This is a genomic window from Granulosicoccus sp. 3-233 (assembly GCF_052681095.1).
Genome location: NZ_JBQYLE010000009.1, coordinates 94,776 through 152,446, shown reverse-complemented (window position 1 = coordinate 152,446; position 57,671 = coordinate 94,776). Strand labels below are relative to the sequence as shown.

The 57,671-nt window shown below is 56.9% G+C and carries 48 protein-coding genes (1 of these 48 only partly in view); 32 read left to right on the top strand and 16 right to left on the bottom strand.

The genetic code is table 11. The annotated features are described in order from the left end of the window. From ACUNV4_RS21675 to kynU, 4 genes are all read left to right on the top strand, one after another. Positions 1-342, top strand: partial view of a Rho termination factor N-terminal domain-containing protein gene (locus tag ACUNV4_RS21675; RefSeq protein WP_430880713.1) — the 3' portion only. Its footprint begins 195 nt before the window's first position; 342 of the gene's 537 nt are visible here — the last part of the coding sequence; its start codon lies off the left edge, out of view; its stop codon occupies positions 340-342. Between the two features lie 139 nt (positions 343-481). Beyond that, entirely contained in the window at positions 482-1,384 is a 903-nt protein-coding gene (locus tag ACUNV4_RS21670; RefSeq protein ID WP_430880712.1) for a COG3904 family protein, read from the top strand. Between the two features lie 116 nt (positions 1,385-1,500). Continuing rightward, positions 1,501-2,337, top strand: coding sequence for a tryptophan 2,3-dioxygenase (locus tag ACUNV4_RS21665; protein ID WP_430880711.1), 837 nt, complete (start codon positions 1,501-1,503; stop codon positions 2,335-2,337). A gap of 134 nt (positions 2,338-2,471) precedes the next feature. Then, positions 2,472-3,665: a kynureninase gene (gene kynU, locus ACUNV4_RS21660; RefSeq protein WP_430880710.1), complete on the top strand. Its 1,194-nt coding sequence runs from the start codon at positions 2,472-2,474 to the stop codon at positions 3,663-3,665. Between the two features lie 86 nt (positions 3,666-3,751). Here kynU and ACUNV4_RS21655 read toward each other — a convergent pair whose 3' ends face one another. Then, positions 3,752-4,453, bottom strand: coding sequence for an OmpA family protein (locus ACUNV4_RS21655; protein ID WP_430880709.1), 702 nt, complete (start codon positions 4,451-4,453; stop codon positions 3,752-3,754). 366 nt (positions 4,454-4,819) lie between these two features. On the opposite strand from ACUNV4_RS21655, the gene ACUNV4_RS21650 reads away from it, so the two are divergent. Continuing rightward, positions 4,820-7,090: an NADP-dependent malic enzyme gene (locus tag ACUNV4_RS21650; protein WP_430880708.1), complete on the top strand. Its 2,271-nt coding sequence runs from the start codon at positions 4,820-4,822 to the stop codon at positions 7,088-7,090. A gap of 130 nt (positions 7,091-7,220) precedes the next feature. Continuing rightward, positions 7,221-7,964, top strand: a complete 744-nt coding sequence (locus tag ACUNV4_RS21645; RefSeq protein WP_430880707.1) for a hypothetical protein — start codon at positions 7,221-7,223, stop codon at positions 7,962-7,964. Between the two features lie 53 nt (positions 7,965-8,017). Here the strand turns inward: ACUNV4_RS21645 and ACUNV4_RS21640 are convergent, their stop codons facing one another. Beyond that, on the bottom strand, positions 8,018-11,317 hold the full coding sequence (locus ACUNV4_RS21640) for a mechanosensitive ion channel domain-containing protein (protein WP_430880706.1): 3,300 nt from the start codon (positions 11,315-11,317) through the stop codon (positions 8,018-8,020). A 161-nt stretch (positions 11,318-11,478) separates the two neighbouring features. Continuing rightward, positions 11,479-12,741: an MFS transporter gene (locus ACUNV4_RS21635; RefSeq protein ID WP_430880705.1), complete on the bottom strand. Its 1,263-nt coding sequence runs from the start codon at positions 12,739-12,741 to the stop codon at positions 11,479-11,481. A 212-nt stretch (positions 12,742-12,953) separates the two neighbouring features. Between ACUNV4_RS21635 and ppk2 the strand changes: the two genes are divergently transcribed. From ppk2 to glgC, 4 genes are all read left to right on the top strand, one after another. Beyond that, positions 12,954-14,102 carry a polyphosphate kinase 2 gene (ppk2, locus tag ACUNV4_RS21630; RefSeq protein ID WP_430880704.1) on the top strand — a complete coding sequence of 383 codons (1,149 nt, stop codon included), beginning with the start codon at positions 12,954-12,956 and terminating at the stop codon, positions 14,100-14,102. Between the two features lie 219 nt (positions 14,103-14,321). Beyond that, on the top strand, positions 14,322-15,797 hold the full coding sequence (locus tag ACUNV4_RS21625; RefSeq protein ID WP_430880703.1) for a uracil-xanthine permease family protein: 1,476 nt from the start codon (positions 14,322-14,324) through the stop codon (positions 15,795-15,797). A gap of 265 nt (positions 15,798-16,062) precedes the next feature. Then, on the top strand, positions 16,063-17,130 hold the full coding sequence (locus ACUNV4_RS21620) for a polysaccharide lyase family 7 protein (RefSeq protein WP_430880702.1): 1,068 nt from the start codon (positions 16,063-16,065) through the stop codon (positions 17,128-17,130). A 209-nt stretch (positions 17,131-17,339) separates the two neighbouring features. Continuing rightward, on the top strand, positions 17,340-18,572 hold the full coding sequence (gene glgC / locus ACUNV4_RS21615) for a glucose-1-phosphate adenylyltransferase (RefSeq protein ID WP_430880701.1): 1,233 nt from the start codon (positions 17,340-17,342) through the stop codon (positions 18,570-18,572). A gap of 114 nt (positions 18,573-18,686) precedes the next feature. Here glgC and ACUNV4_RS21610 read toward each other — a convergent pair whose 3' ends face one another. From ACUNV4_RS21610 to ACUNV4_RS21585, 6 genes are all read right to left on the bottom strand, one after another. Continuing rightward, positions 18,687-20,240, bottom strand: coding sequence for a Ppx/GppA phosphatase family protein (locus ACUNV4_RS21610; RefSeq protein ID WP_430880700.1), 1,554 nt, complete (start codon positions 20,238-20,240; stop codon positions 18,687-18,689). A gap of 210 nt (positions 20,241-20,450) precedes the next feature. Beyond that, entirely contained in the window at positions 20,451-21,842 is a 1,392-nt protein-coding gene (dbpA, locus tag ACUNV4_RS21605; protein ID WP_430880699.1) for an ATP-dependent RNA helicase DbpA, read from the bottom strand. Between the two features lie 400 nt (positions 21,843-22,242). Then, positions 22,243-22,860, bottom strand: a complete 618-nt coding sequence (locus ACUNV4_RS21600) for a nucleoside deaminase (protein WP_430880698.1) — start codon at positions 22,858-22,860, stop codon at positions 22,243-22,245. A 126-nt stretch (positions 22,861-22,986) separates the two neighbouring features. Continuing rightward, entirely contained in the window at positions 22,987-23,298 is a 312-nt protein-coding gene (locus ACUNV4_RS21595) for a BON domain-containing protein (protein ID WP_430880697.1), read from the bottom strand. Between the two features lie 46 nt (positions 23,299-23,344). Next, on the bottom strand, positions 23,345-25,297 hold the full coding sequence (locus ACUNV4_RS21590) for an AsmA family protein (RefSeq protein WP_430880696.1): 1,953 nt from the start codon (positions 25,295-25,297) through the stop codon (positions 23,345-23,347). Between the two features lie 156 nt (positions 25,298-25,453). After that, positions 25,454-27,109 (bottom strand): phospholipase D-like domain-containing protein, encoded by a 1,656-nt coding sequence (locus ACUNV4_RS21585; protein WP_430880695.1) that lies wholly within the window; start codon positions 27,107-27,109, stop codon positions 25,454-25,456. A 191-nt stretch (positions 27,110-27,300) separates the two neighbouring features. Here ACUNV4_RS21585 and ACUNV4_RS21580 point away from each other — a divergent pair, with 191 nt between their 5' ends. Then, positions 27,301-27,711, top strand: a complete 411-nt coding sequence (locus ACUNV4_RS21580; RefSeq protein ID WP_430880840.1) for a CopG family transcriptional regulator — start codon at positions 27,301-27,303, stop codon at positions 27,709-27,711. A 27-nt stretch (positions 27,712-27,738) separates the two neighbouring features. Next, positions 27,739-28,968: an extracellular catalytic domain type 1 short-chain-length polyhydroxyalkanoate depolymerase gene (locus ACUNV4_RS21575; RefSeq protein WP_430880694.1), complete on the top strand. Its 1,230-nt coding sequence runs from the start codon at positions 27,739-27,741 to the stop codon at positions 28,966-28,968. Positions 28,969-29,010: 42 nt separating this feature from the next. On the opposite strand, the gene ACUNV4_RS21570 is transcribed toward ACUNV4_RS21575, so the two are convergent. Further along, positions 29,011-29,709 (bottom strand): GntR family transcriptional regulator, encoded by a 699-nt coding sequence (locus ACUNV4_RS21570; protein WP_430880693.1) that lies wholly within the window; start codon positions 29,707-29,709, stop codon positions 29,011-29,013. Positions 29,710-29,842: 133 nt separating this feature from the next. Between ACUNV4_RS21570 and ACUNV4_RS21565 the strand changes: the two genes are divergently transcribed. From ACUNV4_RS21565 to ACUNV4_RS21540, 6 genes are all read left to right on the top strand, one after another. After that, positions 29,843-31,192 (top strand): glutamine synthetase family protein, encoded by a 1,350-nt coding sequence (locus ACUNV4_RS21565; protein ID WP_430880692.1) that lies wholly within the window; start codon positions 29,843-29,845, stop codon positions 31,190-31,192. Continuing rightward, positions 31,192-32,502: an NAD(P)/FAD-dependent oxidoreductase gene (locus ACUNV4_RS21560; RefSeq protein WP_430880691.1), complete on the top strand. Its 1,311-nt coding sequence runs from the start codon at positions 31,192-31,194 to the stop codon at positions 32,500-32,502. Before ACUNV4_RS21565 ends, ACUNV4_RS21560 begins: the two co-directional genes overlap by 1 nt. Before the next feature lie 28 nt (positions 32,503-32,530). Then, complete coding sequence (locus ACUNV4_RS21555; RefSeq protein ID WP_430880690.1) at positions 32,531-33,613, top strand: polyamine ABC transporter substrate-binding protein; 1,083 nt, start codon at positions 32,531-32,533, stop codon at positions 33,611-33,613. 74 nt (positions 33,614-33,687) lie between these two features. Continuing rightward, positions 33,688-34,827, top strand: a complete 1,140-nt coding sequence (locus ACUNV4_RS21550) for an ABC transporter ATP-binding protein (RefSeq protein ID WP_430880689.1) — start codon at positions 33,688-33,690, stop codon at positions 34,825-34,827. Further along, complete coding sequence (locus ACUNV4_RS21545; protein ID WP_430880688.1) at positions 34,824-35,765, top strand: ABC transporter permease subunit; 942 nt, start codon at positions 34,824-34,826, stop codon at positions 35,763-35,765. The genes ACUNV4_RS21550 and ACUNV4_RS21545 overlap by 4 nt, the downstream gene beginning before the upstream one ends. Further along, positions 35,762-36,574 (top strand): ABC transporter permease subunit, encoded by an 813-nt coding sequence (locus ACUNV4_RS21540; protein WP_430880687.1) that lies wholly within the window; start codon positions 35,762-35,764, stop codon positions 36,572-36,574. The genes ACUNV4_RS21545 and ACUNV4_RS21540 overlap by 4 nt, the downstream gene beginning before the upstream one ends. Before the next feature lie 208 nt (positions 36,575-36,782). Here ACUNV4_RS21540 and ACUNV4_RS21535 read toward each other — a convergent pair whose 3' ends face one another. Together ACUNV4_RS21535 and ACUNV4_RS21530 are read right to left on the bottom strand one after the other, a co-directional pair. Continuing rightward, the gene (locus ACUNV4_RS21535; RefSeq protein ID WP_430880686.1) at positions 36,783-37,277 is read right to left on the bottom strand and encodes a hypothetical protein; all 495 of its coding nucleotides are present in this window, start codon (positions 37,275-37,277) and stop codon (positions 36,783-36,785) included. A gap of 101 nt (positions 37,278-37,378) precedes the next feature. After that, positions 37,379-37,543, bottom strand: coding sequence for a hypothetical protein (locus tag ACUNV4_RS21530; RefSeq protein ID WP_430880685.1), 165 nt, complete (start codon positions 37,541-37,543; stop codon positions 37,379-37,381). Positions 37,544-37,576: 33 nt separating this feature from the next. Here ACUNV4_RS21530 and ACUNV4_RS21525 point away from each other — a divergent pair, with 33 nt between their 5' ends. Then, positions 37,577-38,971, top strand: a complete 1,395-nt coding sequence (locus tag ACUNV4_RS21525; protein ID WP_430880684.1) for an META domain-containing protein — start codon at positions 37,577-37,579, stop codon at positions 38,969-38,971. Between the two features lie 645 nt (positions 38,972-39,616). Next, positions 39,617-39,793 (top strand): hypothetical protein, encoded by a 177-nt coding sequence (locus ACUNV4_RS21520; RefSeq protein ID WP_430880683.1) that lies wholly within the window; start codon positions 39,617-39,619, stop codon positions 39,791-39,793. Between the two features lie 27 nt (positions 39,794-39,820). On the opposite strand, the gene ACUNV4_RS21515 is transcribed toward ACUNV4_RS21520, so the two are convergent. Beyond that, entirely contained in the window at positions 39,821-40,006 is a 186-nt protein-coding gene (locus tag ACUNV4_RS21515; RefSeq protein WP_430880682.1) for a hypothetical protein, read from the bottom strand. 66 nt (positions 40,007-40,072) lie between these two features. On the opposite strand from ACUNV4_RS21515, the gene ACUNV4_RS21510 reads away from it, so the two are divergent. Both ACUNV4_RS21510 and ACUNV4_RS21505 read left to right on the top strand, forming a co-directional pair. After that, complete coding sequence (locus tag ACUNV4_RS21510) at positions 40,073-40,504, top strand: GFA family protein (protein ID WP_430880681.1); 432 nt, start codon at positions 40,073-40,075, stop codon at positions 40,502-40,504. A 122-nt stretch (positions 40,505-40,626) separates the two neighbouring features. Continuing rightward, entirely contained in the window at positions 40,627-41,274 is a 648-nt protein-coding gene (locus tag ACUNV4_RS21505) for a hypothetical protein (RefSeq protein ID WP_430880680.1), read from the top strand. Positions 41,275-41,351: 77 nt separating this feature from the next. Here ACUNV4_RS21505 and ACUNV4_RS21500 read toward each other — a convergent pair whose 3' ends face one another. Further along, a complete protein-coding gene (locus ACUNV4_RS21500) occupies positions 41,352-41,843 on the bottom strand; it encodes a hypothetical protein (RefSeq protein ID WP_430880679.1) in 492 nt (163 codons plus the stop codon). A gap of 530 nt (positions 41,844-42,373) precedes the next feature. Here ACUNV4_RS21500 and sppA point away from each other — a divergent pair. Beyond that, on the top strand, positions 42,374-44,224 hold the full coding sequence (gene sppA / locus ACUNV4_RS21495; RefSeq protein ID WP_430880678.1) for a signal peptide peptidase SppA: 1,851 nt from the start codon (positions 42,374-42,376) through the stop codon (positions 44,222-44,224). A gap of 231 nt (positions 44,225-44,455) precedes the next feature. Next, positions 44,456-45,478, top strand: coding sequence for an isopenicillin N synthase family dioxygenase (locus ACUNV4_RS21490; protein WP_430880677.1), 1,023 nt, complete (start codon positions 44,456-44,458; stop codon positions 45,476-45,478). 128 nt (positions 45,479-45,606) lie between these two features. Here the strand turns inward: ACUNV4_RS21490 and ACUNV4_RS21485 are convergent, their stop codons facing one another. After that, complete coding sequence (locus tag ACUNV4_RS21485) at positions 45,607-46,488, bottom strand: LysR family transcriptional regulator (RefSeq protein WP_430880676.1); 882 nt, start codon at positions 46,486-46,488, stop codon at positions 45,607-45,609. Positions 46,489-46,582: 94 nt separating this feature from the next. Here ACUNV4_RS21485 and ACUNV4_RS21480 point away from each other — a divergent pair, with 94 nt between their 5' ends. The 5 genes from ACUNV4_RS21480 to ACUNV4_RS21460 all read left to right on the top strand — a co-directional run bounded on the left by ACUNV4_RS21480 (position 46,583) and on the right by ACUNV4_RS21460 (position 53,212). After that, positions 46,583-48,085, top strand: coding sequence for a CoA-acylating methylmalonate-semialdehyde dehydrogenase (locus ACUNV4_RS21480; protein ID WP_430880675.1), 1,503 nt, complete (start codon positions 46,583-46,585; stop codon positions 48,083-48,085). A 363-nt stretch (positions 48,086-48,448) separates the two neighbouring features. Continuing rightward, positions 48,449-49,390: a p-hydroxyphenylacetate 3-hydroxylase reductase component gene (locus ACUNV4_RS21475; RefSeq protein ID WP_430880674.1), complete on the top strand. Its 942-nt coding sequence runs from the start codon at positions 48,449-48,451 to the stop codon at positions 49,388-49,390. Between the two features lie 821 nt (positions 49,391-50,211). Further along, complete coding sequence (locus ACUNV4_RS21470; protein WP_430880673.1) at positions 50,212-51,333, top strand: LLM class flavin-dependent oxidoreductase; 1,122 nt, start codon at positions 50,212-50,214, stop codon at positions 51,331-51,333. A gap of 24 nt (positions 51,334-51,357) precedes the next feature. Then, complete coding sequence (locus tag ACUNV4_RS21465; protein ID WP_430880672.1) at positions 51,358-51,867, top strand: TRAP transporter small permease; 510 nt, start codon at positions 51,358-51,360, stop codon at positions 51,865-51,867. 28 nt (positions 51,868-51,895) lie between these two features. Then, a complete protein-coding gene (locus ACUNV4_RS21460) occupies positions 51,896-53,212 on the top strand; it encodes a TRAP transporter large permease (RefSeq protein ID WP_430880671.1) in 1,317 nt (438 codons plus the stop codon). A gap of 25 nt (positions 53,213-53,237) precedes the next feature. Here the strand turns inward: ACUNV4_RS21460 and ACUNV4_RS21455 are convergent, their stop codons facing one another. Next, positions 53,238-54,191, bottom strand: coding sequence for a LysR family transcriptional regulator (locus ACUNV4_RS21455; protein WP_430880670.1), 954 nt, complete (start codon positions 54,189-54,191; stop codon positions 53,238-53,240). Between the two features lie 279 nt (positions 54,192-54,470). On the opposite strand from ACUNV4_RS21455, the gene ACUNV4_RS21450 reads away from it, so the two are divergent. From ACUNV4_RS21450 to ACUNV4_RS21440, 3 genes are all read left to right on the top strand, one after another. Then, positions 54,471-55,220 (top strand): BKACE family enzyme, encoded by a 750-nt coding sequence (locus ACUNV4_RS21450; protein WP_430880669.1) that lies wholly within the window; start codon positions 54,471-54,473, stop codon positions 55,218-55,220. Between the two features lie 236 nt (positions 55,221-55,456). Beyond that, positions 55,457-56,530 (top strand): C4-dicarboxylate TRAP transporter substrate-binding protein, encoded by a 1,074-nt coding sequence (locus ACUNV4_RS21445; protein WP_430880668.1) that lies wholly within the window; start codon positions 55,457-55,459, stop codon positions 56,528-56,530. 236 nt (positions 56,531-56,766) lie between these two features. Beyond that, positions 56,767-57,552, top strand: a complete 786-nt coding sequence (locus ACUNV4_RS21440; RefSeq protein ID WP_430880667.1) for an alpha/beta fold hydrolase — start codon at positions 56,767-56,769, stop codon at positions 57,550-57,552. The last annotated feature ends 119 nt before the right edge of the window (positions 57,553-57,671 follow it).

The window sequence follows — 57,671 nt, the reverse complement described above, 5'->3', positions numbered from 1 at the left end:
CGTGGCAATGTGGAGTCATTACGTTCCTCAGTGGCCGACGGTATACGACCCGAACGCGAATCTTCGTCAAGATCCGAACTGGTGAGCAAACACGAATCCGCCATCATGGCATTCATGGCCAGCGTGCTGGTCAAGGGTGTTTCCAGTTATGTCAACTGGCGCCGTCTGGAACAGGCGACAGCAAATGGTGCCGGCAGGGCCGGGTCGGGCAGCGCCAGAGCCGGCAAGGAGAAGGATCCTGCCGAGATGACGGTGGCCGAGTTGCGCAAGCAGGCCTCGGAGCAGAACGTCGAAGGACGATCAAGCATGAACAAGGAAGAGTTGGTCTCGGCACTTGAATAGGAAGTAGCACCGCACATCAGTGGCAAGTTGGGTGGATTGACACCCTGCCGGGCACGCTGACCCAAGCCAGTTCGAGATTGCCGAGGTTTCGATTTCTCGTCATACTCGAAAGATCACCCCGGAACGGTGCGGAGCGCGATTGCAACACCATCGGTCGCTGTGCGGATATGTATCGACCCATTGGCAAGGTCAACAGTCGCTGGCCTGGTCTTTCTGGGTCAACCTGGTTGCACTGAGAATACTGGTCTTCACGCTGCAGACGATGCTGGCTCCTCTGGAAGGCGAGGATTACCATCGGTGGCGGATACCTGTCCTGGTTGCCGTTGTCGCCTGTCATGTTGTCCTGCTTTGCTGGCAGATCGTCGGTGTCATACGCTCCGCGGATCGACACTTTTCGGAAAACGGCAACATGGCGCTGGTCTGGGGAGTTCAACTGAGCGCCACTCTGATGTTCATACTCAGCTCGGTGTATGTGCTGGGCGCTGTGCAAATGACCAATCGTGTCGAGGTGGCCAGCAGCACCCTTGATGCTTACAGTCTGCTGGTGCCGGAAAATTACACGATCTCCGTCTCGAGCTCCGGCAAACGTTTGTCGATAGACGGAGATATCCAGGCAGGAATGACACGTGCAGTCACGCGGCATCTGCGTGAGAATCCCCGGATCGAACAGGTCTGGCTGGACAGTGCCGGTGGAAATATCTTCGAGGCGCGCGGCCTGTATCGACTGTTCTCGATCCATCGGCTGGCCACGCATGTGGAAGGAAGCTGTACATCGGCGTGCACGACGGCCTATGTTGGGGGTATCGAGCGAACAGCAGGCCTTGAGGCTGCATTCGGATTCCACCAGTACCGGATGGATTCACCATACGCATCGCTGGTGACAACTGCCATTTCCGAACAAGGCCTTGATGAGCAGTTGTTTCTCGACGCCGGTGTGAGTCGAGAGTTCGTCTCGCGGATGTTCGATAGCCGGCCGGAGGAGATGTGGTGGCCTGCAGCCGAGCTGCTGCGCGAACACGGCGTCGTTCACGAGTTGCGGTAGTACGAACACTGGCAGCGAGCATCACTCCCGAACCTTGTTCGAGGTCCTGCAAAGAGACTTATCATTTCCCGCCGAGGCAGGTAAGATCGGCGCAGTGAGGAAACCGAGCAGGAATAATGACCGCTGATGCCTATGATCCGGCGCAGGATGGCGCCAGAATGTCGTTCCGGAACGACATGAGCTATGGCGACTATCTCGATATGGACAGTCTGGTTGCGGCGCAGAAGCCTCAATCATCCGCTCATGACGAAATGCTCTTCATCATCCAGCATCAGACGTCTGAACTCTGGATGCGCCTGATTCTGCACGAGCTGTCGGCAGCGAGGGTCAGCATTGCCAGGCATGAGCACAGTCAGGCGTTCAAGATGCTGACTCGAGTCGCTCGCATCTTCGAGCAATTGAACAATGCCTGGGATGTTCTGCGCACCATGACGCCAAGCGAATATACGCTGTTTCGTGATTCCCTCGGAAATTCCTCCGGTTTCCAGTCGCATCAGTATCGTCTGATCGAGTTCATGCTGGGCAACCGCAACCTGCAGATGATGAAGGTCCATGAACACCGGGAAGATCTGCACAGCAGACTGACTCTCGAGCTGGAACAGCCATCGTTGTATCATGTCGCACTGCGTACACTGGAGCAGGCGCTGGATACCACGTTCCCGTCAGAGTGCTTTCGCCTGCAGTCTCCGCATCAACATAGTGATGTCATCATGGAGGCATGGGCTCGTGTGTACCAGTCACCGGAAAAGCATTGGGCGCAGTATGAACTGGCTGAAAAGCTGGTGGATCTGGAAGACTATTTCCGTCGTTGGCGCTTCAATCATGTGACAACCGTCGAGCGCATCATCGGGTTCAAGCGAGGCACCGGCGGTACCAGCGGCGTGAAGTACTTGCGCCGCATGCTCGAAGTCGAACTCTTCCCGGAGCTTTGGAACGTGCGCGGCGCTTTGTAGCCCATGCAATCTGTCCGTCCCGGCAGGCGCATTGCCGTCGTACCGTACGTCTGTCGTTTCCCTGCAAGTCCTGTCGAAAACGTTTGCTCTCACCGCGCTCTTGTGCGGTGCGATATGGAGAGAATCCTCAGCCCATGACTATTGCATTACCCAGAAAAGACCTGTTCGATCTTCCCGAGGGCATCATCTATCTCGACGGCAATTCGCTGGGGCCGCTGCCTCGAGCGGTGATGGCGCATGTCTCGCAGGTTGTCACCGAGCAGTGGGGCGGTCAACTGATTCGTGGCTGGAACCAGTCTCGCTGGATGCAACAACCGGGTCGGGTGGGAGATGTCGTGGCCCGCTTGCTGGGAGCGCCATCGGGCAGTGTCATGATGGGGGATACCTTGTCCATCAAGGTGTTTCAGGCACTGGCAGCCTCACTGGCATTACGGCCGGAACGGCGTGTCATCCTCTCCGATAATGGCAATTTTCCCACGGATCTGTACATGGCCCAGGGATTGATCGATACGCTCGGGAGCGATCACGAGCTGCGAGTGGTCGAACCCGAGGCGGTCGAGGCAGCCATCGATGAGTCGGTGGCCGTCGTGATGCTGACCCAGGTGGATTATCGCTCGGGACGGATGCACGACATGGCGAACATCACCCGACTGACGCATCAGGCAGGCGCTGTCAGTTTGTGGGATCTGGCACACAGTGCGGGTGCCGTTCCGCTGGACCTGACAGCTACAGCCTGCGAATTCGCGGTGGGTTGCACCTACAAGTACCTGAACGGGGGCCCCGGGTCTCCGGCGTTCATCTATGTCAGGCCCGACATGATCGAGCATACTCGCCCGGCACTGGCTGGCTGGATGGGTCACGCCGCGCCATTTGCCTTCGATCGATCCTACCAGCCCGCCATGTCGATCGAGCGCATGCGTGTCGGTACACAACCTGTCATTCAGACCAGCGCTCTGGAAGCGGCCATGGGGGTCTGGGAGGGCGTGGATATGCAAGACATTCGACAGGCCAGTATCGAATTGTCAGAACGCTTCATCAGGGAGGTGGAGGCACGTTGCCCGGACCTGACACTGGTCAGTCCACGAAAGGCCAGCGAACGCGGTTCGCAGGTTTCGTTTGCCTGCGAGCACGGTTATGCCGTGATGCAGGCACTCATCGATGCCGGTGTCATCGGGGACTTTCGTGCGCCGAATATCATGCGTTTCGGTTTTACCCCACTGTATCTCGATGAAGAGGACGTGATCAAGGCTGCATCGATTCTGCAGGACATTCTGGATCACGAGCGCTGGAATGCACCGCAGTATCAAGTGGTGAATGCGGTGACCTGAACAGTCCCGATACCGGAGCATGCATGTGATCGTGAGCAGGCTCCGGTCCGGATCATGAAGTCAGTCGCTGATTGCCTGTCCGCAGATCATACCGGCGCATCAAGCGCCTTCTGTTCCTGTCCTTCGATGATGGGCTTGATGAAGATCTCCACGCGACGATTGAGTGCGCGATTCGCAGCCGTGTCGTTGGCAACCCGAGGTTCACTCTCGCCACGACCTTCGGTGCGAATACGGCGGATGTCGACACCTTCAGCGTTCAGATACATGGCTACCGATCTTGCACGCTCGTTCGACAAGCCAAGGTTGTAGGACTCCGTACCAACGCTGTCCGTATAGCCGATGACGTGCAACAGGGTGCGGTCGTATTTGGACAGCAGGTTTGCCAGTTTGTCCAGCGCAGGGTAGAACGCCGGCTTCAGCGCCGACCTGTCGAAGTCGAATGATGCTTCACTGCTGAGGCTCACTTTCAGGGTTTCGTCCTGCAGTCTCTGGATCTCGATCTGTTTGTTGCGACGTTCCTCTTCCAGCGCAGCTTCGAGTTCCATTTGCTGCTTGTCCTGATAGCTGCCGACCGAACCGCCCGCCACAGCACCGATTACCCCTCCGAGAATGGCGCCATTGTCATGGTCCAGTTGATGGCCAATGACAGCGCCGGCAAGGGCTCCGATAGCGGCCCCCTGCTTGGCGCGACGGTCCGGGTCATTGGTGGCACAGGAAGCCAGTATCGCCGTGGTGAGCAGGGTGGCTACCGGCAGCGTGACGAGGGACGAACTGATACGTGTTTTCATGATGAAGCCAGGAAGATGTGTGCAATTGAGGTGATCGTTTCAAACGGGGCAAGCCGGTCGTACGATCGGATTCATGAACCCTATTGTGGAGTGAGTGGCCAGGAATGCAATGGTTCCCCCGACTGCATGGGAATGCGCAAATGATGCAGTGCAATAGCAGGGGTGTGGCGTTGGCCAGTTCAGCCTGGTGAGCAGCCTCGAACACTCGAATCGACAGGGAAGGTACCACAGCTGGCATACCCGGCATTGCAACGCCAGAGTTTTCATCAATTCTGCAGCTGGAGAAATCGTCGGCTCGACTCTGTACGCGGGAACACTCTGGCGTTACAGTGAGTACACCAAGATCATGCCACCTGGAGAGTAGTGATGAGTGAAGACCATCTACGCAAGGAAGCTCTGGATTATCACCGACTGCCGGTCGCCGGCAAGGTTTCGCTGGCCCCGACGAAAGCCCTGACAACGCAGCATGATCTGTCACTGGCCTACTCACCGGGTGTGGCCTATGCCTGTACGGCCATTGAAGAAGATCCCTTGCAGGCTGCTCATCTGACTTCTCGCGCAAATTTGGTAGCAGTCATCACCAATGGCACGGCGGTACTGGGTCTGGGGAATATCGGGGCTCTGGCGAGCAAGCCCGTCATGGAAGGCAAGGGGTGTCTGTTCAAGAAATTTGCAGGAATCGATGTGTTCGATATCGAGGTTGCGGAAACCGACCCTGACCGCTTCATTGAAGTCGTGGCTGCTCTGGAGCCGACATTCGGTGGAATCAACCTCGAGGACATCAAGGCGCCAGACTGTTTTCGCATCGAAAAAGCCTTGCGTGAGCGCATGAACATCCCGGTCTTTCATGACGATCAGCATGGTACGGCCATCGTGACGGCTGCGGCCGTGACCAACGCCTTGCAGTTCGTGGACAAACGGATCGACAGTGTTCGCCTGGTGGCTTCCGGGGCGGGAGCGGCGTCGTTGGCCTGTCTCGATCTGCTGGTCAGTCTGGGATTGAAACGCGAGAATGTGGTGCTGTGTGATTCTCGAGGTGTGGTTTACGCCGGGCGCGACAATGTCGATGAAAGCAAGGAGAGATACCAGCAGGATACAAGCCTGCGCTCATTGTCCGATGCGGTAGCCGGGGCCGATATCTTCCTCGGTCTGTCCAAGGGCGGCGCCCTGACGGCAGACATGCTGAAGGAGATGGCTGACCAGCCCATCGTATTGGCGATGGCAAACCCGGAACCCGAAATACGGCCTGAGCTGGCCAAACAGGTCAGACCCGATTGTCTGATCGGTACCGGACGCTCCGACTATCCCAACCAGGTGAACAACTCTCTTTGCTTTCCCTTCATCTTTCGGGGCGCCCTGGATGTCGGGGCTACCGAGATCAACGAAGAGATGAAGGTGGCGGCTGTCAAGGCGCTGGCCGCCATCGCCCATGCCGAGACCTCGGAAATCGTGGCTCAGGCCTATGGCGAGCCGACGCCGCCGTTCGGTCCGGAGTACCTGATTCCGCGTGCCTTCGATCCGCGACTGATCACCGAGATTTCACCGGCAGTGGCACAGGCCGCCATGGAAACGGGGGTGGCCTCCCAGCCGATGTCGGACATGAAGGCCTACCGTGAACAGCTCCATCAGTTTGTCTATGAATCCAGCTCGCCGATGCAGCCTGTCTTTCTGGCCGCGAAAAACAATCCGAAACGCGTGATCTACGCCGAGGGAGAGGATGAGCGTGTCTTGCGCGCAGCGCAGGTCGCTGTCGATGAAGGACTGGCTTACCCGGTACTGATAGGTCGTACCGATGTCATTGAATCCAGAATTCAGAGACTCGGACTGCGACTCAAGGTTGACACCAACTACGAGTGTGTCAACGTACTGGATGACCCTCGCTACCGGGAGGTCTGGAGCGAATACTACGAGTTGTGCAAGCGTCAGGGCGTCACACGCGAAAGAGCAAAGGAAGAAACTCGAACTCGCACGACACTGATCGGCTGCATGCTGCTGCATCGTGGGGACGCTGACGCCCTGTTGTGTGGAATCACTGGCCACTACCCGGAGCATCTGGATTATGTCAGCAAGATCATAGGCAGGAAGGAGGGCGTCAACACACTCGCAGAGTTGCAGATGGTGCTGCTGGCTGAAAGACAGCTTTTCATCTGCGACACCCAGGTCAATGATCATCCGACTGCCGAGCAACTGGCTGAAATCACCGTGCTGGCAGCTGAGGAAGTCAGCCGGTTCGGAATCACTCCCAGTATTGCGCTGCTCTCCAGATCAAGCTTCGGCAGCTCCTCGTTTGCTTCGGCACAGAAGGTGCGCGATGCCGTGGAACTGATCAGACAGCGTCGCCCGGATCTCGAAATCGAAGGGGAAATGCGCGCTGACCAGGCCTTGTCAGCGGCCATCAGAGAAAGGGATTTTCCCGATGCCAGACTGAGCAGCAATGCCAATGTTCTGGTCATGCCCAATGTGGATGCGGCGAATATCACCTATAACGCCTTGCGGGTCGTCAGCAGTGGCGTCACGATGGGCGGTATTCTGCTCGGCGCAGCCCGATCCGTGCATATCATGTCTTCGTCCTCCACGGTAAGACGTATCGTCAACATGACAGCCCTGGCTTCCGTCGACGCATCCGCTCACGAGTAGGCCATTTGCCAGCGCCGGGTTGCTGCTATGGCGGCCCGGCGCTTGTCATGTGATGTCAACGGAAAGTGTCAGGATGCGTTGATTGCTGTAACGACCCGTTTCCCGGGTTCTGTCGCAGGAGTATCAAGTCATGCCTGATCTTTCCATGTTCATCCCGACCTCTGACTCATCCGAATGGCTTCGTCTGGGGCTGCTCTACCTCCATCTGCTGTCTTGCGCCCTTGCTCTGGCACTGGTATTGAATGCGGATTGGCGCATCCTGAGGGGAAATTACACGGTGGAGGGGCTGCGACAGACCGCGCACGGTACCACCGTGCTCCTGATTCTGCTATGGATTACCGGCGGCTTGCTGATTCATCACGATACCGGCTTCGATCTCGGCGTGATGGCCACACTATCGAAACTGCAACTCAAGCTGGTTGTGGTGGTAGCACTCACACTCAATGGTGTGCTGCTGCATTACGTATCGTTCCCGCTGATGATCCTGCAGCGGAGATTGACGGGGCTGGAGGCTGTGGTATTGGCTACCAGTGGCATCATCAGCAGCAGTCATTGGCTGCTGGCAGCTTTCATCGGCATAGCCCGGCCATTGGGGCAATGGCCAAGAGACACCCTTCTGTCCATCTATGTCTGCGCTCTGTGCGCAATGATCGTGCTGGGTGTCCTCTCTGCCCCTGTGCTTCGACATCTGCTGGCAAGACGTTTGAGCGGAATCTCAGATACGCTGCAAGAGCGTCACCGGAACAATGCAAGAGTGGATGCAGGCAGTGATGAATTCCATCCGCGTGCGCCCATCAGGGCTGAACAGATGATCCGTGGCGCCGTCGTCAGAGTCTCTGATGAGCACTCGGTCTTCCGTCTGCGTTCTCGCTGAATCGGGCGGCTCATCGTCTGTACTGCATACGGCGTCCACACGTCTCATCGAGGCTATTCCTTGTCGGATGCCATGTGCAGCACTTGCTGTGGAAACGGGATCTCGACGCCATGATCGGCCAGCTTGCGGTTGATGGCGGAGTTCAGGTCATGAGTGACCGGCAATCGGTACGCCGGGGTGGCAACGAAGGCGCGAATTTCGAAGATCAGTGAGCTGGCCCCGTGGTTGACGAAAAACACCGTAGGCTCCGGAGAGTCCAGCACGTGCTCGGTGCTCTCCACACAATCGATCAACAATTGGCGAACCTGTTTGATGTCCGAACCGTAAGCGACGCCGATGGTCAGCATGATGCGAGTCACGGAATCATGCAGCGTCCAGTTGGTCACATCCTCGGTAATGATCGACTTGTTGGGCAGCACGACTTCGCGGTTGTCGAAATCGGTGAGTGTGGTCGCTCGAATCTGGATGTTGCTGACGGTACCACTGATGCCACCTATCGTGACCGTGTCTCCGACCCGAACAGGTCGTTCAAACAGGATGATGAGCCCTGAAATGAAATTGGCAACGATTTCCTGCAGACCAAAACCGAGGCCGACACCCAATGCGGCGACAATCCATTGAAGCCTGGACCAGTCGACGCCCAACTGTGCTATGGCAATCAGCAAGGTGGTTCCCAGCAATACATAGCTGGCGATGGCATTGACAGCGTAGCGCGTGCCGGTATCCAGTTTCAGTCTTTCGAACAGCAACAGCTCCAGCACACTGCGCAGATTGCGAGCACCGACAAAACCGACCAGCAGGAGGGTGCCTGCAAACAGCAGTTTGCCCAGCGTGACAGGCGCTGTCACCGCGCTGCCATCGGCGGTGGTTGCGGCCTGCCACAGGACAATGTCATTGAAGTTGTCCAGCACCGGGAACATGGGTTTCCACACGGCCCAGACGCCAAGCAGGAACAGGACGATACCTGCCAGTCTGAGCAGCTGCTGCGCTTCATTGGCCGTGTGTTTGTAGTCATCGTCCCAGGCGAAGGATAGATCCGGCGTGGCATCGCCACTGACGGGCGTTGTTTCCTGGGCGTTTCGTTCCGCTTCCAGCGCCGAGCGTTTCGCACGTGCCTTGCGCAATGACATGCGGCGGTGTGCCACCATGAATTCACGGAACAGTGTATCCACGATGATGAGTACCGCCATCAACAACAGGGCGCTGAGGCACAAACGGCTCTGAATGGCGGCCGCCGTATCGAAGTAGCCAATCAATGGCAGTAGACCGATGAAAGCCGGCAATACGATCAGAGTCCAGATGCCCAGACGAGTAAAGGGTGATTTCATCGAAGGGGCATCCCTGTCGAAGGCAACTCCCCGATGCGGGTGAAACAGGACGTACAGCAACAGACTCAGTCCCAGAGAAATCAATACAAACGCATTGATACCCAGTGCATAGCGTAAATCCGATCTGCCACTGGTGATTGCAAAGGTATAGGCAGCGGCGGACAGGGCAAACGGCCAGACGAACCAGTTCAGATGGCGGTTCAGTCGCTGGACGGCGTGATCATTCCATGAAAAGTGCGCGCGGAACACGCCGTTTTCGCGACACAGGCTCTTGAAAAACAACAGTGTGACGAGCGACAGACTGGTCAGGAGCAGAGATGCCGCGATGGCGGGAATGATCGAGCCTGCAAACACGAAGACATCTCTGGCAACGGAGTAGGCGCAGTACAGCAGTAGCGGCAGCGGTAGTGCCAACATCAGGCTGTACAGAAAGGCCATGGGGGTTACCCAATAATCGTCTTCACCGACATTGCCGACCTGACCGGCTCGGCGACGCAGCAGCGTCTTCAGGTGAGGCCGCATGACCAACAAGCCAAGCAGACACAAGGCCAATGGAATCAAGGTGATGATCTTCAACTGCAGAGCTTCCTTGAAGGCAGTGTCCAGGCCTCGCCAGGTTTCGGCAGCGAGCAGCCATTGCACTGCGCCATAGCCATAACTGATCCATGGCAGACCGATTGCGTCGTTGGTTCGTAACCAGAGAACATTGCCATCGAGTGTGGTTCTCACTTGAGAGGCTCGTATCAGCGCCTCGCTCAAGGCGGCTTCCAGCGTGACCATGCGATCGGAAACCCGGTTCGCGACATTCAGCAGTGCAACCTGCTGAGCGAGGGAATCTTCAGTCAGGGACAGATCAGTCGGATAGACAATGGTGCCGCCAAGTTGATCGCGGGTCTGGAAATTGTTCAGTTCGGCTTCCCACAGTATCTGATTGACCTGCAGTTTCTGCAGCTGGTTGCGCAAGGCCTTGCGTTGCGACTCCATTGCTTCTTCATCGGGGAGCTGCTCGCGCAATTGGCGTACGGTCACGGCCAGCGCATCGTTGACCGAACCCGTGTTGGTCACGCGCATCAGAATCAGTCTGATCTGATAGATGTCGAGTATGGATTGGGACACCGAGGATGTCTGCTGCAGCAGAGGAAGCTCCTTCTCGAGCAATGACAGGCGAGCCCTGAGCAACTGCATGACATCACGACTTCCCGTTTCACGACCGCTTGTCTCATCGGTATGTGCTGCGATCTCGTCTCGAAGCCGTGAGACTCGGGCGTCATTCAGTGCGCTCCAGAGTCTGTCCTGTTCGTCGAGTTCGGCATCCAGCTGCATCTGCAACAGCCGGCTATTGAGCGAGGCCAGAGTCTGACGGGGTGCCAGTGTCGAGAGTTCGACCTGCTGCAAATTGATCGATTCAAGGGCGACATGTGATTGCACGCGTGACAGGAATGCCCGGGTTCTCTCTACCAGCGCTGTGGTTTTCGAGTTGACGTTCTGTTGCCAATCAGCTGTTGCATCGCTGGACAGGGAACTGCTGGCATCAATCTGTGCGGCGGCCATCGCCATTTGCCGGGTTATGGCAGCGGCACGTTCACTCAGATGTGCCTCTGTCTCCCGAGACTCGTACAATTCCTGACTCGACTCTCTGACGCTGGCTTCCTGTTCTGCAGCGGCGGCGGCAAGTTCGGCTTCGCCGCCGGGCAGTGATTCCCGTGGCTGGCCGGTTTCGAGCAGCGCCTGAATCCGGGACTGCAGATCGTTGACCTTGGCATCGTAGTCGGCGACCTGTTGAAGGTAGCCGTCGATGTCACTCCGTCGTTGCTGCAGACCTGTCAGTTGGCGACGAGCCAGTTTCAGTTCGTTGACAAGTTGTCCAGAGTCCTGCTCCGACAGGTCTGCCGTGTTGGCAATGGCGTCTTCGAGCTCGTTCAGTTCCTGCTCGTCGGGCGGCGGTGTGGCGGCCTTTACCGAACCCAGGGCAAACATCATGCTCAGTATCAGTACCAGAAGGCGCCGTGATCCGGTTACCACCATGTGTCGTCAATGCGTTCGGTTGGTCGGGAAGTCTCCATGGCATTCGTACCCTGAGGGAGGGCTTGGATGGTCAATCGAGATGCTCAGGCCTTTCAAGGGTACCCTGTATCCCCAGACTTTCAAAGTTCCTGTCGGTCGACGATGTCGGTATGGCGTATCCGTCAGGCTGCAGAGCTGGCCTGACGGCGGGTGTGAGCACGCAGCCAGACCAGCGCACCGCCGGCAAGCAACAGAAAGGGGATCATGGCTATGTTGACTGCGCTCCAGCCATGTACCGGGGTGCCGCCCGAGCAGTTCATCAGGCCTCCGGAGGCCAGGCTGGCCACGGTGACACAGCCGAACACCATCATGTCATTGAGGCCCTGGGCCTTGCCGCGCTCATGTGTGCCATGGGCGCTGGCCAGCAGGGTCGTGGCACCGATGAAGCCGAAATTCCAACCGACTCCCAGAAGTACCAGAGCAATATAGAAATTTCCCAGCTGGACACCGATCAGGGCCACCACACCTGCCATTGCCAGGATGAGCAGGCCGGCCGATATGATTCGCGTTACACCGTATTTCACGATCAGATGGCCGGTGAAGAACGAGGGTATGAACATGGCCAGAACATGAGCCGATACGATGTCATTGGCATTGTCGCTGGTAAACCCGCAGCCGATGACTGCCAGCGGTGTGGAGGTCATGACCAGATTCATCAGAGAGTAGGACACCATGGCACAGATGATGGCAACCAGCACCGTAGGATTGCGTAACAACTCGGTTCTCGAGCGTGCCGCAGGGACAGCCCTGGCAGTCCTGGCAGATGTTTCATCGCCGTTGGGCAGGTCCAGCAGCAGAAACAGAAGCATACCGACCAGGTTGATCGCAATGATGGTCAGATAGGTTCCCATGAACGGATTGGGCAGAAAGATGCCGCCGAATACCGGCAGGACCGTGACGTCGAAAACCAGCTTGTTGAGCTGGGGGCCGAAGATGGCCGACAGTAGCCCTCCAGCCATGACGTAGGAAATTGCCTTGGGACGAAACGTTTCGGATGCTGTGTCGGCCGCTGCAAATCGATAGAAGCCCTGCGCAGACATGTAGATCCCGGTGAAGTAGGATCCGAGCAGCAACAGCGGAAACGACGACACATACAAGCCGTAGGCGGCAATGGCAGCTCCGACCGCGCCACCAGTGGCACCCACGCAGAATCCGAAGCGACGTCCCTTGCGTTGCATCAGTGGAGACAGCCAGGGGGCGGTTGTCATCGAACCGAAGACGATCAGGGAAATGGGGAGCGTGGCAAAGCAGACATTGTCGGCCAGCATGCCACCAGCCAGACCACCCACCACGAAGATCATGGGCATCTGGGCTCCCAGAATCGCCTGGGCAGCCACCAGCACAAAGATGTTGCGGCGTGTGCGGGAATCGTTGAAATCGGACATCAGTCGTCGTCGAAAAGGCAGGAGTTCGAGTCCGAGGCAACACAGAGGTCACCGGACCTGATCGGGAAAGCGGTTGGACCGCCCATTCTACAGATCATCCGGGCCGGCTGAACAGGTATTGATCCCGGTCAACACGGGTCTGTTCATCAAGTGATACAAATATCCGCGAATCGGGAAGTTCATCCCGATCCGGATCAAATGGAGACGAGAGCATGGCGATGAGCGATAACCCGGGGGTGCTGGAACAACCGAAAGTCACTGTGTCGGCGGATGATTCCGGCAACGGCAACGGCAACGGCAACGGCAACGGCAATGGCAATGGCAATGGCAATGGCAATGGCAACGATGCTGGTGCTGGTGCTGGCGGCAACGACGGCAAGCATGCCACTTCGAGAAGCCGACGCAATTCGGGCAAGAACTCGGAGCGCGTGATGGCGGACAAGAGCGACCAGGTTATCGATGCGCTGGGTGAAAGTTACTCGCCTCTGGGCAGTGCGGCACTTGCAGAGTCTCTGGGTCCCCTGAGCAAGCTGGAGCGATCCGAATACGAGTCGGAAAAGGCCACGCTGCAGGCCGAACTTCTGAAAGTACAACACTGGGCACAGGAGACAGGTCAGAAGTTCGTACTGCTGTTCGAAGGTCGCGATGCCGCTGGCAAGGGAGGTACCATCAAACGCTACATGGAGCATCTGAACCCCAGAAGTGCCAGGGTCGTCGCGCTGAACAAGCCAACTGACCAGGAGCGGGGTCAGTGGTACTTTCAACGATACATCGAGCATTTGCCGACAGAAGGTGAAATCGTGCTCTACGATCGGTCCTGGTATAACCGCGCAGGGGTGGAGCGCGTCATGGGTTTCTGCAAACCGAACGAGTATCTGGAGTTCATGCGGCAGACGCCGGAGCTTGAACGCATGATGGTGCGCTCGGGTATCAAACTCTACAAGTACTGGTTTTCAGTCAGTCGTGAAGAGCAGGCTCGTCGCTTCAAGAGTCGGGAGACAGATCCGTTGAAGCAGTGGAAGCTCAGCCCGATCGACAAGGCCAGCCTGTCCAAGTGGGATGACTACACCGAAGCCAAGGAGGCGATGTTCTTCTACACGGACACCGCTGATGCGCCCTGGACCATCATTCGTTCGATCGACAAGAAGCGTGCCCGTATCAACTGCATCCAGCATTTTCTCGGTACGCTGGATTATCCGGGCAAGGATCATGAGGTGGTGAAAGGCCCTGACCCACGTGTGGTGGGTGTACCCTCGAGCCGCATCAGCAACAGCTCGCATATTCTGGGCAAGTCTCTGCATCCGGACTCCCGCATCAACAGTGATGACACCCGGGACACTACCCGTGAGCACGACCTGTGAAACTGCGCCGTCTGCTGTGTCATCTGCTGGCTGTGCTGCATAAATGACATAGCGGTGCTGCATTATGAGCAGCATCGACGTGGTGAACTCTGCCTTATTGTCTGTACAAGCGCTATCCCGTTGACCCGAACCGGCACCCATGCCCTGATTCTGGCCTGATGAAACGGTTCGGGCTGACGGCTGGCAGACACTCAGCGGCACACGGACACTCGCGGCGACATGGCAACCACTACAAAACCAGATCACGGGCTCATTTACACACTGGATGACAAGCCACCGTTCAAATCCGCCTTGTTGGCGGCGTTTCAGCACATCCTGGCATCGATAGTCGGGGTTGTAACCCCGTCGATCATCATCGGCGGCGTTCTCGAACTGGGAGCCTACACCCCATATCTGATTGCCATGGGCTTGTTCGTCTCGGGAGTCTCCACCTTCATACAGTGCAAGACCGTAGGGCCGATCGGTTCCGGCCTGCTGAGTCTGCAAGGGACCAGTTTTGCGTTTCTGGGGGCACTGCTGGCTGCCGGTTTTTCGGTCAAGGGGCAGGGGGGAACGCCTGAAGACATCCTTGCAATGCTGTTCGGGCTGTGCCTGGCAGGCTGTCTTGTCGAGATCGTTCTCAGCCAGTTCATACACAAGCTGGATCGCATCATCACGCCCACAGTCACCGGCATTGTCATCACGGTGATCGGACTGAGTCTGATCAAGGTGGGTTTCACTGACTTTGCAGGTGGTCAACAGGCTGGTGATGCGTTGGGCTCGCCGGTCAATCTCTTGCTTGGCAGTCTGGTCGTTGCATCCATTCTGACGCTTACCTTTCGCGGGAGCCTCATGCTGCGAATCTCCGCCATCATGATCGGCCTGTTGATCGGCGTGGTGGCTGCTGCCGTCCTGGGGCAAGTCGATTTTTCCAACCTCGGAAATTCACCCTTTTTTGCCTTGCCGGTACCTGTCAGGTTCGGGCTGGATTTTGACCCGTTCCTGTTCATACCCGTTGCATTCATCTATCTGGTTACCGCCATCGAAACCAGTGGAGATCTGACCGCCAACTCTGTCATTTCCGGCGAGCCGATCAAGGGCGAGTTGTACATGAAACGAATCAAGGGAGGGATTCTCGGCGATGGCGTGAATTCCGGTATCGCTGCACTGTTCAACACCTTCCCCAACACCACGTTTTCGCAGAACAACGGAGTCATCCAGATGACCGGTGTGGCCAGTCGCCACGTTGGTCTGTATGTGGCCGGTCTGCTGGTACTGATGGGCTTTTTCCCGATTTTCGGATCGTTGTTTCTGCTGGTACCCAAACCGGTGCTCGGTGGTGCGACGGTCATTCTGTTTGGCACCATAGCGGTGGCCGGTATCAGAATCCTGGCTACTCAGGAAATCGACAAGCGCAAGGTCTACATCATGGCCATCTCATTCGGCCTGGGGCTGGGGGTCACACTGGTACCTGACTCCACTCAGCATATGCCTGATTTTCTGAAGCAGGTAGTCGCAACACCCATTACATTGGCAGGCATGTCTGCCATTGTCCTGTCGCTGCTGTTGCCTGAAGAAGCGGATGCAACCGCCATGGCGTCGGTTAAGGCGGATCCATCTTCGAGCCAGTCCGCCGTGACCCGTGTGGAGAGCAATGATGCAGGGAGCGCGACATCCGCCGACGTGAAGGAAGTGTCCGGAACGGTGCCTGCATGAAGGGGCCGTGACGCTGCGGATTCGGATACTGCGAGTCATCAGGCACGATGTTGCCGATTACCTTGATGGCTGTCCAGATGGTAACCACGATTGTGCTGATCGGGCCTGCGTAGAACTGTGATCCAAGTCTCAACAGAGATATCAGTGTGATAATCTGATATCTCAGTTGAGTGCGGTCGCTTCAGGTCACGCCTGGTCTGTAGAGACGGTATTTGCTGACAAGGGCGCCTTACCAGGGCGCATTTCAACCTGAGAGGAATAGCAAATGAATCCAGTCTTTACTTCAAGGACCGTCGCATTGACCGTGTTTGCCGCGACGTCGGCCGGCATGACTGGCCTGGCGTACGGTGAAGCGGGTGGGGTTCCGGCGGACAAATTCGATCTGAGCCATTGGAACATCACTCTGCCACTCGATGCCGATGGCGATGAAAAGATCGACTCGGTGTCAGTGGCCGATATACAGCAATATTCACATCCGGACTTCTTCTATCTGAATGAGGACGGAGAGATGGTCTTCACGGCGGCCAACAAGGCCATGACCACTCCCAACTCTTCAAACACCCGCAGTGAACTCCGACAGATGCTGCGCGGTACGAATACGGATATCGGTACGCACACGCCGGGCAACAACTTCGCGCTCCAGGCAAACCCTGAGGGCCAGATCTTCGGAGGCAAGCTCAATGCCACGCTCAAGGTCAATCATGTTGCGACCCGGGCAGGTCATCCGGAGAAGTATCCCGCCTATTCCATGGTTGTCGGTCAGATCCATGCTGACAAGAACGAGGAGCAGATGGCCGAGGGCAGGGGGTTCGGGTATGGCAATGAGCCGCTCAAGATCTACTTCAAGAAGTGGCCGGAACACGACAATGGCTCGGTATTCTGGAACTATGAACGGAACCTGGAAAAGGACGATCCGAACCGCACGGATATCTCCTACGTGGTCTGGGGCAATGGTTGGGACAATCCGGCAGATCCGGGTGATGAGGGTATTGCTCTGGGCGAGGAGTTCAGCTACGAAGTGAATGTGCAAGGCAATGTGATGTCATTGAGATTCGAATCTCCCGGGCGCGAAACCCGCGAGTTTCAGATCAATCTGGCGGACAACGTCGACCCTGATGGCAATGTGGACGAGAAAGACAACCCAATGGGCTATGCCGAGGATTTCTTGTACTTCAAGGCAGGTGCATACAATCAGTGCAGTACCCGGGATGCTGAAGGCATCTGGTACGCAGCTTGCCCCGGCACCGGAGAGTGGGCCATTGACAAGGCCAATGGGGATTATGCAAGCGCATCGTTCTCCAGGCTGGTGCTGAGCGAACCGACGCAGGAATAGGCGGCTTGTCTGCTCTCGATCTGTTCACCGGGAAGACGATGACAAGCTGCCGTTGATCCGCGCATGGCATCGCAATCGATATGCTTGCGTTGCCATGCACCGAAAGCCCAAGTCCTGTTCCCGGGCTGCGGGTAATAAGTCAAATCATGCACTGGATTTGCAGGGGCTTGTGCTTTAGGCTGAATCGTCGATGTTGAGGTTTGCCCGATTTGGACACTATCTGCGAGGAAACGATCTGTGTCTTGCTGGCCGGGGGTCAGGGTACGCGTTTGTATCCCTTGACCTCCGATCGAGCAAAGCCCAGCGTGCCATTCGGTGGCAAGTACCGCATCATCGATTTCACTCTCAGCAATTGCCTGCATTCCAACATCCGACGTGTCCTGGTGCTGACACAATACAAGTCGCACTCCCTGCAGAAACACCTGCGCGATGCCTGGTCCATCTATAGTCCGGAGCTGGGGGAGTACATCACGGCGGTCCCCCCGCAAATGCGCACCGGTGAATCCTGGTACAGCGGCACGGCAGACGCCATTTTCCAGAATCTGTATCTGCTGGAACGCAGTGGCGCCAAGCGGGTGTTGATTCTCTCCGGGGACCATGTCTACCGGATGGATTATGCTGCCATGTTGCAGCAACATATCGAACAGAAAGCGGATCTGTCGGTTGCCTGCATGCGAGTACCGATTGCCGAGGCGTCCTCGTTCGGCATCATGACAGTGGACAAGAGCGACCGTGTGATCGACTTCATCGAAAAACCGACGCAGGCTGCGCCTTTGCCGGATGACGATCAGCATGCTCTGGCGTCGATGGGCATCTACGTCTTCGATATCGACGTGTTGCGTGCTCAACTGGATGCGGATCATGCCGCGAGGGATTCATCACATGATTTTGGCCATGATCTGTTGCCGGGATTGATTGCCACTCACCGCGTTGCCGGTTATCAGTTCGGTGGCCAGGGCGGCAGGGTCAGCCCTGATCGCTATTGGCGGGATGTGGGAACGCTGGACTCATATTTCGAAGCCAACATGGATCTGCTGTCGAGCGTGCCACCCCTGGACCTCTACCAGGATTCCTGGCCGATCAGAACCTATCAGGGGCAACATCCACCAGCGCGAGTCACTTCCAGCGAAACCGGCAACATCGGGTCCATCCGCAATTGCATGCTGGGCAACGGCTCGGTAGTCAATGGGGGAACCGTGATCGATTCCATTCTGTCTGCTCGTGTCCATGTCGACGAGGCAGCCCATGTCGAATCCAGCATCCTGTTCGATGGTGTACAGGTTGGCGCAGGTGCCATCCTGCGACGCTGCATAGTCGACAAGGACGTCAGGATTCCGGCCGGCACCCGAATCGGCTGCGACCCGACAACCGATGCTCGACGATTTCATGTGTCGAGCAAAGGTGTGGTGGCGGTGCCCAAGGATGCCTTCGTGACTGCATGACAGGTGTTCCATTGCCACTGCAGCGGCACGCCAGGACCGATGCAGGCAAAGCCGTACGAATCACCTGACACCCGTGACGAATCAACTGACAAACGGGTCTGTACGGATGATGGGTCAGCTATCGACCTTCACGATCTCCGCGCCATCCAGCCCGGTTGCCTTGGCAAGCTGTTTCAACCGACTCTGAACCGCATCACTGTCCGGAATGCTGCGATCATCCAGAATTTCCAGGCGCACGGCATCGGCGTCGATTCTGATTCTGGCGTGACGCAGTATCTCGGGTACGCTGGCCGAAAACCGGTGCCCCAGCAACAGTGTTCGACCCAGAATCTCGGCACGTCGCAGTTCACTGACACTGAGCAGGTCACTGACCGCATTTTTCACCATGTCATCCACCTTGCCACCATAGCGCGCAAGGATGGCCACCGAGATGAACGCACGTTCCGGATGGGACAGGCCGATGAAGGGGAACTGCAACAGCCGCAGAAAGCTGTCAGTTGCGCGGATTTTCTCGTGCTCTCGCCACGCAATGTCGGTCAATGCGCAGACTGCCAGTCTCAGGCGTTTATCGGATTGAGTCTCGCCTGGAAACAGATTGTCCGTCCATTCACCCAGCGCCTCGCTGAAGGCAGGAACGCGGGCAACCGGTATGCCGATGGCCATGGCGCCCTCGATCAGCGGATCACGATACTGCTCCTGTTGGTCCAGTTGCTGGTACAGCCAGCCCTCCCGCAGGCCGTAGGCTGAAAATGCCACTCGATCCGGCGCCAGTTTGCGCAGCACTCTGGACATGACCAGGGCGGATGCCGGCAGTGTATTGATGCGTCTGCCTGGCGCATCCGGTAGTTCCGCAACCTGCTCGGGGGTCATCTTGGCGATTCTGTTGGCCAGAGAGCGGACTTCGCTGGCCGGTAACTCGTAACCGTGCACCACACTGATCGGACGATTGTTCATGGCGATGTGGATACGGGCCAGTGCACGCCAGCCGCCACCAACAGCGTAGAAGACCGGATTGGTCAGCATGGGGGGCAGGCTCTCGGACAGGATGTCATCCACCCATTTCTTGGCGCTGCCGTAGCCTTCCTGCATCCTGGCGGTCACCGGCAGGGCGCCCAGTGGCATGCTGGTCATCCGCTCGCCGATGCTGTCGCTGAGTACTTCTGCAACTTCCAGACTGCCTCCGCCGATATCGCCCATCATTCCCTTGGGCTGGAAGAAGCCGGAAATGACGCCGTGTGCCGAGTAGAAGGCCTCTTCTTCGCCTGACAGAATGCGTGTCTGCAAACCGGTTCTCTTGCGGATCGCATCGATCAGTTCATTGCCATTCTTCGCCCGTCGCGTGGCTTCGGTGGCAAGCACATCGATACGTTCAACCTTCATCGCCCTGGCGATGGAGCTCAACCGCTCGATGGCATGAAGCGCTCGCGATATGGTGTCGTCGGTGAACCTGCCATCGGCGTCCAGTCCCGATCCCAGTGCCACCATGGATTTTTCGTTGAAGCGCGGGAAGGGGGCTCGGCTGAGGTCATCGTAGACCACCAGCCGAATCGAGTTCGAGCCGATGTCGATCACCCCATAGTGGGTCTGTTGTCGTTCAACGACCCGGTTGGTGTCCATCGACATCTCTCTCGGGTCTGTCTGTGTGCCATCGGATAGACCGGTTGTCATGTTCGACGTCCCCGGTGAGAATTGGCTTTGATCACTGTCACATTCATTTCCCTGTCTGACATTTTCCTGATCCGAAGCTTAGCAACTATTGCTGGTTCAATCGCCTGTCTCAGGCAGAGCCGTGACACAAAGATCAGGTAGCATGCAGCTTGTTGCAGATTTCAAGGGGCGGGTGATGTTCAGGGCAATGAGCCTGCTCGCCGTACAAGCTCAGCGCAACAGACGAACCTTGAATCGACGCCCCTTGATCCTGCCGCCATTCAAGACCTCAAGTGCAAGGCTTCCCTGATCGCGATCCACTGCCACATACGCTTTTCTGTCCTGCACCGTGATCTTCCCGATCTGCTCCTTGTTCAGGGATTCCCCGGCAGTCAAGGCGCCGACAATATCACCCGGTCGAATCTTGTCTTTCCTGCCGGCGTTGATATGCAGGGTTACCGTTGCCGGCAAGGCTGGCCTTGACCGTCGAGCCTCCGATCGTGGCCATTGTTCGACAGGAAATCGCCTTTCCAGACGCTGCTCGATGGCCTCGAGGCGGTATTGTTCGTTCGGCAAGACAAAGCTGATGGCAAGGCCGCCATGGCCAGCTCGGCCGGTTCGTCCGATGCGGTGCACATGGGTATCCGGGTCCAGAGCCATGTCGTGATTGATCACGGCTGCCAGCGTGTCGATGTCCAGTCCTCGCGCGGCCACATCCGTGGCCACCAGGATCGAAGTGCTGCCATTGGCAAACAGAAGTATCGATTCGTCGCGAGCCTGCTGATCGAGATCACCATGCAGTGCCTTGGCCCAATACCCCTGATCAAGCAGTGCCTGGGTGAGGCTCTGACAGTGCTGTTTCCGATTGCAGAAGACGATGCAGGAGTCGGGTTGGTTACTCTGCAGCACAGCCAGCAGTGCGGCGCTCTTGTCGTTTTCCTCCACAGCGTAGAACACCTGTCGGATCGGTTCCTCCTGTTGCAGCGATTCAACGCGTATTTCAACCGGATCCACTTGAACGGCCTCACTGATCTGTCTGATCTGATCGGGATAGGTGGCCGAAAACAGCAGGGTCTGTCGGCGCCTGTCTGTCCTGTCGAGGATGCGAATGATGTCATCGTGAAAACCCATGTCCAGCATTCGATCAGCCTCATCGAGCACCAGAGTGCGTACACCATCGAGCAGCAGACTGCCTTTTTCCAGATGTTTGAGGACCCTGCCCGGGGTGCCGACAATGACGTGTGCGTCCCGCCTGAGAGAATTGAGTTGAGCCTGCATCGGTTTGCCACCACACAGGGTCAATACACGAGTATTGGGTAGCGCGCTGGCCAGTCGACGAATGTCGGCAGCGACCTGATCGGCAAGCTCGCGCGTCGGGCACAGGACCAGAGCCTGGGTTCTGTAGGTCTGAATCTCCAGCTTGTCGAGCAGGCCCAATGCGAAGGCCGCCGTCTTGCCGCTACCGGTTCTTGCCTGCGCCAGGACATCCCGCTTGTCAAGGATGGCGGGGAGGGCCTGCATCTGGATTGCCGACATGGCGCTGTATTCCAGCGATTCGACAGAGGCAAGCAGTTCCGGGCGCAGGGGCAGAGTGTTGAACGGAGTATCGAGGGGGGATGTCACGAAGTGTCGGGGCTCTCGGGTGGAGGAGTTGCCGTGGAAGGCTTGACGGGCAAGGGTGACTTCGCAGGCGCTGTCATGAGCGATGATGGCCCTTCTTATTGGCGGGCTTGTCGGTGGCAAGTGACCGGGTCTGCGTGCCTGCCAGGTCTATTGGTGTCGTGGATGAATGGAATCGGTGATGATTGCTGACACTATGTCCTCAAACAAGTGTAATGGCGTCACATGCAATCGCATTGGCTTCGCGTATTCTCAAGTCTCGAAAGTGTGGTGACTTTCGTTATTCCTCCTCCAAGTGGTATTGAGGCAAGGAGCCAACGAGGCCAGGGAAGGCCATCTTTTTTCTGCGGCCGAGTCTGCGTCGTACAGGATACACGCCTGAATCCCGGAATGTGACAGATCGCTAGTTCAACGGGATGCTGTTACCGGATTTGCTGGATTGATAGTGTCGAGATGCCTCGGCATACCGCTGACAGATGGATTCCACCTTTTCGTCGAGTGCCTTTCTCGTGTCACTCGCCAATGCGTCCTCCTGTTGTGCTATCCACTCCCGGATACCCTCACATTGCCAGAAGGCATTGCTGCGGTGATAGTTTCCGGGATCGACATCGAACACCTCCTTGAGTATTTTCAGATCGTGTGGAATGGCAAACGCGTCGCGCGAGTCCATGTGGCTGAAAAAGTAGTAGAAGTTGTCAAAACCGGCCCAGGTGATGGCCGACAGGCACATGCTGCAGGGTTCGTGGGTGCTGAGAAAGATCAATTCACCAGGTGGAAGGCGCTCGGCTGGCGACAGCTCGTAGTAGCGTTTGAGCAGATGCATTTCACCGTGATGCAGTGGACTTTCCATCTCGTTGTTGGTTTCGGCGAGAAACGTGCTCCGGTCCGATTTTTTCAGCAGCGCTGCACCAAATACCTTGTTGCCACGTCGTACGGCTTCTTCAGTCAACGGCAGAACGTCCTGCTCGATGGTTTCCAGCAGGCGCTGAACCAGAGCTGCGTCGGTCGATAGCGATTTCATGTGCGGTCAGCCTCCTTTGGTCAAGAGCAGGTAGGCAGTATGGCACACCCTCTGGCCCTTCCGTCGTCATCGAAAGAGCCTTGATATCCTCGCATTCAGGATCCCGTCGGGAGTCCGTCGACCTGTTCAACGCAGCTCCAGCTCGTCGATCACTCTGCCTTCACGAAAGGCGTCGCGTGCCGCCTTCAAGGCGGCCTGTCGTTCCTTTTCTGTTTCGACAAAGCCGGATAACAGCAAGGCGCCATCGTCTCTGGTACTGACTCGAATGGCGGCGGCGTCCACCTCGGTACTGGCAATCAATGCCGACTTCACTTCGGTGGTACGTTGCGCCGTCATGGCATCCACCTGATCGATCTCACGCGTTACCGTGGTACAGGCTGCGTTCATCAGCAGCAGGCCAATCAGGAGTCCATGTCGAGCACTGGAGAATGCATTCATCGGAGCGTGTCAGCGGTGATGTGGAAAAAAGCCATCGGAAGGCTCATCAGCGAGCCTCGTCAAGAGAGCTTGCCAGTCCAGAGCAATACGGGCTGCCTTCACCCGATCCTGATTCCAGGAAGGGGAGCAGTGCCGCTGCAGGTCCCGCCACTGATGCCAGAATGGCGGAGGCCGCCACACGCAGTGGCAATGACTTGCCGGGCAGAATGGCGGGATCTGTCAGAGTGCCGCCAATCTCGACGGCTGTCTGAGCTGCCAGCAGGCTGACATCCTTCGGATGTGGTTCGATGGTCAGATCCAGTGATTCATCGTTGAAATCCACTGTGCCGTCGGCAAGAAAGACCGTGTCATCCGTGTCGATCACGAACGTCTGCACCGACATGAGCCCTTCCCTGGTATGCAGGTCGGCGTAAGCGCATCGTATATCCGTCAGTTCGTCCTTCTCGGTCGTCAGCAGGGTCAATGACTCGACCAGATCAATGCCCGCCAGTTCGGTCAGCAATGCTCCCACCTGACCTTCCGTCATCAGGAGAAACACACCGCCGTCAGCGCTGGCTGCCATTTCCGAAACGGTATCGCCAGTCATCCAGTATTTGGCACGACCACCAATCTGTCCGAAAGCATCATTGTCGATCCCCGCGCTGGCCATGACCGGGCCGAGATCGACGTGGAGGACGCGAAGCTCCAGAGTGCTGGAAATGGGCTCATCGCTCAACCGGGCATCCAGCGAGCCTTCCACCACGCCGCCTGCCAGACCTATCGTGAGCGGTTCGATCTTCAGGCGATCAGGCAGCAGCTGTAGCTGCAAGTCCATGGATTCCACAGGCATCAGCTCTGTTCGAATCTCGCTGGATCGAAACGCGATCTCGCCATTGAACAACGCGCCGAGTTCGGTCAGCGGAATCGGGTTGTCAGGTAGCAACCGCCCGTCAGTCTGCCCCTGTCCGGTCTGCGCCGCTTCGTCTGGTGCGGCGACTTCGTCCGGGTCCGGGCTTGCACCAATCAATCCGGCCAGATCGTCGAGGTCAAGTACGGTGGATATGATGTTCGCATAGAGCAGAGGGGGTTCACTGAAGGGGTTGACCCGAATGTCCCCTTGCAAATCGCTGTCCCCGACAACGGCATCGAAGCGACGCAATATGAATTCATCGTTGTCTCGGCGCAGTGACCCCTCCAGAGAGAAGGGTGGGATGAGAGGCATGAGCATCGATGATACGGCTTCGATATCCTGCAGGTCCTGGCCTTCGACGGAAAAATCCAGGTCCAGCTGGCTGAAGGAAGACGGCTCACCGATAACCCCCTGGACATCTGCGGAGGTGGTGCCAAGCGTTGCCGAGGCATCGACCGACAGGTCATTCTGCATGGATGCAACGGCAAGCAATGACTGCGCAGAGACCTGCGCTGACACGGGGAGCTCGTTGATGGTGCCGGTGGCCTCCGCGGTCAGTGGTTCACTGTCATCACTCGTGGAACCTTGCGCGCTCAGATCGAGTTTCACGTCCAGATCGGTTCGCTGATCTCGATAGGCGATCTGCGTGCTGTCAATCAGAATGGAACGGACGGCGGGGATTGCCGGTGTCGTGTCGCTGTCATCACCAGAGCTGGCGGGATCGGAGGCAGGTAGCCAGTCTGTCCAGTTGCCGCGTCCTTGCTCATCGACACTCAGGGAGGCAGCACCCCCTTTCAGCTGTATTCGGTCGATGAGCGGAGACTCATTGAACAAGGCGCGAAGGTTGGCCGTCGCCGACAACTGCTCGGCATCCACCACTGGCTGGTCGGCCGAATCATCAACGTCAATGCCGGACAGAGACAGACTCGGACTCAAGGTGAACACAGTCAGCGATGCATCGTCGATGACCACATCAAGACCACTGCTGGCGCTGGCGAGTGAGGAGATCTGACGTGCAAGCCATTTGCCGGGAAGCAGCTCCAGTGCAATCAGTATCACTGCCGGAACCAACAGCAGCACCAGAACCAATCGCTTTATCCAGTGCGCCATGCAGTTGCAACCTTGAGTGTCGAAAGGAAAACGGCTTGAGTTGTCAGTATTTCGTCCCGCCAGGGGCCAGACAACCGTTGCCGATCAACAGACTACTACCGTGGTCATCGGCTGAACCGTCAGAACCCACCGATTGTAGAATTTTCACTATCGCCGTCACAGTAGTGGTGCCAACAGGCGTGCGGCATTGGCGATGATGCGCTCGATGATCCCCGGGTGGCTGTCATCGGCTTCGAATTCCCGCGAAGAGGCAAGATCCTTCTCGAACATCTCGGCCAGTCGTGCGTTGCTGTGCTTGTCGTAGATGGCTGCCACGACTTCGAAATTGAGACGAAAGCTTCGGTTGTCCATATTGGCGGTTCCGACAATAGCCAGTTCATCGTCGATGATCATTACCTTGGAGTGATTCATCCGTGGTTCGAAATGCCAGACACGTGTGCCGTTTCTGGTGGCATCCGTGACATAGGTTCTGGCCGCTGCGTTGACCAGCATGGAGTCGCCGATTGCCGGCAATATCAATCGAACATCCACGCCTCGCCGTGAGGCGCTCTCCAGTGCCATCTCGATCGGCGCATCCGGTACGAAGTAGGGCGTGTTGATCCAGATACGCCTGCGTGCACTATTGATGGCAGCGAAATACAACAGGTGGATGTCATTGCTGGCTTCGTCCGGCCCCGAGTCGACGATCTGCACCCATGGCGCTGAGTCAGGAGCAGGGTATTCGCCGGTGTCGGAGTCTTCAGAAGGAAACCAGTCGTCGATGTCATCGGGTGCCTGCGATGCCCGTTCCTTCTCGGTAGTCTGAGACTGGTTGTCACTGTCACTGTCACTGTCACTGTCACTGTCACTGTTGTTGTTGTTGTTGTTGTTGTTGTTGTTGTTGCTGTTGCTGTTGCTGCCAGTGTCATTGCCACTATGGTCATTGGCCGATGCATTGACCGGTGATGCGTAAAGCCAGTCTTCCAGAAAGATGGCTTGCAGATCCATGGCGGGCTGCCCCAGCAGTTTCAGGTGAGTACTGCGCCAGGCCTGATCCGTCGATTCGCCAGTGGTATCGAGGTTGTCGTCACTGACATTGATTCCGCCGGTGAAGGCAAGTTGTCCGTCAATGATGATGATCTTTCGGTGGGTGCGGAAATTGAGCTTGCCAGGCTGTGGTGTCAATAATCGGGGTGGATTGAATTTTCGCACTTCCGCGCCGGCTTCGAGCAAGGGGGCCCAGAAGTCTCCGCGACAGTTCTTGGCCCCAATGGCGTCAACCACGATACGTACCCTGATGCCAGCCCTGGCCTGCTCGAGCAGGGTGTCTCGAAGGCGAGTACCGATCACATCCGGTTGCCAGATGTAGTACTCCAGATGGACTTGAGTGCGAGCGTCCCGTATGGCGTCAAGAATGGCAGGAAAGCAGCGATTGCCATCCTCGTACAGATCGATAGCCCTGGCTGGCCGTGGTCCGGGCTGCGCATGAGAATCACGTCGGGCCACGTGCGCCAGAGTCGACAGCGCGAACCGATCGACGAATGTTGCCGGTAGTTGTGCGTCGGTCTCTGGAATGTTCCGGGCCGCTGTGCGACGAGCCGATTGTCGACGTCGGGTCTGATCATCCAGACGCCTCGGGCCAATGAGGAAGTACAGGAGTCCACTGATGACCGGCAGGCTCCAGAACGCCAGCAGCCAGGCCATGGTTGTCGTCGGGCGGCGACGCCTGAGCAACAGAAACACGGTTCCCCCCAGAATCCAGGCGATGTACAGCAGCGTCCAGACGGCATCAGGTGCAAAGCTGGCATAACGGGTCAGGGAGTCATACAGCATGGCGGGTCAATGGCTGGAACGGTCAGTCACCATACTCCGGCAGTCCGTATGGATCGCGCTGTATGGAGCGATTACAAGGCCATCCCGTGCAGAGCAGATTGCCGGCGCAAGGCTGAATAATGCTTTCCTCTACCTGGAAAACTCTGTATAACATCCATACGCCTTCCATATGGATGGAAAAAGCAGTGACTATGCCGAAAAAGACGCGCGACAAGACCCCCGAGAGCGAAAAGATCACCATCAATCTCGGTTATGTCGACCTGGGCCGAATCGACCTGCTGGTTCAGGAAGGCTTCTATTCCAACCGCAGTGATTTCATCCGGACCGCGATTCGCAGGCAACTGGACAGCCATGTCGATGCGGTCAGCAAGAGTATTGACCGGCATACGATGGAGCTGGGATTGCGTGACTACTCCCGGGCGGATCTCGAAGCCGTGCAGGATGCTGGCGAGTTGCTGCATATCAAGGTCGTGGGCCTGGCACGAATAGCTCCGGATGTGTCCCCGGAACTCGCGCTGGCGACGATCGGTTCCATCAGTGTGCTGGGTTCCCTACAGGCCAGTGCGGCAGTCAGAAACGCGCTGGCAGATCGCATCAGATAGGATGCGAATTACCGAGAAATACAACAAATGATCAATGTCACAAAGCGCCTGTTGCGCTTGCCCGGAAATGCGGCGAGCAGTAGCGGCGCCCGGGATCTTGTCACTCGTACGCTGGCTCAGCATGGTCTGATGGCACCGCCGGCCGAGTCGTCTCACGGTTCTTCGACACCGCCATCGGATTCGTCGCAAGGTTTGCTGAAGGGCTCGGCGTCGGATACGCAGCGGGAGCCCCTGTCGGATTCACTGCGAGGCTCACTGTCGGGTTCACTACGGGGCTCAATGCCGGGGTCACTATCGGATTCGATGCCGGAGTCGATGCGCGGGCTGGTCGGCAACCTTCCCGAATTCGGTCTGCCATCAGCCAATGCGAGTCGTCGACACGTCCAGATTCCCGAAGGCGCCGAATTCCGCCAGGATATTCACGCGTGTGCAGCAGGCAGCCGCGCCTATCGAACCTATATATCGTCTACCGCTGATCAGGGGCTGACCGGCCTGATCGTCATGTTGCACGGTTGTACCCAGAATCCGGAGGACTTTGCCATCGGGACTGACATGAACGCCTGGGCGGAGAAGGGGCGTTTCGTGGTGGTCTATCCGCAGCAGTCGCGAGGGGACAACGCGCAGTCGTGCTGGAACTGGTTCAGTCGGGCTGATCAACAGCGAGACCGGGGCGAGCCGGCCATTCTGGCTGGAATGACCCGCAAGGTGATGGCAGAGCATGGTGTACTACCGCAGCACACCTTTGTGGCTGGTCTGTCTGCAGGCGCTGCCATGGCCGTGATTCTGGGAGAAACCTATCCCGACGTCTTTGCCGCGGTCGGTGCGCACTCCGGACTGCCGTTTGGCGCCGCCCGGGATGTCCCTTCCGCGTTTGCCGCCATGGCAGGCAATGGGACAGACACCGCTGGCAATGTGCCCGGCGCTCGCCGCCCGCGTGTGCCAACCATCGTGTTTCATGGCGCTGCGGACACCACGGTGCATCCATCGAACGGAGACAGGATTGCGCGACAGGCCGTCTGTGGAGAGTCGCAGCAGTCCGTCATGAGGGAGTTGCGAGGGAGCGTTTCCGGACGTGCCTACACCCGCCAGTTGTCGTCCGGGGTCGATGGCTCATGCGAGCTGGAATACTGGATGGTCGATGGTCTGGGGCATGCCTGGTCCGGCGGGCAACCGGGAGGTTCCTACACTGACGGCAAGGGGCCGGATGCCAGCGCGGAGATGGTTCGCTTCTTCTTCGAGAGAAACGCTGCCGAATGAGGTCTATGCACGGCAAGCTGGAGAGTCGAGTCCTCTCGACAATCAGCTTGCTGTGCTTTCTGCCGCCAGCAGCTTGCGACCTGCTCTGGCCACGGTTTCCTGTATGTCGCGTCGGGTGGCACGAGCCAGCGCGACGGCATCCCGGGCGGTCAAGGCCGAAAGTATCTCCTTGTGTCGATCGATTTCGTAGAATTCATCGAGCAGTTCGATGACCTGGCGCTGAAACGGGCCAAGCTGCAGCCAGAGACTCTCGATCAGCGGCATGGCTACCTGATCGGGGTTGATGGTGTACAGGGTGCGATGGAAGCTGTGATTCAAGGTGGTCAAGGCATTCAGATCTCGCTCGGCAATCGCCTGATCCATCCTGTCATCGAAACCCTTCATTTCTGCGATTTTCACATCAGCCACATAGGGCAATGCCCGCTCTGCTGCGTGAACTTCCAGATGGATGCGCATGGCCACCAGTTCCTCGAACCGGCCTGAGGTCATGCGGGGAATGGCAATGCGGCGATTCTTCCTGATCAGAATGGCGTTTTCCGAACTCAGGCGGCGCACAGCCTCCCGGACCGGGGTCGGGCTGAGGTCCATCGCCTCGGCAAGACCTCGCATGGTCAGTGCCGTGCCAGGTTGGATGGCGCCCACCATGATGGCGTAGCGCAGACGCTCGTACACGTACTGTTGCGTTGTGCGGTCGGTGTCCGTTGACGTATCAGGTATGAACAGTTCTGTCTTTCTGGACATTGAACGGGATCCGATTCTGCGCTTCACTTTTTCTCGATCGAGTATTCAAATCGCTGTTGACACAGATCTGAAAGCATTTACACTCGCGAAAAAGGTATCACAATATCTGTAAGGTATCACGATAGGGGTTTCAATGACAGACAGCGATATCTCGACATGGGTGCAGGAACACCCGGAAATCGAGTCGATATTCGCCTGCGTATGCGATCTGAACGGCACCATGCGAGGCAAGCGTATCCCCGTTGACCAGGCTGCCAAGGTGGTCAATGGCGAGGTCCGCATGCCACTGTCCATTGCCAATGTGGATGTCTGGGGCGAGGATATCGAGAATAGCGAGCTGGTCTTTGAAACCGGTGATTCCGACGGACTGTGTGATTTTACCGGTCGTCCCTTCTTGCCCATCAGCTGGACCAGTCGCCCGACCGCTCTGGCCATGCTGTGGATGCGCCGCGAGGATGGCACGCCTTTCGAGGGCGATCCGCGGCGCGCACTGGCGCGAATCGTCGACCGCTACAAGGCGCTGGGTCTGACACCGGTGGTGGCGACCGAACTGGAATTCTATCTATGCGATCCGAGCGATGATCGACCGCAGGCTCCCTGCTCACCGGTCACGGGCAAGCGTCTGGATTCCGACGGCGCTCTGTCACTGGATGAACTGCAGCATTTCGACGAATTCATGAATGATGTCTACGATGCCTGTGCTGCCCAGGGTATTCCAGCCGATGCGGCCATCTCGGAAAACGGTGCAGGGCAGTTCGAGATCAACATGAAGCATGTGGCTGACCCCTTGAAGGCGGCAGATGATGCGGCTCTGTTCAAGCGGCTCGTGCGCGGCATCGCACGCAAGCACGGTTTCTCCGGTACCTTCATGGCAAAACCCTATGGCGATCGTGCCGGCAGCGGCTTTCACGTGCATTTTTCCTTGCTGGACGACAAGGGCGTGAATGTCTTCGACAGTGGTGATGATGCCGGTACACCGATGATGTTGCAGGCCGTGGCCGGATTGCTGGAAACCATGCAGCAGAACGCCCTGACGTTTGCGCCACACGAGAATTCCTACCGGCGTCTGCTGCCAGGTGCCCATGCACCTACCAATGTGGCCTGGGGTTACGAGAATCGAACGGCGGCGGTCCGCATCCCTGGTGGCAACCATCAGGCACGCCGGATCGAGCATCGAGTCGCCGGAGCCGATGCCAATCCCTATCTGGTCATGACCAGCATACTGGGTGGTGCGCTGCTGGGAATCGAGCAGCAGCTGATGCCGCCAGAGGCGATCGTGGGTGATGCCTACAGTCTGGATCTTCCCCATCTTCCACTGGATTGGGCCAGTGCCATCGAGGCCTTCGAAGATGGTACGCATGTGCGAGAGATCTTCTCCAGGCGCTTGCAGAAGATGCTGGTCGAATGCAAGACTCAGGAACTGAAACGGTTTGCCCGACAGGTGTCGGACTTTGAATATCACTCCTATCTCGAGGTCGTGTAGTGAAGTCGAATTCGCATCCCTATGCCGGTGATGGCCAGCATACCGACAGTTACTATGCAGCCTCGGCCAATCCTGCGCCGGCCCGTGCCGAACTGTCGGGGGACCATCAGATCGATGTCTGCATTGTCGGCGCGGGCTTCAGCGGTCTCTCAACCGGTCTGCATCTGGTTGAAAAAGGCTACAAGGTGGCCATCATCGAGGGTGCCCGGGTGGGTTGGGGCGCATCAGGTCGCAATGGCGGGCAGATCGTCAATGGTCTGAATGCAAGCCTGCAGACCATCGAGAAACGTTATGGGCGAGACACCTCGACATTCGTTGCCGGGCTGGTGCAGGAAGGTGGCGAGATCATTCGCGAGCGCGTCAGGAGCTATGATATCCAGTGCGACCTGAAGGACGGGAACATCTTCACTGGGCTGACGCGTGCGCACATGAAGGAACTGGAAGAGCGCATGCAGCTCTGGGCCAGCTACGGCATCCGCAACCAGGAGATGCTGGACAGAAAGCAACTGCGTGAACACATCGACTCCGATATCTATGAAGGAGGGCTGATCGATCACTCTGGCGGGCATATGCATCCGCTGAACCTGTGTCTGGGTGAAGCTGCTGCCTTCGAGAAGCTCGGTGGTGTGATCTACGAGATGTCGCCGGTGATATCGGTGGATACCGATGCTGCAAGCCCCGTTGCTCGAACCGCCCGAGGATCGATCACCTGCAAGGCACTGGTATTGTGCGGCAATGCCTATCTGGGTCATGTGGTGCCGACGCTGACCTCCCGCGTCATGCCGGTATCCACGCAGGTCATGGCAACGGAACCATTGGGGGAGGAACGCGGCAACTCGCTGATTCCGCAGGATGCCTGCGTCGAGGATATCCGCTACATTCTGGACTATTACCGTCTCTCCGCGGACAAGCGTCTGTTGTTCGGGGGGGGTACCGTCTATGGAGGAGCGGACCCTCGCGATATCGAAGGCAAGTTGCGCCCCAACATGGAGAAGGTGTTCCCGCAGCTCAAGGGCGTCAAGGTGGATCATGCCTGGAGTGGCAACTTCGCGCTGTCCTTCAGCCGCGTGCCTCAGATGGGACGCATTGGTGACAATACCTATTTTGCTCATGGCTATTCCGGACATGGCGTCACCGGCTCCCATACCTTTGGTCGCATTCTGTCCGAAGCGATCGATGGCGAACTGACACGTTTCGACGTGTTCGAAAAAGTACCCTGGTATCCGTTTCCGGGTGGCCGGATGTTTCGCGTGCCGTACTCGATGGTCGGATCGTGGTGGTACGGACTGCGCGACAGGCTGGGTATATGAACCTCTCATCTCTATTCGGAGAACGACTATGAAGTTACTTGCGAGTACTTGCACGGCACTGCTCCTGAGCAGCGGTACGCTATGGGCTGACGGCGAACTGAACGTCTACAACTGGTCGGATTACATTGCCGAGGATACGATCGAGAGATTCACCGCGGCGACCGGCATTCAGGTGAACTACGATGTCTACGACAGCAATGAAGTGCTGGAAGCCAAGATGCTGACCGGTGCCAGTGGTTACGATGTCGTCGTGCCTTCCATCGAGTTCCTGGCACGTCAGACGCAGGCCGGGGTGTTTGCCAGCATCGACAAATCAGCCCTGTCCAATTATGGCAATCTTGATCAGGGCATACTGGATGTGGTTGCGGTCAATGACCCGGACAACACGCATGGGGTGCCTTACATGATGTTCAGTACAGGCCTGGGCTACAACGTGGAGGCGGTGTCATCTCGCATCGATGCGGACAAGATCGGTAGTTGGGACATGTTGTTCGATCCGGAAACCGTGGCGAAGCTTGCCGATTGCGGGGTTGTCATGCTGGACAGTCCAACCGAGATCATTGCACCGGCGCTCAACTACCTGGGTCTGGATCCGAACTCCGAAGACAGTGGCGATCTGGAAAAGGCCACCGAGTTGCTGTTGTCGGTACGCCCGCATGTCCGCTATTTCCATTCATCGCAATACATCAACGATCTGGCAAATGGCGACATCTGTGTGACTGTCGGCTATTCGGGTGATGTACTGCAAGCCCGCGACCGGGCGAAAGAGGCCGGACAAGGTGTGAATGTGGCCTACGCCATTCCGGCCGAAGGGGCTGCGGTGGGCTTTGACATGCTGGCAATCCCGGATGATGCCCCGAATCCGGAAAATGCCCTGACGTTCATCGATTTCATCCTGCAGCCGGAGATCTCTGCAGCCATTACCAATCATGTGTTCTATGCCAATGCGAACACGGCCGCCGATGAGTTCGTGGATGACGAGGTCGTCAACGACCCGGGTATCTACCCACCGGCGGAAGTGCGTGCGAAGCTGTTTTCCCTGAAACCGCACACAGCCCGTTATGATCGCTCCCTGACTCGAGCCTGGACGACTGTCAAGACAGGACAATAGGCTCTTCCTGATACCCTGGCTGAAGCCCGGGCAACGGGCTTCGGCATCTTGCCAACCACTGCAGGAGATGGCGCATGTCCGGCAATAGATCCGAAACCGACGACAGACCCTGGGCGGATCCCGATGCGGTGCCGTTTCTGCAGATCAGAAATGTCACCAAACGCTTTGGTGCCTTTGCTGCGGTGGACAATGTGTCGCTGGATGTCTACAAGGGCGAGATCTTCTGTCTGCTGGGTGGCTCTGGATGTGGCAAGTCAACTTTGCTGCGATTGCTTTCCGGTTTCGAGGAGGCCAGTTCCGGTCAGATCATCATCGACGGTCAGGATCAGGCAGGGGTTCCACCCTATGCCCGGCAGACCAACATGATGTTCCAGTCCTATGCCTTGTTTCCGCATATGAGCGTTGAAAGGAACATCGCCTATGGCCTCAAGCGAGATGGTGTGCCGAAGGCGGAAATCGCCACGCGCGTCACGGACATGTTGTCACTGGTGCAGATGGATGGCTTTGCCACTCGCAAACCGCATCAATTGTCCGGGGGGCAGAAGCAGCGCGTGGCATTGGCTCGATCGCTGATCAAGAAGCCGAAGCTGCTGTTGCTGGATGAACCGCTGGGAGCCCTGGACAAGAAGCTGCGTGAGCAGACCCAGTTCGAACTGATCACCATTCAGGAGAGTCTGGGTGTGACCTTCATGGTGGTCACGCATGACCAGGAAGAGGCCATGACCCTGTCCAGTCGCATTGGAGTCATGAATGCCGGGCAGATCGTGCAGGTCGGTACACCGCACGAAATCTATGAATACCCACAATCGAGGTTCGTGGCGGATTTCATCGGTTCGGTCAACCTGTTTGAAGGCTGGATCACCGAAGACCATGAGGATCATGTGATCATCCGTTCACCCGAGACGGGCACGGACATCTTCGTACCGCATGGTATCACCGGTGTCGAAGGGCAGAAGGTTGCTGTCGCGGTTCGCCCCGAGAAGTTGCAGATCAGCAAGTCGCGGCTGGAGAATCTGCGTAATACAACTACCGGGACCATTGAAGAGATCGCCTATATGGGCAATGTATCGGTGTTTCAGGTGTTGCTGGGCAGTGGCAAACGGGTTCGCATCAGCCAGTCGAACCGAACACGGGAGGTTGACCACACGCTGACCTGGGATGATCAGATCCACCTTGGCTGGAGTGACGATGCTGCCATCGTCATCGCTTCATGACTGCTCGGCGGCGGCGGGTAGCCAGGGGGCTGATCGGCGGGGTGCTGCGCAGACTGGGCGTCAGTGGTCGCGGTCTGGTGATTGCCACTCCCACCCTGTGGCTGCTGTTGTTCTTTCTGGTGCCATTGCTGGTCGTGGCCAAGATCTCTCTGTCGGAGGCGGCCATTGCCCGGCCACCGTATCTGCCGATCTGGGAATGGGCCGATGGTTTCCTGCAGATACGCCTGAATCTGGGCAACTACCTGTTCCTGCTCGATGACCCGCTGTATCTGGCCGCCTATGTCGAGTCGGTCAGGATAGCCGGAATATCCACGATATTCACGCTGCTGATCGGCTATCCGATGGCCTATCTGATCGCCCGTTCCAACCCTGGCACCCGTAACATCCTGTTGATGCTGGTGGTGTTGCCTTTCTGGACGTCCTTCCTGTTGCGAGTCTATGCCTGGATAGGCTTTCTCAAGGCCAACGGCATCGTCAACAATGTCCTGCTGTCATTGGGTGTCATCGATCAACCGCTAGTCATGCTGCAGACCGATTTTGCGGTCTACCTGGGCATCGTCTATACCTATCTGCCATTCATGATTCTGCCCCTGTATGCAAGCCTGGCGAAACTGGACATTGCCTGTCTGGAGGCTGCCGCGGATCTGGGGGCGCGGCCGCTGACCACCTTTCTGACCATCACGCTGCCGCTATCGATCAACGGGATCATTGCCGGTTGCATGCTGGTCTTCATACCGGCTGTCGGGGAGTTCGTGATTCCGGCCTTGCTGGGCGGGCCGGATACCCTGATGATCGGTCGGGTGTTGTGGGACGAGTTCTTTTCCAACCGTGACTGGCCCATCGCATCGGCCGTGGCCATCGTGATGCTCTTCGTGCTGCTGGTGCCGATCATGCTGTTGCGTTGGGTTCAGGCCGCCGACAAGAGGGAACAGCCATGAGGCGCAAATCGAGATTCCTGTGGTTCATGGGGCTGTTCGGATTCACCTTCCTGTATGCACCGATTCTGTCTCTGGTTGTCTTCAGTTTCAATGAGAGCAAGCTGGTAACGGTGTGGGGAGGCTTTTCTACCAGATGGTATGGCGAGCTGTTTCGCGACCCGCAGATTCTCAACGCGGCCTGGATCAGCGTGAAGATCGCCTTCCTGTCAGCCAGTATTGCCATCGTGATCGGAACGCTCGCCTCCTTCGTGCTGATTCGATTCCCGCGTTTTCGCTCGAAGTCACTGCTCAGCATGATGATCACCGCGCCGCTGGTCATGCCGGAAGTGATTCTCGGCTTGTCCCTGTTGCTGCTGTTCGTGGCGATGGATGGTCTGACAGGCTGGCCAGGCGGTCGCGGTACGATGACAATCATCATTGCGCATTCCACCTTTGGTGCGGCGTATGCAGCCGTGGTCATTCAGTCTCGCCTGGTGGACATGGACCTGTCCATCGAAGAAGCTGCTCTGGATCTGGGGGCAAGACCGGTCAGGGTGTTTTTCGATATCACCTTGCCGGTGATCGCACCGGCGCTGATCTCGGCATGGTTGCTTGCCTTCACGCTGAGTCTCGACGATCTGGTAATCGCCAGTTTCGTGTCGGGCCCGGGGGCCTCGACTTTGCCGATGGTCATCTTCTCCAAGGTCAGACTGGGAGTCAGCCCGGATATCAACGCATTGGCAACCATCATCATCGGACTGGTGTCACTGGGTATCATTGTGGCAGCGTTGCAGATGACCAGAAGCAGGCGACAGACAACGCAGCGTTGAATCGGGGATCTTGCGAATGGGTGACGCCGGAGTGATTCTCGGGGCTCTTGATGGGTCACCCGGGCCAGGGACGCCCGGTCAAGGGAGTCCGGTCAAGGGAGTCCGGTCAAGGGAGTCCGGTCAAGGGAGTCCGGTCAAGGGAGTCCGGGCAAAAGCGCCCGGCGAGAGGCGTGGTCGGGCAACACGAGCCAATAGCCGGGCGTATCTGTTACTCGGTGCAGAGAGGCAAGTCTTCCGGTACCCGGCCAACGATCGCTGGCCAGACTTCCGTTGCACGCTCTTCGATCACATATTCCACTGTCAAGGCTGTGCGCGCGTCATCGGTGCTCATGGCCAGAGCTCGCCCATCGGCGAGGCTGTATTCGTTCGCGGCAGGATCCTCAGGGGTGAGTGTCTGCGTGTCTGCCATCCAGTAGCAATTGCCTGGTGTGTTGCCTTCAAGGCTCAGGAAGTATTCTGTCCAGAGCCCGTTGTCGGCAATGATGAAATAACGTTCCTCATTGTCATTCTGGCTGCCGTCCCAGTAGCCGGCAATGGCGCTGGTATCGCCCCCCGGAGTGCTGGACAACACGGGCTGATCGTCGCCATCCGGTGCAAGTTCCGAGGTACCATCGGGCGTTAGTGTATCGGGGCTGTCATCGGAAGAGCTGCAAGCGCCGAGCAGCAGCGCGGTGGCAATGGCGAGATAGGGGGCGAGGTTCATTGTACGGTCTCCATTTGGGATAAATATACCAAAACACAGGTATATACTCCGTGTCGACCGCTGTCCAGCACTATTTAATGCGGAACCGTGTCTTCCTCTCGTCAAATTAAGGTCTTCAGGGGAATCTCCGGGTTCTCCAGCGTCTTGCGGTCGATTGGCCTGGCTTTCTCGATCAGTTTCAGGGCAAAACGGATGTCTTTCGCAACCTTGAGGCCGGGAGCGATTCTGCAATCCTGGATTGACAGACTGACGTAGTCAGTTGACAATTGGGTAATAAATCCCATATTCAGGAGTTCTGATTGATTCGCGAATACCGTATTCGTTCGACTGCTTTGCTGTTCACAGGCGTCCTGTTGGCTGCTTGCTCATCAGAATCAGGCGATCCGGTATTCGTGGATTCATCGGGCCATGAGCCTGCCGCCGATCTGGTCGAGTTTCGACTGGCTTCGTTCGCAGGTTCGAATCTGGATCCGGTACGCAGCCTTCCTACCGATCGCACGCCCAGGCTCTTCCTGACCAAGGGCGGCAATGACGGTGCAACTTTCGCGACAACTGGCTCCGGTGTGTTGTCGTCGCGTTGCATCGGGCTGAGCTTCGAGTATCGGTACGAGCAGGACGCCAATGCCGGTCGGAACAGGCTCGTCATCGATAGGGTCGAAGACAACCCACGACCGGAGGACGCTGGCTGCGATGCCGGTAACGATGTATTCGAGTCTGCTGCTTTCGATGTCGCCATACCTTCCTTCTTCGAAGCGGGTTCAATGCTCTCTGATTTTTCCGATACGCTGCTGACCCTGTATGGACCCGAGAGTGGAGTCCTGAGTTTTCAGCTGGAAGCCGACTTACTTGCTCAGACAAGCGCTGCGTTGTCACTGGACACATTCAGATGGACTGTTCTGGCTTACCGATTCGGGGCAAGCCCGGTGACGCCAGCTCCCGCTACCGACCCGCTGTTCATTCGGTTTGATGATGACGGCGACCTTGTCGGAAAGTTGCGGTGTCAGAGTCTGAGCGGTTCCTACGAAACGCAGGAGTCGCTCATCAGCTTCAGTAACGTCAGTTTCACGGAAAGCGGTTGTGCATCGCAAACAAGTGACCTGTCCGAGGTTGCGTACTTGCCATTGAGGGAGGCGGTCACCATGGTGATGAGTGGGCCAGCCTTCGCCATTCTACAGGGTTCACGACTGTATCTCAGTGCAAACGATGCCACCCTTGTATTGGAGGGGCGTGAAGCCATGGAAGGGGAGCGGCTGCTGAACACATCGCTGCTGGCAACTGGCGGTTACCCCATTCCTGACGCAGCAAACGGCCCCCAGGACGTGCGGCTGGTTCAGACGTTACGTGACACCGATGAATTCAATGCATTCTGGAACGAGGCCATTGCACAAGGCAATGATCTGGGGCCACCGCCCGCGATAGACTTCACGCAGGGCCTGGTCATGTACCTGCAGCTTGGACTACGGCCTCATCTGGGCGAATCGATAGCGGTACGGAGTGCCACCGCGAACGACGAGCACGTGCTGATTGAAGTGGATACACGAATATCCGACAACGATGTTCCCTTGCTTGACGGTTGCGGCTATGACGACGCGCTGGTGAATCCGTTTCGTTTCGTGCTGATATCGGACTCTCTGCCATTACCGGAAGCGGTAGCCGTGATCGACCATCAGTCTTCCTCCTGCAGCGGTTTGTAGGGGTGGCATGAAACAGGTGGATTGTATGGCAACACGTGGCTGACATGATCTGACGTTCGATCCGCGTTTGCTCGATGCCATCATTGGCCGGCAGGAAGTATCAGCTTGCAGAGTCGGGCTGATATCTTGACAGGTTGCAGTGTGTCCAGACCCGACGATGACTGCGTTTGCAGCAAGCATTCGATACAGGTTTTCAGGTTTTCGAGTATCGCAAGACACCTGAGACCAGAGGTCCGGAGCTGCTATCTGCCGGATGATTGACTCCATCGTTCACGATGACTTTCTCGAAATCGAAGGGGCTGACACCCTCCAGACAGGCGACATTGACCCCGAACTGAAATGGGTTTGAACGACGTTGATGGTGTGTGTATATCCCGCAGATCGAACAGAGCCACTCTATCGCTCTGTAAGACAATGCTGGTCGAATGCATGCATGGCAGCGCGTGTGATGACCAGGCTTCACGTATTGACGGTCAATGCCAGCGGGGCCGCAAGTTGCCATGGCAAACAGCGTGCACAGGTTGGCACAGGAGGCCAAATGGTTCCAGTTGGCTGCAGAGCGTGCTAATCTGTAGATTCATCGAAAATGCCTACGCGAGTCTGACTCGCGCACTCAGCAGTTGACGGGGGTATCAGAGTATGGAGATGAAGAAGATTGCAGAATATGCGCGCGTTCTGTATGAAGCGCACGGTAACAAGGCCGAAGTGGAAGCGGCGCAGAAGGCGAAAAGGTACGACGAGGAGGGCAACAGCGAAGAGGCTGAAACCTGGCGAGCCGTCCGCAAGGCCATCAACGAGATGCGCGGTAGCTACGAGAGCTGATCGCCAGCCGGTATCAGCGGTTCGACTTCAGGCGATCATGTCAGCGGTGATGCGCATGGCCAGCTCGATCCGTTGATACCGTTTTCTCGCAACGGGCTGGCGTACGTTTTCATCAACTCGTAGATCTCGCGTTTGTCGGGATAGCTTGCTGCCGACCAGCACACCGCGGCCTTTCACCGCGTATCGCTTGAGTGCGTGTGCGGGGGTGATCATCGGGCAAGCAGTCAGTGCAGCATTCCGCTGGCATACTGCGGCAGAAACGTATCGAGTGATGAAGTGATGACAGAACTGCGCGAAGGTGGCTGTGTTTGCGGGAAGCTGCGGTACTGTCTTCGCGGCCTTCCGCAGAGAGTCACCATCTGTCATTGTACCTGGTGTCAGAGGCGCACGGGATCCTCATTCGGTGTCGAGCTTGTATTCCTGGAAGATCAGGTACGGTTTCGCTCGGGTGCGCCATCGGTTTATCGGCATGTATCGGATGTATCCGGACGTTGGCTCGATCAACATTTCTGCAACAATTGCGGGTCCGGGGTCGGCCTGACGCTGGAAGCGGTTCCCGGCATTCAATCCATATCGGCCGGGTCTCTGGATGATCAGGATTGGCTCGAACTTGCCAGTGTGCGGAAACGTCATGTCTACGTCCGATCGGCACGGCAGTGGACGTCGATTCCGGATGATGTCGAGTGCTTCGAGGAGCATTTCAGGCCGTGAGTCGATGGCAGCGCTGAAACATCCTGATACCTTTTTGATACGTGTTCATACGCAAGGGGGTGACCCTTGCCTGTAGTTTGCCGTGGACTTGACTTGATTCGCCAACTGCCCGAGATAGACACATGAAACTGATTCCACCCCTTCTGTTGACATTCGCTGCCGGCATCGCCATGGCCGAAGATCGTCAGGTCACTGCCGATGTCTGGGTGGACAACTGGTTCGAACTGTACGTCAATGGTGAACCGGTCCTGGAAGACAGCGTGCCGATAAGCACCGAAAGATCCTTCAATGCAGAAACGGCCTCATTCACGATCGAGTTGCCAGCGCAGATTGCCATTCAGGCCAAGGACTTCAAGGAGAATGACACCGGTCTTGAATATATCGGATCGGGCCGTCAGCAGATGGGTGATGGCGGCATGATCTTTCAGATCAGGGACAGTGCGACAGGCGAACTTCTTGCGGTGAGTGATGAGGGGGTGAGATGTCTGGTCGTGCATCACGCGCCGGTTGATCCAGCCTGTGCTGACGAATTAAACCCGGTGGAGGGGGCAGGAGCTTGCGCCTCCGTGGTTCAGGACATACCGGGCGACTGGACGTCGTCAGACTTCGATGATAGTCATTGGCCCATGGCCGTGGCACATTCCGAGCGCGCCGTCAGTCCCAAGGGCGGGTACGATCGCGTACGCTGGGATAATCGGGCGACATTGATCTGGAGTGAAGATCTGGTACTGGACAACACACTGCTCTGTCGGGTGCAGCTGGAAGGCTGACAGAAAACGGCTGGTCAGTTGGACCAGCCGAAAGGGGTCAGTGCGTTGATGGAAAATGACGGGCCAGGCAGTGATGCCTAGCGCAGCTGAAGCTTGTACTGGAAGAACAGGACGGCGTTGTTTTTCTGGTTTGCAAAGTCCACCGCCGGTGAGCCGCTGATATTCAGAACCGCGTACTTGCTCATCTTGACTTCCATGGCAGGGAAAGGCAGCACTTTGGTTTCTGGGTCACCGTTCTTGGTGAATTGCTTGTGTACCACGGAGGCACCGACCAGGAAGCGCAGCCGATTGGCGAGCAGTGGACGGGTGGCGTAGTTGATGCCGCCGTAATAGGACTGATAACCGAAGCTGTCAGACAGGGTGCCACCGTGCCAGCCCAGCTTGCTGCTGGGTGAATATTCCCATCCGACGCCCGGGGTGAAGGTATTGCGCTCGTCGAAGTTCTCGAAATGCAAAGCCAGGGTGCTCAGCACCAGAAAGTTGCTGTCTGCCCTGGCAGAGGCACTGCCGGTGATGGAGGCGTAAGCCAGCAGTGCGATGGCGATGATCTTGAAAATCTGCGTTTTCATTGTCTTGACCCGTGATTCGTGCTGATCTGCGTCAGCTTTGAAAAGGTGTTGCTTGATCTGTGTCAACAGCATGCCGCGCACTGTACCGGGCAGGCAGGTGGGAGGCAAACGGGGGTGGGACTACAAAATAATTCAAACAGAACAATGGCATATGGTTGTTTCTGGAGTGTCAAAAATATGACTGCATGTCGGAATGGCTTGTAAGTGCTTGCCATGCAAGGTTTTTTTCGAATGCCTGGCACTATCGCTCTACGTGTGCAAAACGAGAGATTCATCGGCTTTCTGATTCGGGTGCGTCCGTCTTTGCGAATCGGCTCTCATGATCATGCCGTGCGTGCAGATCGACAAGGCAGAAAGTCCGGCAACTGATCTGATTCGCCTGTGGGGATGCACAGTGGCGGCTAGCCTCAATGAGACATAAGCTAGGCAGGTGAGAGATATGTCTACGTGATCTACAATGTGCTGTGCAGAGGGCGCTGCTGTCCAAGTCTTGACGTGATGCAACCCGATTCTCTCCCAATGGATTCTCGATGAGTAAAGATTCACCGCAGCGGCCCGGCATCGTCCGCAGATTCTTTCGCTTTCTGTGGCGCTCGATGAAGGTACTGAACACGCTGGTATTCGGCCTGTTCTCGCTCGCTCTGCTGGCTGTGATCCTCATCGCCTTCATCAGGCAGAGCGGACCCGACATGCCGGACGGGGGGGCCTTGCTGCTGAACCCGGCTGGCATGCTCGTGGAGCAGGAGACGGTGGTCGATGCCGCAGCGCTACTGCAAGGTCAGGAGTTGCCTGAGCAGGCCGAGATCAGGGACATCATCGATGCGCTGTCGCTGGCAAGGGAGGACAGCAGGATTGGCCTGGTTGTACTTGATCTGGACAAGCTTCACGGAGGGCTGTTACCCGGGCTTCAGCGGGTTGCCGAGGCCATGATCCACTTCAGGGACGGTGGAAAACAGCTGATTGCCGTGGCGGACAACTACTCCCAATCGGCCCTGTTTCTGGCGGCTCATGCCGATGAAGTATTGCTGAACCCGGAAGGAATGGCGGTGCCGCAGGGATTTTCCATGTACCGCACGTACTTCAAGGATTTGCTGGACGAACACGATGTGACCGTCAACCTGTTCAAGGTCGGAAAATACAAGTCTGCTGTCGATCCCTTTCTGCGAAACGACATGTCGGATGAGGATCGGACCGCACGCAGAGCGATTCTGGACGCCTGGTGGAGCAGCTACACCTCTGGAATCGAGACTGCTCGTGACATGGAGCCGGGTACCCTGGATGCGATGTTGAACAATGCCGGCGAAGAGCTCAGGCTCGCCGGGGGGAATCTGGCGCGCCTGTCACAGGACAAGGGGCTGGTCGATCGTCTGATGACCGAGTCGCAGAAGCGTCGATACCTCGTCAGTCTGGCCGGAGAGGACGGAGATACTCAGGAGTATCGCAAGATCGCCTACCGGGACTATCTGCGAATGGCTCGATCGTCGGACGAATCCGGTTCGGGCAAGGTGGCTGTCGTTACCGCGGTTGGCGATATCATCGACGGCGAGGCACCTGCCGGCACCATCGGCAGTCAATCCCTGATCAGGTTGATCAGGCAGGCTCGGCAGGCCGACGATGTGGCTGCCATTGTCCTGCGCATCGATTCCGGCGGCGGCAGCAAGAGTGCTTCGGAGATGATTCGCAGCGAACTGCAGGAGGCTCAGGATGCCGGTATCCCGGTGGTGGCATCCATGGGGGCGGTTGCCGCATCCGGGGGTTACTGGATCGCATCCACCGCCGATGAGATCTGGGCGACACCCACCACGGTCACCGGGTCCATCGGTATCTTCGGGCTGCTTCCTTCTGTCGAGAACACGCTGGCCCGCCATGGCATCTACAGTGATGGTCTGGCCACCACACCGCTGGCAGGCGGTGCCAGTGTAATTCGAGGCGTGTCAGCTGAGTATGGAGAGGTTCTGCAGTCAGTCATCGAGGCCGGCTATGAGCAGTTCCTGGCAACGGTCGCCACGGGGCGGGACATGGAAGTAGCGGCTGTGCACGACGTGGCTCAGGGACGAATCTGGACCGGCGAAGCAGCCCGAGATATCGGATTGGTGGACGAGTTGGGTGATCTTGATGAGGCAGTCAGCGCCGCTGCTCGTCTCGCGGCACTCGAGCATCATTCGGTGTGGCATGTCGAGCCGGAACGCACCGTTCAGGACCGGTTGCTGAGTCGCCTGGCGGAAATCGTGGGCGGCACATGGTCGCATGTCGGAACCAATCCTGTCCGGCAATTCGCCAGACGTGTTCAGCAGGAACTGGCGTGGATGGAAAACCTGAATGATCCGGCCAATGCCTATGTGATCTGCGGGGAATGTGTCATGTTGCGGTCAATCGACTAGCTCGACAAGATCTGTTGCTGGATCACGAAAAGCCAGCCCCCATTGCCGATCGTTGGCAAGGTGATCGGGGGTGATGGAGTGACACAGGAAGAGCCTGCTGCGGCGTCAGCAGTTCGTGAGCATTGAACGGCAACAGTGAGCCCGAAAGACACCGTTCTTGTCCTTGGCAGGTGCTAGAATCTGTCCGTTCAGGCCGAACATTCGCTACTCCCGCCACTGAGCGCATCAGACATGACGAGCACAGATACCGACTTCGACCCGGCTGCCAAGGAGCAACAACTACGCTCTGAATCGGAGCAATGGGATACCTCCAGACCGGAAGACGCACGCCCTGACGACATCCCGACCATCGATCTGGAGCCGTATTTCACTCGGGGTTCGGATCAGGAGCTGTCAGCTGTTGCAGAGCAATTGCGCATTGCCTGCGAGGAAACCGGTTTTTTCTCCATCGTCGGGCACCAGATAGCGCGAGAGGATCTCGACGATACCTTCGAGCAAGTTCGGCAGTTTCACGCAATGCCGATCGAGCGCAAGAATCGCATTCTGATGGACCGACCCGACTGGCCGGTGGGTGGTATGGGATACCTCCCCCTGAAGAATCGCAAACTGCCAGCTCGTGAGACCGGTAACGTCAACGAAGCGTTCATCATCAAGTGCGATGACACTCTCGGCATGGATGACAATCAATGGCCGGATGCCGATTGGCTCCCCGGCTTTCGGGCCCGGGTGGAACACTATGCGCATCAGATGGAAAGCCTGGGCAAACGGCTGTTACCTGTCTACGCGCGCGCCCTGGACATGCCCGCGGATTTCTTCAACAAGGCCTTCGTCAACCCGCTGTACCGATTGCGCATGACTCACTATCCGGCTATCGCACATGATCCGGAAAATGCGTTCGGCATCGCGCCGCACGTGGACACCTCCTTCTGCACCATCCTGGCTCAGGATCGCCCGGGTTTGAGCGTGTTCAGTGAAAGGCGCAAGGTGTGGGTGAATGCCCCGGTGGTCAAGGACTCGTTCATCGTCAACACGGGCGAGTTGTTGAAGCAGTGGACGAATGATCGCTTCCTGAGCACACGTCATTTTGCCAATAACAATACAGGTGCCGAGTCACGCTATTCCATCCCGTTTTTCTTCAATGCCAATCCGCACCATGTCATGACCTGTATTCCCAGTTGCTGCAGTGAGGAGAACCCGGCCAGGTATCCGCCCATCTCCTACGCTCAAAGCCAGGGCGTGGTGCAGGGCGAATAGAGCCAGCAGGCCGGTACACCGTATGCGAACAGGGATTCCCGAGAACTGTGCCACGAGGGCAGGCTTGCGTTGAGGCGGGAATTCCTTCGGCTTTCGTTTGCAGGAGGTGCGCCTCTGCAAGGCGCTGTTCAGAAGCGTTGGCTCGATGTCTTGACCGCCTCAGTCAGAAATTCCACCACGACCTGAACACGCCGACTGTTCTTCAGGCTTTCATGCCAGACCATCCAGTAGCTTCTGGACAGTGTCGAGTCATCGGGCAGAACCGGAATCAGTGATGGGTCCCGGGCTGCCATGAAATCATGCAGCACGCCGATGCCGGCACCGGCACGAACGGCTTCGAACTGACCGATGACGCCCGAGATCTCGATGGCCGAACGCCAGCTGCTGTATATCTGCTTGTTGTATTCCAGTTCCGAGGAGAAGATCAGGTCCTCCACATAACCCACCAGACGATGCTGGTTCAGATCATCCAGCTGTTGCGGTGTGCCCATTTGCTCCAGATAGCTTTTCGCGGCGTACAGCCTCAATGAGTAATCGGTGAGTTTTCTGACTCGCAGACGACCCTTTTTCGGTCGACCAATGGTGATGGCGATATCGGCCTCGCGTTGCGACAGAGAGAAGACACGTGGCATCGGCACCAGTTGAATCTTCAACTGCGGATGCTGTTCGGCAAGGAGTTGAAGTCGAGGAGCCAGAAAGCTGACCCCGAAGCCGTCCGGAGCACCGATGCGAACAGTGCCCGACAGGACCTGGGTATCGTCCCGCAGGTCGGCGGTTGTCTGGATCATCTCGCTCTCGACCCGCTCGGCATGCTCGAGCAGCACTTGCCCCGGGGCCAGCAAAACGCAGCCGGTGGTCGAGCGATCGAACAGCTTCTTGCCCAGGTCCTGCTCCAGATTGCTGATGCGTCGATTCAGGGTCGCTTGCGAGACATCCAGCTTCTTCGAGGCTCCCAGAATCTGTCCTTCGCGCGCCACGGCGAGGAAATACTTGAGATCGTCCCAGTTCATTATCCATTTTTGGAGAATCGGTAATTGTTTTCAAGTATATATCTGGATGATGAATGTCGATAGTCTTCCCCTCGTGAACTCAAGGAGACCTCAAATGAACGACATCGCACATTACATCAACGGTTCCGCTACAAGCGGTACTTCCAGCCGCACGCAGGCCGTTTACGATCCGGCGACGGGTGAATCGGAGAACAACGTTCTGTTGGCGTCGGCGTCGGACGTGGACACCGCTGTCGCCGCTGCCAAGGCGGCCTGGCCCCGATGGTCCAAGACACCGGCATTGCGACGTGCCCGCATTCTGGATCGATTCAAGTCGATTCTGTGGGAGCGTGCTGACGAGCTGGCAGGCATCCTGGCCTCCGAACACGGCAAGACACATGATGATGCTCTGGGCGAAGTGACCCGAGGTCTGGAAGTTGTCGAATTTGCCATCGGTGCGCCGAGCTTTCTCAAGGGCGACTTCTCTGAGAACGTCGGTACTGGCGTCGACAGCCACAACATCCGGCAGTCGCTGGGTGTCTGTGCCGGCATCACGCCGTTCAATTTTCCGGCCATGGTCCCGATGTGGATGTTCCCGGTGTCTCTGGCCTGCGGCAACACCTTCGTACTGAAGCCTTCAGAGCGTGTTCCATCAGCCTCCCTGAAAATGGCCGAGTGGTTGACGGAAGCCGGATTGCCAGACGGTGTCTTCAACGTGGTTCAAGGCGACAAGGAAGCGGTTGATGCGCTGTTGCATCATCCTGATGTCAAGGCGATCAGCTTTGTCGGTTCTACCCCCATCGCCAAGTACATCTACACCACCGGCACCAGCAATGGCAAGCGCGTACAGGCACTGGGTGGAGCGAAGAACCACGCCATCATCATGCCGGATGCAGATCTTGACATGACAGCCAATGCCTTGATGGGAGCAGCCTACGGATCAGCGGGCGAGCGTTGCATGGCCATATCCGTTGCAGTTCCCGTGAGCGATGCAGTAGCCGATGCCCTGATCGAGAAGCTGGTACCGAAGATCAATGCGCTGAAAATCGGTCCTACCTCGGACAGTGATTCGGAAATGGGACCGCTGGTGACTGCGCAACACCGTGATCGCGTCAGTGGTTACATCGATGCGGGTGAGTCAGAAGGTGCAAAAGTCGTTGTCGATGGTCGCGGGTTCAAGCAGGACAAGCAAGGCTTCGAGAACGGATATTACCTGGGTGGCACCCTGCTGGACAATGTGACACCGGACATGTCCGTCTGGAAGGAAGAGATCTTCGGCCCGGTACTGTCTGTGGTACGACGCAATTCCTATCAGGAAGCGCTGGACCTGGTGCACAGCCATGAGTTTGCCAATGGTACCGCCATCTTCACGCGTGATGGTGACACCGCACGCGCCTTCAGCCAGGATGTGGAAGTCGGCATGATCGGTATCAACGTGCCGATTCCCGTACCCATGGCATTCCACAGTTTCGGAGGCTGGAAGGCATCGATCTTCGGTGACCATCACATGCACGGTATGGAAGGCGTTCGCTTCTACACCCGCATCAAGACCACCACGACTCGTTGGCCAGACGGTCAACGCAGCGATGCCGAGTTCGTGATGCCGACTCTGGGCTGAGAGTCCTCGTCTCGCTTCCTGCTCACCGATACGCGTGTGTCGGTGGGCGGGGCGACAGCCGCTGATGACGTGGCGGCAAGGCATCCCAGCTGCTGCCATCAGAAAAAGGGATATCCGGCATCAGAAAACTTCAGTATTTCACCTGACGACATTGCTTCACACTGACTGGAAGTCCTGAACAATCAGTGAAGCTACCGTTCTCATCAATCCGAGCCCTTGTCCGGGTGGCGTGGTCGACAGGCCAATGCCTGAGCATCCGACACCTGGCGGCAACTGATCGAATGAGACCGAGCGATGTGGACACTGCACATCGATCGGAATCCGGCTTGCTGATATCACTTGGTATCTGACCCGGAGGTCAATGTGACTACTACAGAGAATCCGCAGCAAATCGACCAGAAAGCCTTTCGTCGCGCTCTGGGCAATTTTGCCACGGGTGTGACGATCATCACGACTCGAGCTCCGGATGGCAGTTGTGTCGGCGTGACAGCCAGCAGTTTCAACTCGCTGTCGATGGATCCCCCCCTGATCCTGTGGAGCAGCATCAAGGACACACCCAGCTGCAAGGTGTTCGAATCCTCGACGCATTTTGCGGTCAACATCCTGGCTTCGGATCAGATGGAGATGTCCAATCATTTTGCTCGCCAGCAGGAAGACAAATTTGCCGGATTCGAGTGGGAAGAGGGCGTAGGTGGTGTTCCGATCTTCCCCGGTTGCGCAGGCAGATTTCAATGCGAAACCCATGACAAGCTCGATGGTGGTGACCATTGGATCTTTGTCGGCAAGGTCGTGATGTTTGATGATTACGGTCGCTCGCCACTGTGTTTCCATCAGGGGTCCTACTCGATGGTCTTTTCTCATCCCGAGACATTTCCCAACTCGGGAAAGGAGGCATCGCAGGCGCCAGGGCAGGGGCGGATGAGCAACCATGCCTTCTTTCTGATGCTGCGTGCAGTGCGAGCGTATCAGGAACGGTACAGACCCAAGCTGACCACTCTGGGGCTGAACCTGGTGGAGTCGCGAATTCTGCTGGTTTTGAACGAGTTCGCAGGTCTCGACGCCGAGGAGCTGGTAGTACACCTGCACACGCCAATCAATGAAGCGCGAGAAGCACTGCTCAGTTTGCGTGATCGTGAACTGATCAGGGTTGAAGGAGGGGGTCATGTGTTGACCGATCTGGGGCGTTCCAAGGCTGATGATTGCTGGGGACTTGCCGAAGCGCATGCGCAGGAAACCTTCGAACGCTTCAGTAGCGAAGAAGTCGATACGTTTACCCGTGTTCTGCGTGAGCTGATCAGCCAGTAGGCCTTTTCCCGAAGCAGGGCGCTGTTCCCGGTTGCTGGGCTCAGGCAATGTCAATCCTTGCTGTGCTCTAGGCTCCAAGCTCGGAACTCTGAGTTCCGAGTTCCGAGTTCCGAGTTCTGTGCTCTGTGCTCTGTGCTCTGTGCTCTGTGCTCTGTGCTCTGTGCTCTGTGCTCTGTGCTCTGTGCTTGCAGTATGCTCGTCGGGCGGTACCGTTGCTTGAGGAACGGCACTGACGCCTCCAGAACGGGTCGTGTCAGCACGTCTTGCTGACCAGGCACGGCTTGGCCAATGGGCAATGTCGAATGGAGCTCATGGTCTGTCACTGCGGAGCGCCATGGGCATTGCACGCTGCAGTATATCGGCCTCGACAGGTTGGCGAACGCCGACGACAGAGTCGTTCACCCCTGGATGGATTGATGGCGTTGGTTGCAGCAGCATGACTGCCGCGGTTGATGATTGCACTGCAAAACGTAGCAACAACCGTCTGCTTCAGGCAGCCCTGTCTTGAGCGCACTCTCATGCGGTCAACATCGCGATATCCGATAGCGGCCATGCAGGTGGGTGGTTCGCTCGTCTGCGCTGCCCGTATACGATTCCATTCCCGACCCTGTCGTTCTGGTCGTGCACGACCGGCGTTGCAGTCTTCTTGACCGAGGGTCTGTTGGTCAGCTGCCGTTTGTCTTCCTGAGGATCCACTATTGTATTAAGCATGGTTTCGTGATGCACCATATCATTTGTTGATGACGGGCATCAGAAATTATCTGTACGTCCGGGAACATGATTTATGGATACTGGAGTCAACCACAAGCGGAAGACAATCCATGAAACTCTCGTTTTTCACCATGCCAATTCATCCCGTTGGCAAGTCGATCGTCAAATCACTCAATGAAGATCGCGAAGCATTCCTGCTGGCGGATTCACTGGGCTATGCGGAAGCCTACTGTGGTGAGCACACCACTGATCAGGCAGAAATCGTCACATCGACTGTAGCCTTCCTGGCTAGTCTGGCTTACGAGACCAAACAGATTCGTCTCGGGACAGGCACCGTGAACATGCCCAACTCGCATCCGGCCCGTGTGGCCGCAGAAGTTGCCATGCTGGACCACATGCTCGAAGGTCGATTGAATTTCGGTATCTCGCCCGGTGGCCTGATGTCCGATGCAGAGGTGTTCGGCTCCATGGACAAGAACCGCAATGACATGTTTCTGGAATGCATCAACATGGTTCTGGAAATCTGGGCAGGCAAGGCGCCATACAATCTGAAGGGTGAGTTCTGGGACGTTTCCACAGAGCGAACCATGGTCCCCGAAATCGGACAGGGGGATATCATGAAACCGTTCCAGGATCCGCATCCGCCCATCATCGGTACGGCTGTCGCACCCTTCTCGAAAGGTGTCACTGCCATGGCCGCCCGTGGTTGGCAGCCGATCTCGGGCAATTTCCTGTTGCCCAAGTGGGCCGCAACCCATTGGCCGAATTATGTACAAGGTTGCCTTGAAGGAGGCTACAGACCTTCATACTCGGACTGGCGCGTTGCCAAGAATATCTGCGTTGCCGATGATGCCAGAACAGCTCGAGCCTATGCTCGTGATCCCGGAAGCCCTTATGTGTACTACTACTCACAACTACTGACCAAAATGCGAAGAGGCGGGCGGTTGAATCTGTTCAAACATGATCAGAACATGCCCGACGAGGATGTGACCCTGGATTACGTTCTCGATCGCCTGGTCATTCATGGCGATGTAGACTCTGTTGCCGATCAATTGCTGGCGGTTCGCGAAGAAATAGGACCGTTCAAGCATCTGGTCTATGCTGGACACGATTGGACGGACATCGACCTTGGGCGTAAGTCCATGGTTCTGATGGGAGAGAAGGTGCTGCCGATCCTGCAGGAGGCAACGAAGCATGAAGAGGACTGGAAGCCGGCAGCAGTGGCCAACTAGTATCACCAACCTGGAGGCGTAATCATGAAAACATCCCTGGCTATCTCTGTAGCGCGATACATGCACATCCTGTCGTCGTTCTGGGTGTTCATCCTGGCAGTAGTCATCTTGTTGGATGTTTTCGGCCGTATCCTGTTTCTGCAACCACTGCCCGGAACCAAGGAGATTCTCCAGAACTCGGTTATCGCGATAACCTTTCTGCAGGTTCCCCTGGCAATCTATTCCGGATCGATGCTGCGTACCACGCTTGTCAGCGACTGGATGCCGCCGATGATCAAGAAGATTCTGCGTACCATCGCCTACGTCCTGGGTTTCGCACTGTTTGCGGCAATCGGTTACGCCTCCTATCCCGAGGCGGTCGATGCCTATCGAATCAGTGAATACGAAGGAGAAGGTTCGCTTCGCATCTACACCTGGCCAATCAAGTCTCTGATCGTGATCACCGGTGTATACGCAGCCTTTGCCTACCTGACACTGTTGATCTCGGATTGGCGCGGTGACCTTCCAGAGCACGAGTCGCTCGTAAACCACTAATCAAGACAACCCTACTGGAAGCCCGATCATGGCGACACTCATCTTCTGTGTTCTAGCACTGCTGCTCGTCCTCGTCTTTCTTGGTGTCCACGTGGCCGTGGCATTGGGAGTTGCCAGCGCATTGGGGGTCTACTTTCTACTGGGAAGCGCTGATGTCGCCTTGTCAGTGCTCAGTGGCACAGCCTATGAAGCGTTGCGCAAGGATATTTTCATCGTTATCCCGCTCTTCGTTCTGATGGGAGGTTTTGTCAGTCACTCGGGGGCTGCAAAGGACATATACACCATCAGTAACCGGGCCTTTCGCCGGATACCGGGTTGCCTTGCCGTTGCCACGGTATCCGGCAACTCCATCTTTGCGGCAATAACCGGTGTGTCCATTGCATCAGCGGCCACGTTTTCTCGTATCGCCTACCCTGAAATGGTTGCCCTGGGTTATCAGAAAAGTTACGCGGTTGGTGTTATCGCCGGTAGCGCCTGCCTCGGTATGCTCATTCCACCCAGCATTCTCATGATCATCTGGGCAGTACTGACCGAGATATCCATCGGGGCTCTGTTCATTGCAGGGTTGTTGCCCGGCGTACTGCTCGCGATCTGCTTCATCCTGTATTGCATTATCACGGCGAAAATGAATCCGCAGACAGCGCCACCCTGTCCAGCCACCTTCGATGCCGATGTCAGCCCTGCTCAGCGCAGAAGTGAGTGGGTCAGCGGTATTGCCATACTCGGTCTCATCGGTATTGTCATCGGGGGTATCTGGGGTGGCTTCCTGACACCCACCGAGGCCGCCGGATTCGGTGCGCTAGGTGCCTTCATCGTGGGATTGCTGAAAGGGATGCGACGCAAGGAAATATTGAATGCCATCTATGTCGCTGGCAAGACCACGGCACCCATCATGATTCTGCTGATTACCGCGTCGATGTACTCCAGATTTCTGGCCATGGGCGGAGCGGTTGGCGTCATACACGAGACCATGTTCTCGATCAGCGAGAATCCGATGATCCTGCTGGCCATGATATTCGCCGTCTGGCTGGTGCTGGGCATGTTCATCGACTCGACGTCGATCATTCTGCTGACCGTGCCCATATTTGCCCCCATTGCAGATCTGATCGGTGTCAACCCGCTTGCGTTTGCCATCTTCGGCATACTGGTGATTGAAGCAGGGCTGCTGACACCCCCGTTCGGTCTGCTCATCTTTACCGTCAAGGCGGCGGTACCGGACCCGTCGGTTTCCCTGGGCATGATCTTCAGAGGAGCAATTCCCTACTGGATAATTCTGTTGTTCGTTGCCATTACGGTGTTGATCTTCCCATTCCTCACTACCTGGTTGCCGCAGAACCTGTTGTGAATCAGCAGGTACACGGTGCGCCGTGTCAGCGAGCACTCAGCGGATCTGCTTCCAGTACATTGTTCAGTTCCTGTTGCAGTACATCTGCAAAAGCCTGCGCTGCTCTGCTGAGAGGGTGCGCCTTGTGAGTAATGCGCATGTACTCGACTGCCAGAGGCGGGGATGCCAATGGCGTGAAGAGTCTCTTTCGACCGTCCTTGTCGGAGGGGCTCAGAACGGCGGGTAAAATGGATACCCAGTCGGAGTTGGCAACCAGATCAAGAGTTCCCAGCATGGTATCCAGCTCCATGGTTTCAGCCAGCTTGATGCCATTCACCGAGAAATAGTGTTCCAGCCGAGGTCGACGTGCGTTGACCTTGGAAGGCAGAACCATGCGCAAGGGGGGAAGTTCGGACAAGACGGCTTCGGATCCCAGTGTCAATCCGGTTTCTGCCGAGCACACCAGACACTCCTGATCGAGCCCCATGGTCGTGGCATTCAACTCAAGGTCAGAGTTGTAGAATGGTACGACGGCGAAGTCGAGTTTTCCTTCAGCCACATCGTTCGACAGCTGGCCTGAATAGGCTTCTCTGACTGACACTCGCACATGTTCATGCTCCTGAGTGAATCTCAAGAGCGTCGGGCCGAGCACGGCTCGTGCGAAGGCGGGCATCAAACCCACGTTGATATGATCGGATAAGGCGCCAGACAGTTCTCGAAGCTTGTCCTGTGCCGCCTCGGTGGCACTCAATACGGAAATGGCGGATTTGTAGAAGTGACGCCCGGTTTCCGTGGGCTCCACGCCAGTGGAACTACGGTGGAAGAACTTCACATCGTAGCGTTTTTCCAGCTCGCGGACATGCATGGACAGGCCGGATTGGGTTGCATTCACCCGGACCGCTGCCGCTGAGAAGGAGCCTTCTTCATAGACGGCGACGAAGAACTTGAGTTGTTGAATCTTGATGATCTGCTCCTCCCCGGTGGTGATGCAAGGGGTCAAGCTATCATGTTTTCTACTGGCAGGTATAGGATAATATAAGTTGTCCTGAAGTGGTGGAGTTGAAATAATGATGCCAAGTGTCGACGAAGGATGCGGAATATCTGCTCTTGGCAGACCTTGACGCAACGCGTTTCGCGCACACAGGAGGTGGGTGCCAGCAAGGTTGAAGAGTAGCTAGATCGTCTTCTTCAGGTCCTGTCTGTTTGTAGGGCAGGTATGCAACCCACTCTATCCGAACCCGAGTAGCCTCAAGTGAATCCGACTCCATTACCGAGAATCATGGTTGCACCCAACGGGGCAAGGCGTGACAAATCTCACCATCCGAACATTCCTCTATCAGATGATGAACTGATCGATACTGTCCTGGCATGCCAGGCGGCAGGGGCGGATGGTGCTCATCTGCATATCCGGGACGATGACGGTGCACATCTCATCAGTGCCGAGCGCTATCGCATCTTGCTGGACAGGCTTGCTCCCATGGTTCCCGGCATGTATTTGCAAGTGACGTCGGAATCTGCCGGGTTGTTCGAAGCCGCGGAACAACAGTCGATGATGCGCGCTCTGAAACCACAGTATGTGTCAGTGGCTTTGCGCGAGATGGTTCGCAAGCCGGAGGACTGGCAAGGTGCCGCGGCTTTCTATACTTGGGCAGTCGACAATGATATCCAGATTCAGCACATACTCTATTCGCCGCAGGAGTTGAACGATTTCCTGGTCGCCTTGAACAGGGGGGATATCCGTGGAGGGCACCATCTGCTGCAGTTTGTTCTGGGAAGCTATGATGGCAGTCAGGTGAGTAAGCCAAGTCAGGTGTCTGATTTCAGTGAGCTGTTGAATGCCTCAGCGAAGGGACACCACTTCGACTGGATGTTATGCGCATTTGGAGCGGAAGAGACCAACTGTCTGGTAGAGGCAATTCGATTGGGTGGCAAGGCTCGCATCGGTTTTGAAAATTCCCTGTGCAATGCCGACGGTTCGATGGCAGCGAGCAATGCAGAACGAGTCGCAGAATTGGTATCGCGACTCTAGAACGGCGAATGCCTGTGCTACGTATTACCGAACAAGTCGTACACCACATACTTGTCGTAGTTGCAGGTTACGAAAGTCAGAAAAAGAGGCACACGCAGGTTCGGCTCCCGCATGAATCAGAGCAAGCACCCGATACTGGCGGTAACAGCCATTGTGAAGAGGTGATGCTACGAGGTGGAAGTCGCTGTTGCTCCTGCGCTGTGTATACAACGTACTTGACCCACTGAAGAGGAATGATGAAAACAATACAGCGTATCTTGATCGGAGCCGTCGTTACAGGCTCCACTCTACTGGCGTCGCTTGCATCGGCCGACAGCTTTACCTTTCGTATTGGTTCCGGGCATCCCAAGGGGCCGGCTCCCTATGTGACCACCATGTCCGACTTTTTCGTCGTCGAGGTGCAGAAACGCGTTGCCGAGCAGACCGAGCACAAAGTCCGTTTCGTGGAAGCCTATGGCGGTTCGATCGCTGGCGTGGCTGACACTCTGGAATCGGTACAGCAAGGCATTCTTGACTTCGGTGGATATTGTGTGTGCTTCGAACCGTCGAAGATGTTCCTTCACAATTTTCCCTACTTCCTGGGCTTCGGACCGGAAAAATCCTCTGACGCAATTACAGCCGCAAGACAGGTGTACAACGATAACCCCTGGCTCGAAGACGTTGTCCAGGATGAATACAATCAGGTGTTCCTGGGGCTTGGTGTCTGGGACAACTACCATCTGGGAACGAAGGACGAGTGGAATAGCGTTGCCGAACTCAAGGGGGTCAAGATAGGCGGTGCAGGGCCCAATCTGCCATGGTTGGAATACATCGATGCCATTCCGGTTCAGTCAACATTGCCAGAGGGCTATCTTGCGTTGAAAACCGGTGTCTATTCGGGGTGGTTGATGACGCCCTCGGCGTACAACGGATTCAAATTCCATGAGCCTGCTCCCTACTACACGTTGATCGGCTTTGGTGCAATGCCCGTGATTGCGCTGACCGTCAACAAGCGCAAGATGGAATCACTGCCGGTAGAGATACAGGACATCATCACGGAAGTGGGTGCCGAGTGGGAAGCCAGGAATGGCCAGGCCATGGATGAGGTGCAGGCACACGGTCTGTCCATGCTGAAGGAAAATGGCGCCATCATCAAGACCTTGCCCGAGGAAGTACGGATCGAGTGGGCAGAGAGTCTTGCGGAGTTCCCCAGAAGGCAGGTTGCGGACGCAGAGTCGCGTGGCTTGCCCGGACTGAGCGTCATGAAATCCTACGTCGATGCTGCAAAGTCGGTCGGTCATGTCTGGCCGCATGAATATGTACTGGATTGATTGAGGCAGTCAACCAGGATGGTCCCTGATATGACGCCAGCCTGTCCTGTCCTGTCCTGTCGATGGCATGGGTCAATTCAGGGACACTCGCAGAAACGGATTCCATTCCCGCGCACGTTTACCAAAGAAACTAGCCCCGATCGAGCTGGAAATGGCGACAGGGATTTTCACCGCCGAGATGCCGGTGACGAACTTGCAGTCAGCAGATGGCCGATCCAACACCCATTGGAGTATGCATGTCCGAAATCAATCTTCACTCGCAGGTATCCGGTTTGACCGACGGTCCGGGTCTGTTGCTCAGTAACAGTCTTTCCACCACCGTGAACATGTGGAATCCCTTGCTGCCGGTACTGGAAAAGCACTACAAGGTCGTGCGGTATGACACCCGTGGACATGGGAAAAGCTCGGCACCGGCTGCGCCTTACTCTTTCGACGATCTGGTCGGTGATGCATTCTCCATCATGGATCGTCATGAGCTGACGTCCGCGTCGGTCATGGGTTGCTCCCTTGGCAGCATGACGGCGTTGGGTATGGGGTTGAGTCAACCGGAACGTATCGAGCGTATCGTGTGTACTGCAGCCCGTGCAGATGCACCGCAGCCCTTCAGGCAAAGTTGGGATGACAGAACCGCCGTATTGAATGAAAAAGGTATGGCCGGTCTCTGGGAAGGTTCACTCGCGAACTGGCTGACGCCCGCATTCCGGGAAGCACAACCGGAGGCGGTAGAGCAGCTGAAGGTGGATTTCCTGCTGACCGACCCTGCAGGATTCACCGGATGTGCGGCCGCCTTGAAGGAGCTCGACTACCTGAAAGATCTGGGTGCATTGCAAGTACCTGTCCTGTTTGTTGCCGGCTCGGAGGACAAGGGAGCATCACCGGAGACAATGCAGGAAATGACTGCAGCCTGTCGAGACGGTCGGTTTGCTCTTGTCGAAGACTGTGGGCATATTGTCGCCGTGAACAATGCAGCGGGACTTGAGTCAGCCGTCAGGGAGTTCCTGAATCTGTCTGCTGAATCGTAGCTCAGGGATGCGCCGGTGTGGTCGAGTGATACGCCCTGCAGGTGTGTTGCTCGCCCACGGCCGGCGAAATGGTAGCTGATGATCGCGGACACAGGTTGTTCGTATCACCATCCATGTCT

Coding starts and splice junctions, on each gene's coding strand:
- kynU (WP_430880710.1), top strand. CDS start 2,472: ATGACTATTGCATTACCCAGAAAAGACCTGTTCGATCTTCCCGAGGGC.
- ACUNV4_RS21625 (WP_430880703.1), top strand. CDS start 14,322: ATGGCAACCACTACAAAACCAGATCACGGGCTCATTTACACACTGGAT.
- ACUNV4_RS21595 (WP_430880697.1), bottom strand. CDS start 23,298: ATGAATGCATTCTCCAGTGCTCGACATGGACTCCTGATTGGCCTGCTG.
- ACUNV4_RS21460 (WP_430880671.1), top strand. CDS start 51,896: ATGGCGACACTCATCTTCTGTGTTCTAGCACTGCTGCTCGTCCTCGTC.
- ACUNV4_RS21490 (WP_430880677.1), top strand. CDS start 44,456: ATGACGAGCACAGATACCGACTTCGACCCGGCTGCCAAGGAGCAACAA.
- ACUNV4_RS21620 (WP_430880702.1), top strand. CDS start 16,063: ATGAATCCAGTCTTTACTTCAAGGACCGTCGCATTGACCGTGTTTGCC.
- ACUNV4_RS21550 (WP_430880689.1), top strand. CDS start 33,688: ATGTCCGGCAATAGATCCGAAACCGACGACAGACCCTGGGCGGATCCC.
- ACUNV4_RS21585 (WP_430880695.1), bottom strand. CDS start 27,109: ATGCTGTATGACTCCCTGACCCGTTATGCCAGCTTTGCACCTGATGCC.
- ACUNV4_RS21645 (WP_430880707.1), top strand. CDS start 7,221: ATGCCTGATCTTTCCATGTTCATCCCGACCTCTGACTCATCCGAATGG.
- ppk2 (WP_430880704.1), top strand. CDS start 12,954: ATGGCGATGAGCGATAACCCGGGGGTGCTGGAACAACCGAAAGTCACT.
- ACUNV4_RS21610 (WP_430880700.1), bottom strand. CDS start 20,240: ATGACAACCGGTCTATCCGATGGCACACAGACAGACCCGAGAGAGATG.
- ACUNV4_RS21520 (WP_430880683.1), top strand. CDS start 39,617: ATGAAGAAGATTGCAGAATATGCGCGCGTTCTGTATGAAGCGCACGGT.
- ACUNV4_RS21655 (WP_430880709.1), bottom strand. CDS start 4,453: ATGAAAACACGTATCAGTTCGTCCCTCGTCACGCTGCCGGTAGCCACC.
- ACUNV4_RS21590 (WP_430880696.1), bottom strand. CDS start 25,297: ATGGCGCACTGGATAAAGCGATTGGTTCTGGTGCTGCTGTTGGTTCCG.
- ACUNV4_RS21545 (WP_430880688.1), top strand. CDS start 34,824: ATGACTGCTCGGCGGCGGCGGGTAGCCAGGGGGCTGATCGGCGGGGTG.
- ACUNV4_RS21565 (WP_430880692.1), top strand. CDS start 29,843: ATGACAGACAGCGATATCTCGACATGGGTGCAGGAACACCCGGAAATC.
- ACUNV4_RS21635 (WP_430880705.1), bottom strand. CDS start 12,741: ATGTCCGATTTCAACGATTCCCGCACACGCCGCAACATCTTTGTGCTG.
- ACUNV4_RS21505 (WP_430880680.1), top strand. CDS start 40,627: ATGAAACTGATTCCACCCCTTCTGTTGACATTCGCTGCCGGCATCGCC.
- ACUNV4_RS21465 (WP_430880672.1), top strand. CDS start 51,358: ATGAAAACATCCCTGGCTATCTCTGTAGCGCGATACATGCACATCCTG.
- ACUNV4_RS21470 (WP_430880673.1), top strand. CDS start 50,212: ATGAAACTCTCGTTTTTCACCATGCCAATTCATCCCGTTGGCAAGTCG.
- ACUNV4_RS21450 (WP_430880669.1), top strand. CDS start 54,471: ATGGTTGCACCCAACGGGGCAAGGCGTGACAAATCTCACCATCCGAAC.
- ACUNV4_RS21540 (WP_430880687.1), top strand. CDS start 35,762: ATGAGGCGCAAATCGAGATTCCTGTGGTTCATGGGGCTGTTCGGATTC.
- ACUNV4_RS21515 (WP_430880682.1), bottom strand. CDS start 40,006: ATGATCACCCCCGCACACGCACTCAAGCGATACGCGGTGAAAGGCCGC.
- ACUNV4_RS21555 (WP_430880690.1), top strand. CDS start 32,531: ATGAAGTTACTTGCGAGTACTTGCACGGCACTGCTCCTGAGCAGCGGT.
- ACUNV4_RS21575 (WP_430880694.1), top strand. CDS start 27,739: ATGATCAATGTCACAAAGCGCCTGTTGCGCTTGCCCGGAAATGCGGCG.
- ACUNV4_RS21445 (WP_430880668.1), top strand. CDS start 55,457: ATGAAAACAATACAGCGTATCTTGATCGGAGCCGTCGTTACAGGCTCC.
- ACUNV4_RS21650 (WP_430880708.1), top strand. CDS start 4,820: ATGAGTGAAGACCATCTACGCAAGGAAGCTCTGGATTATCACCGACTG.
- ACUNV4_RS21485 (WP_430880676.1), bottom strand. CDS start 46,488: ATGAACTGGGACGATCTCAAGTATTTCCTCGCCGTGGCGCGCGAAGGA.
- ACUNV4_RS21535 (WP_430880686.1), bottom strand. CDS start 37,277: ATGAACCTCGCCCCCTATCTCGCCATTGCCACCGCGCTGCTGCTCGGC.
- ACUNV4_RS21500 (WP_430880679.1), bottom strand. CDS start 41,843: ATGAAAACGCAGATTTTCAAGATCATCGCCATCGCACTGCTGGCTTAC.
- ACUNV4_RS21640 (WP_430880706.1), bottom strand. CDS start 11,317: ATGGTGGTAACCGGATCACGGCGCCTTCTGGTACTGATACTGAGCATG.
- ACUNV4_RS21480 (WP_430880675.1), top strand. CDS start 46,583: ATGAACGACATCGCACATTACATCAACGGTTCCGCTACAAGCGGTACT.
- ACUNV4_RS21510 (WP_430880681.1), top strand. CDS start 40,073: ATGACAGAACTGCGCGAAGGTGGCTGTGTTTGCGGGAAGCTGCGGTAC.
- ACUNV4_RS21600 (WP_430880698.1), bottom strand. CDS start 22,860: ATGAAATCGCTATCGACCGACGCAGCTCTGGTTCAGCGCCTGCTGGAA.
- ACUNV4_RS21570 (WP_430880693.1), bottom strand. CDS start 29,709: ATGTCCAGAAAGACAGAACTGTTCATACCTGATACGTCAACGGACACC.
- ACUNV4_RS21580 (WP_430880840.1), top strand. CDS start 27,301: ATGCCGAAAAAGACGCGCGACAAGACCCCCGAGAGCGAAAAGATCACC.
- sppA (WP_430880678.1), top strand. CDS start 42,374: ATGAGTAAAGATTCACCGCAGCGGCCCGGCATCGTCCGCAGATTCTTT.
- ACUNV4_RS21440 (WP_430880667.1), top strand. CDS start 56,767: ATGTCCGAAATCAATCTTCACTCGCAGGTATCCGGTTTGACCGACGGT.
- ACUNV4_RS21665 (WP_430880711.1), top strand. CDS start 1,501: ATGACCGCTGATGCCTATGATCCGGCGCAGGATGGCGCCAGAATGTCG.